Annotated in this window: 41 protein-coding genes and 13 pseudogenes (2 of these 54 running past the window's edge); 27 read left to right on the top strand and 27 right to left on the bottom strand. The window is 61.4% G+C overall.

Translation table 11 applies throughout. The features are described 5' to 3' along the window. Both MF410_RS26360 and MF410_RS26355 read right to left on the bottom strand, forming a co-directional pair. Positions 1 to 286, bottom strand: partial view of a peptidylprolyl isomerase gene (locus tag MF410_RS26360; protein ID WP_239620509.1) — the 5' portion only. Its footprint begins 563 nt before the window's first position; the window shows 286 of its 849 coding nt (coding positions 1-286); the start codon lies at positions 284 to 286; its stop codon lies off the left edge, out of view. A 15-nt stretch (positions 287 to 301) separates the two neighbouring features. Then, a complete protein-coding gene (locus MF410_RS26355) occupies positions 302 to 2245 on the bottom strand; it encodes a DUF3604 domain-containing protein (protein WP_239620507.1) in 1944 nt (647 codons plus the stop codon). A 479-nt stretch (positions 2246 to 2724) separates the two neighbouring features. Between MF410_RS26355 and MF410_RS26350 the strand changes: the two genes are divergently transcribed. The 7 genes and pseudogenes from MF410_RS26350 (at position 2725) to MF410_RS26320 (ending at position 13595) form a co-directional block, all read left to right on the top strand. Then, a complete protein-coding gene (locus tag MF410_RS26350; protein WP_239620505.1) occupies positions 2725 to 3102 on the top strand; it encodes a hypothetical protein in 378 nt (125 codons plus the stop codon). 212 nt (positions 3103 to 3314) lie between these two features. Next, the gene (locus MF410_RS26345; protein WP_183854750.1) at positions 3315 to 5246 is read left to right on the top strand and encodes a DUF4384 domain-containing protein; all 1932 of its coding nucleotides are present in this window, start codon (positions 3315 to 3317) and stop codon (positions 5244 to 5246) included. 22 nt (positions 5247 to 5268) lie between these two features. Beyond that, positions 5269 to 6885, top strand: a complete 1617-nt coding sequence (locus MF410_RS26340) for a caspase family protein (protein ID WP_183854751.1) — start codon at positions 5269 to 5271, stop codon at positions 6883 to 6885. Next, positions 6882 to 9410, top strand: coding sequence for a trypsin-like serine protease (locus MF410_RS26335; RefSeq protein WP_222134833.1), 2529 nt, complete (start codon positions 6882 to 6884; stop codon positions 9408 to 9410). Before MF410_RS26340 ends, MF410_RS26335 begins: the two co-directional genes overlap by 4 nt. Before the next feature lie 14 nt (positions 9411 to 9424). Next, a pseudogene (locus MF410_RS26330) lies at positions 9425 to 10605 on the top strand (serpin family protein). Between the two features lie 44 nt (positions 10606 to 10649). After that, positions 10650 to 13055: a serine/threonine protein kinase gene (locus MF410_RS26325; RefSeq protein WP_222134831.1), complete on the top strand. Its 2406-nt coding sequence runs from the start codon at positions 10650 to 10652 to the stop codon at positions 13053 to 13055. Between the two features lie 228 nt (positions 13056 to 13283). Further along, complete coding sequence (locus MF410_RS26320) at positions 13284 to 13595, top strand: DUF982 domain-containing protein (RefSeq protein ID WP_222134880.1); 312 nt, start codon at positions 13284 to 13286, stop codon at positions 13593 to 13595. A 150-nt stretch (positions 13596 to 13745) separates the two neighbouring features. Here MF410_RS26320 and MF410_RS26315 read toward each other — a convergent pair. From MF410_RS26315 to MF410_RS26305, 3 genes and pseudogenes are all read right to left on the bottom strand, one after another. Then, positions 13746 to 14358: pseudogene (locus tag MF410_RS26315) on the bottom strand (ATP-dependent Clp protease proteolytic subunit). A 43-nt stretch (positions 14359 to 14401) separates the two neighbouring features. Further along, positions 14402 to 14761, bottom strand: coding sequence for an SRPBCC domain-containing protein (locus MF410_RS26310; protein WP_131710754.1), 360 nt, complete (start codon positions 14759 to 14761; stop codon positions 14402 to 14404). Next, positions 14758 to 15072, bottom strand: a complete 315-nt coding sequence (locus tag MF410_RS26305) for a metalloregulator ArsR/SmtB family transcription factor (protein ID WP_012555415.1) — start codon at positions 15070 to 15072, stop codon at positions 14758 to 14760. The genes MF410_RS26310 and MF410_RS26305 overlap by 4 nt, the downstream gene beginning before the upstream one ends. A gap of 489 nt (positions 15073 to 15561) precedes the next feature. Between MF410_RS26305 and MF410_RS26300 the strand changes: the two are divergent. Then, positions 15562 to 17266 (top strand): annotated as a pseudogene (locus MF410_RS26300) (adenylate/guanylate cyclase domain-containing protein). A 76-nt stretch (positions 17267 to 17342) separates the two neighbouring features. Here the strand turns inward: MF410_RS26300 and MF410_RS26295 are convergent. Continuing rightward, entirely contained in the window at positions 17343 to 19115 is a 1773-nt protein-coding gene (locus MF410_RS26295) for an adenylate/guanylate cyclase domain-containing protein (protein WP_097625709.1), read from the bottom strand. 329 nt (positions 19116 to 19444) lie between these two features. Here MF410_RS26295 and MF410_RS26290 point away from each other — a divergent pair, with 329 nt between their 5' ends. Next, positions 19445 to 19636 carry a DUF6494 family protein gene (locus MF410_RS26290; RefSeq protein WP_097625710.1) on the top strand — a complete coding sequence of 64 codons (192 nt, stop codon included), beginning with the start codon at positions 19445 to 19447 and terminating at the stop codon, positions 19634 to 19636. Between the two features lie 167 nt (positions 19637 to 19803). On the opposite strand, the gene MF410_RS26285 is transcribed toward MF410_RS26290, so the two are convergent. Next, positions 19804 to 20514, bottom strand: coding sequence for a CoA transferase (locus tag MF410_RS26285; protein ID WP_097625711.1), 711 nt, complete (start codon positions 20512 to 20514; stop codon positions 19804 to 19806). 89 nt (positions 20515 to 20603) lie between these two features. Between MF410_RS26285 and MF410_RS26280 the strand changes: the two genes are divergently transcribed. Continuing rightward, positions 20604 to 20843, top strand: a complete 240-nt coding sequence (locus tag MF410_RS26280) for a hypothetical protein (RefSeq protein WP_097625712.1) — start codon at positions 20604 to 20606, stop codon at positions 20841 to 20843. A gap of 219 nt (positions 20844 to 21062) precedes the next feature. On the opposite strand, the gene MF410_RS26275 is transcribed toward MF410_RS26280, so the two are convergent. Beyond that, positions 21063 to 21248: a 4-oxalocrotonate tautomerase gene (locus MF410_RS26275; protein WP_003594927.1), complete on the bottom strand. Its 186-nt coding sequence runs from the start codon at positions 21246 to 21248 to the stop codon at positions 21063 to 21065. Positions 21249 to 21373: 125 nt separating this feature from the next. On the opposite strand from MF410_RS26275, the gene MF410_RS26270 reads away from it, so the two are divergent. From MF410_RS26270 to MF410_RS26260, 3 genes are all read left to right on the top strand, one after another. Then, entirely contained in the window at positions 21374 to 22258 is an 885-nt protein-coding gene (locus tag MF410_RS26270) for a LysR family transcriptional regulator (RefSeq protein WP_131710756.1), read from the top strand. A 242-nt stretch (positions 22259 to 22500) separates the two neighbouring features. Continuing rightward, positions 22501 to 22644, top strand: a complete 144-nt coding sequence (locus MF410_RS26265; protein WP_222134829.1) for a hypothetical protein — start codon at positions 22501 to 22503, stop codon at positions 22642 to 22644. Positions 22645 to 23146: 502 nt separating this feature from the next. Then, on the top strand, positions 23147 to 24313 hold the full coding sequence (locus MF410_RS26260; RefSeq protein WP_097625714.1) for a sulfite oxidase: 1167 nt from the start codon (positions 23147 to 23149) through the stop codon (positions 24311 to 24313). A gap of 352 nt (positions 24314 to 24665) precedes the next feature. On the opposite strand, the gene MF410_RS26255 is transcribed toward MF410_RS26260, so the two are convergent. Continuing rightward, positions 24666 to 25436, bottom strand: coding sequence for a glucose 1-dehydrogenase (locus MF410_RS26255; RefSeq protein ID WP_097625715.1), 771 nt, complete (start codon positions 25434 to 25436; stop codon positions 24666 to 24668). 297 nt (positions 25437 to 25733) lie between these two features. Here MF410_RS26255 and MF410_RS26250 point away from each other — a divergent pair, with 297 nt between their 5' ends. Continuing rightward, positions 25734 to 27662 carry an adenylate/guanylate cyclase domain-containing protein gene (locus tag MF410_RS26250; RefSeq protein WP_222134879.1) on the top strand — a complete coding sequence of 643 codons (1929 nt, stop codon included), beginning with the start codon at positions 25734 to 25736 and terminating at the stop codon, positions 27660 to 27662. A gap of 201 nt (positions 27663 to 27863) precedes the next feature. Here the strand turns inward: MF410_RS26250 and MF410_RS26245 are convergent, their stop codons facing one another. The 3 genes and pseudogenes from MF410_RS26245 to MF410_RS26235 form a co-directional block, all read right to left on the bottom strand. Next, on the bottom strand, positions 27864 to 29645 hold the full coding sequence (locus MF410_RS26245; RefSeq protein WP_239620503.1) for an adenylate/guanylate cyclase domain-containing protein: 1782 nt from the start codon (positions 29643 to 29645) through the stop codon (positions 27864 to 27866). A gap of 149 nt (positions 29646 to 29794) precedes the next feature. Beyond that, positions 29795 to 30039 (bottom strand): annotated as a pseudogene (locus tag MF410_RS26240) (FHA domain-containing protein); the annotation flags it as partial. Between the two features lie 248 nt (positions 30040 to 30287). Beyond that, positions 30288 to 30809, bottom strand: a complete 522-nt coding sequence (locus MF410_RS26235; protein WP_131710758.1) for a DUF6428 family protein — start codon at positions 30807 to 30809, stop codon at positions 30288 to 30290. Positions 30810 to 30850: 41 nt separating this feature from the next. Here MF410_RS26235 and MF410_RS26230 point away from each other — a divergent pair, with 41 nt between their 5' ends. From MF410_RS26230 to MF410_RS26180, 11 genes and pseudogenes are all read left to right on the top strand, one after another. Next, complete coding sequence (locus MF410_RS26230; RefSeq protein WP_097625719.1) at positions 30851 to 31207, top strand: metalloregulator ArsR/SmtB family transcription factor; 357 nt, start codon at positions 30851 to 30853, stop codon at positions 31205 to 31207. Then, the gene (locus MF410_RS26225; protein WP_183777808.1) at positions 31204 to 31734 is read left to right on the top strand and encodes an arsenate reductase ArsC; all 531 of its coding nucleotides are present in this window, start codon (positions 31204 to 31206) and stop codon (positions 31732 to 31734) included. Before MF410_RS26230 ends, MF410_RS26225 begins: the two co-directional genes overlap by 4 nt. Next, positions 31731 to 32174, top strand: a complete 444-nt coding sequence (arsN2, locus tag MF410_RS26220) for an arsenic resistance N-acetyltransferase ArsN2 (RefSeq protein WP_222134826.1) — start codon at positions 31731 to 31733, stop codon at positions 32172 to 32174. Before MF410_RS26225 ends, arsN2 begins: the two co-directional genes overlap by 4 nt. 5 nt (positions 32175 to 32179) lie before the next feature. After that, positions 32180 to 33184: pseudogene (arsB, locus tag MF410_RS26215) on the top strand (ACR3 family arsenite efflux transporter); the annotation flags it as partial. Positions 33185 to 33223: 39 nt separating this feature from the next. Further along, on the top strand, positions 33224 to 33646 hold the full coding sequence (gene arsC, locus MF410_RS26210) for an arsenate reductase (glutaredoxin) (RefSeq protein WP_097625723.1): 423 nt from the start codon (positions 33224 to 33226) through the stop codon (positions 33644 to 33646). Next, positions 33621 to 34344: pseudogene (gene arsH / locus MF410_RS26205) on the top strand (arsenical resistance protein ArsH). The gene arsC and the pseudogene arsH overlap by 26 nt, the downstream one beginning before the upstream one ends. Further along, positions 34341 to 35609 carry an arsenite efflux MFS transporter ArsK gene (gene arsK / locus MF410_RS26200; RefSeq protein ID WP_222134824.1) on the top strand — a complete coding sequence of 423 codons (1269 nt, stop codon included), beginning with the start codon at positions 34341 to 34343 and terminating at the stop codon, positions 35607 to 35609. Before arsH ends, arsK begins: the two are co-directional and overlap by 4 nt. Before the next feature lie 572 nt (positions 35610 to 36181). Continuing rightward, entirely contained in the window at positions 36182 to 37267 is a 1086-nt protein-coding gene (locus MF410_RS26195; protein ID WP_222134823.1) for a polysaccharide pyruvyl transferase family protein, read from the top strand. A 19-nt stretch (positions 37268 to 37286) separates the two neighbouring features. Beyond that, a complete protein-coding gene (locus MF410_RS26190; protein ID WP_183854774.1) occupies positions 37287 to 38801 on the top strand; it encodes a lipopolysaccharide biosynthesis protein in 1515 nt (504 codons plus the stop codon). A gap of 155 nt (positions 38802 to 38956) precedes the next feature. Next, positions 38957 to 40048 carry an acyltransferase gene (locus MF410_RS26185; protein ID WP_097625726.1) on the top strand — a complete coding sequence of 364 codons (1092 nt, stop codon included), beginning with the start codon at positions 38957 to 38959 and terminating at the stop codon, positions 40046 to 40048. Positions 40049 to 40103: 55 nt separating this feature from the next. Beyond that, positions 40104 to 40421, top strand: a complete 318-nt coding sequence (locus MF410_RS26180; protein ID WP_097625727.1) for a hypothetical protein — start codon at positions 40104 to 40106, stop codon at positions 40419 to 40421. 43 nt (positions 40422 to 40464) lie between these two features. Here MF410_RS26180 and MF410_RS26175 read toward each other — a convergent pair whose 3' ends face one another. The 11 genes and pseudogenes from MF410_RS26175 to MF410_RS26125 all read right to left on the bottom strand — a co-directional run bounded on the left by MF410_RS26175 (position 40465) and on the right by MF410_RS26125 (position 50757). Next, on the bottom strand, positions 40465 to 41340 hold the full coding sequence (locus MF410_RS26175; protein WP_097625728.1) for an FHA domain-containing protein: 876 nt from the start codon (positions 41338 to 41340) through the stop codon (positions 40465 to 40467). Positions 41341 to 41342: 2 nt separating this feature from the next. Then, a pseudogene (locus MF410_RS26170) lies at positions 41343 to 42246 on the bottom strand (type II secretion system F family protein). Further along, positions 42246 to 43109 (bottom strand): type II secretion system F family protein, encoded by an 864-nt coding sequence (locus tag MF410_RS26165; protein WP_049735009.1) that lies wholly within the window; start codon positions 43107 to 43109, stop codon positions 42246 to 42248. Before MF410_RS26165 ends, MF410_RS26170 begins: the two are co-directional and overlap by 1 nt. Before the next feature lie 10 nt (positions 43110 to 43119). Next, positions 43120 to 45018 (bottom strand): ATPase, T2SS/T4P/T4SS family, encoded by a 1899-nt coding sequence (locus MF410_RS26160; RefSeq protein WP_097625730.1) that lies wholly within the window; start codon positions 45016 to 45018, stop codon positions 43120 to 43122. Between the two features lie 20 nt (positions 45019 to 45038). Then, complete coding sequence (locus tag MF410_RS26155; RefSeq protein ID WP_097625731.1) at positions 45039 to 45965, bottom strand: RcpC/CpaB family pilus assembly protein; 927 nt, start codon at positions 45963 to 45965, stop codon at positions 45039 to 45041. Beyond that, on the bottom strand, positions 45962 to 46879 hold the full coding sequence (locus MF410_RS26150; protein ID WP_097625732.1) for a hypothetical protein: 918 nt from the start codon (positions 46877 to 46879) through the stop codon (positions 45962 to 45964). Before MF410_RS26150 ends, MF410_RS26155 begins: the two co-directional genes overlap by 4 nt. A gap of 1 nt (position 46880) precedes the next feature. Next, a pseudogene (locus MF410_RS26145) lies at positions 46881 to 47562 on the bottom strand (TadE family protein). Then, positions 47534 to 49177: a Tad domain-containing protein gene (locus MF410_RS26140; RefSeq protein ID WP_131710773.1), complete on the bottom strand. Its 1644-nt coding sequence runs from the start codon at positions 49175 to 49177 to the stop codon at positions 47534 to 47536. Before MF410_RS26140 ends, MF410_RS26145 begins: the two are co-directional and overlap by 29 nt. Continuing rightward, positions 49174 to 49971 carry a TadE/TadG family type IV pilus assembly protein gene (locus MF410_RS26135; protein WP_097625735.1) on the bottom strand — a complete coding sequence of 266 codons (798 nt, stop codon included), beginning with the start codon at positions 49969 to 49971 and terminating at the stop codon, positions 49174 to 49176. The genes MF410_RS26140 and MF410_RS26135 overlap by 4 nt, the downstream gene beginning before the upstream one ends. A 5-nt stretch (positions 49972 to 49976) precedes the next feature. After that, positions 49977 to 50540 (bottom strand): A24 family peptidase, encoded by a 564-nt coding sequence (locus MF410_RS26130; RefSeq protein ID WP_097625736.1) that lies wholly within the window; start codon positions 50538 to 50540, stop codon positions 49977 to 49979. 13 nt (positions 50541 to 50553) lie between these two features. Next, positions 50554 to 50757, bottom strand: a complete 204-nt coding sequence (locus MF410_RS26125) for a hypothetical protein (RefSeq protein WP_003563674.1) — start codon at positions 50755 to 50757, stop codon at positions 50554 to 50556. Positions 50758 to 51229: 472 nt separating this feature from the next. Between MF410_RS26125 and MF410_RS26120 the strand changes: the two are divergent. Beyond that, positions 51230 to 52541, top strand: a pseudogene (locus MF410_RS26120) (ATPase, T2SS/T4P/T4SS family). A 75-nt stretch (positions 52542 to 52616) separates the two neighbouring features. On the opposite strand, the pseudogene MF410_RS26115 reads toward MF410_RS26120, so the two are convergent. Next, positions 52617 to 52790, bottom strand: a pseudogene (locus MF410_RS26115) (RNA-splicing ligase RtcB); the annotation flags it as partial. Between MF410_RS26115 and MF410_RS26110 the strand changes: the two are divergent. Further along, positions 52781 to 53314 (top strand): annotated as a pseudogene (locus MF410_RS26110) (sigma 54-dependent transcriptional regulator); the annotation flags it as partial. The pseudogenes MF410_RS26115 and MF410_RS26110 sit on opposite strands and share 10 nt — an antisense overlap. Positions 53315 to 53608: 294 nt before the next feature. Here the strand turns inward: MF410_RS26110 and MF410_RS26105 are convergent. From MF410_RS26105 to MF410_RS26095, 3 genes and pseudogenes are all read right to left on the bottom strand, one after another. Beyond that, positions 53609 to 54739, bottom strand: a complete 1131-nt coding sequence (locus tag MF410_RS26105; RefSeq protein ID WP_097625739.1) for an RNA ligase — start codon at positions 54737 to 54739, stop codon at positions 53609 to 53611. A gap of 463 nt (positions 54740 to 55202) precedes the next feature. After that, positions 55203 to 55747 (bottom strand): annotated as a pseudogene (locus tag MF410_RS26100) (sarcosine oxidase subunit gamma family protein). Continuing rightward, positions 55740 to 57671 (bottom strand): annotated as a pseudogene (locus MF410_RS26095) (sarcosine oxidase subunit alpha family protein) (it continues 1025 nt past the right edge of the window). The pseudogenes MF410_RS26100 and MF410_RS26095 overlap by 8 nt, the downstream one beginning before the upstream one ends.

The raw sequence follows: 57671 nt of genomic DNA, 5'->3' as shown, positions 1-57671 counted from the left end.
GGCGCCGCCTGACCACCGCATCGTCCCTGTCGAGCCCGAGGGCGAGCGCCTGACGGACGAGGACTTCCTCCTTCACATAATCGTCGATCAGCCCCTTGAGCTCCGCCGCGCTCGGCGGACGCTGCCAGGTCTTGGTGAATAAGGTCGCCATCTGCTCGATCTTCGGCGCGGTAACGGCGATGCGTTCCTGCCTTTCGCCGGCGCCGACCAGCGCGTAGCCGGCGAAGATCGCGAGCGCGAGCGCCAGAAAATGCACGAGGGGTTCTTCGAGAACGCGCTTCAGCACCGGTTTCTCGTCGTGTCAGGGCGTATACCAGATCGGCGAGGTATAGGCGCGTTCGGTCACGGTCATCGATGTGCCCTCCAGCGGCTTGTTGCCAAACCGCTTGGCGTCATAAGCAGTCCATCGCGGCGTCGGGATCTCGATAACGCGCCCGTAATAGAAGGCCTTCAGCGTCGGATCGAAGTCCGGGTCCGTCCAGACGGCGATCAGTTCAGGAGCGCCGATCGTATTGGTCCAGGTGGCGTTCCCGATGTCGACCGTGCTGCCGACCGACGGCAGTTTTCCATCGGCGCCGGGCTTGCGGTCGCCGGCCCAGGCGACATCGTAAATCTGTTCATGGGTGTCGCCTTTGTCGTCCAACCACCCCTTGACGATCTGATAGCGATCGAGATTGGCCCCGATCGGATCCTTCAGCGCCGCGACGAGGAATGTCGGCACCTTGCCGTCAGGCGCCTTGGTCAGGTCGCCGCCCATCGGCACGCCCTTGTCGTAGCCGATCGCGCCGGGATTGCGGGTCTCGGCGTCGGCCGGCGCGAAATCCCAGCCGCCGAAGAAGCGCACCATCATGCGCGATCCCGTTGTGCCATAGGTCTCCTTGCGCTGCATCGCGTCCCAAATGGATTCACGCGTATTCTCCGTCGCCCAGACGGCGGCGTAACCTGACGCGCCGACCTCCCAGTCCATCACCGTGATCCCGGTCTTGTCGTCCTTGACGAAGGTCGCGGTCAGGCGCTCGGGGCTTGGCTCCTGCGGCGTCGTCTTGCCGAAGAAGTTTTCCTCTTCCATGGCCGCGAGGCCGGTATGGGCATCCGAACTGCCGACGAGGCCGAACTTGTAGGGGTTGGTGCCGAGCTGGGCTTCCAGCTTCAGGCCGTTGCGAAGGGCCGAGCGGGTATATTCGAACTCAAGCATGTCAGGCGTCTTTTTCACACTCGCGTCAAGATTGCCGAAATCCCAGATTTCGAAATCGGCGAACTCGTCATTCGGAGACAGCGCCGGATGGGCTTCCCCCGTCCCCTTCGTCTGGGTCGTCTCGTAGAGCCGTTCCCACCTTGCGCGCTCCTCCACATAGTCCTTGTCCACCGGCTTGTTGGTGAAGGATTCGATCAACGGAAACATGCGGCCGTTGGACAGGTTGCCATTATGTGCGATGGCCAGCACGTTGCCGCCGGTCTTGTCCTCATAGGCCTGCATCCACTTCCACAGGTCGCGGGGATTGTCGCTGCCGAGCGGCTTCAGCGTCGTGTAGGGCAGCACCTGCTCGGCCTTGTCGGCATTGTCGCGGAAAATGACATTGCGGTGCAGGTTGTTGCCTGCCGTGTTCGATGTCCACTCATAGCCGATGAAGGCCGTAAAACGGCCCGGATCATTATATTCTTCCGCCGCCTTGATCGTGTCCTGCCAGGCGTTCTTGTAGGGACGCGTTTCCGGCCCGTAGATCATCGACTGCGGCAACGTGCCCTTGCCGAAGGCGAAGATGATCTCCAGCGCAGCCTTGCCGCCTTGCCCGTTCTTGATTTCCTCGTACCAGGTCTTGGCCTGCGGATCGGCGATCACCTCCGGCTTGCCGGCGAAGAGGTCCGTGAACATCCCCATATTGTCCGAGTGGTCGGCGACCACCAGGAAATCGAGCGGACGCGACAGCTTTGCCGGCTGACCGCTCGAGGCCATGACCTCCTCTCCGCGTGCGAAGCGGTAGGCGTCGCGCGGCGTCAACCGTGCGCCGAATGCGCCGGCGTCGAACGAAGCACCCGTGTGCAGGTGCGTATCGCCAAACAGCGGCCGAGTGGGGAAGTTGCGCCCGGCATAGGGCGAGTAGACCGGCTTGCCGGCGAACGCCTTGTCGGCCTTCTCAGGCGTCAGCGTGCCGATATCGCCGCCCTCTGCCGAATAGCCTGCCGGAGCAATGAACGACGCCGCAAGCGAAGCCGCTGCAATAGCCATGAAACGGGACTTCATCATATTTTCCTCCCCCGGAATTATGTAAAAGCCAAACATTTCTACGATTACATGGACTGGCGAGCCCTCTCGTGTCCTTGATACAAATCAAAGCCTGGAACTCGGGCCTATTGCCGTCGCAACGGCGCCAACCGTGCCCTTTGGTTGCCGGCCTCACCTGCTTCCTTCCAGCTATATTGTTAAGAAGCCGGGGGATAAGCTAGACGACAATTTTGATTAGAAAATTTTACCTGATGACACCGACTAATCCGCGGGAGAATGCTATCCCTGCGAACATCGTTCCGATCCGATGTGCTTGTCTGCGATGACGCCGGCCACAGCCGGCGCCAGCAGAATGTGCGATCTGTCCCGCGGACGCTCCCAAGCCTATTTCACCCCTCCCAACCGATTGGCACTGAGCGCCGTTGCCATCTTTCCGGCCTCTGCCTATTGTCCGCAAGCATGTCGCGCGCGGTAGCGCCCATAAGACGGATGTGACGACGATGACGAAATCCCGGCTCATACCCCTGTCGATCGGCCTGCTGCTGGCGCTGCAGATGCCTCAGCTTGGCCATGCCGGCCCGGCCGAGGATGCGCTGGCGGCGCGCAACCCCGCGCTTGCGGCGCTGCGCCAGCATGACGAAAAGGCCTTTGCCGCAGCCACTGCGATCATCGCAGAACACGAAAGCGCCAAGGGGCTGACACCCGGTCAAGGCAAACTCCCGGACGCGACCTCGCCCGGCCGCGACATGGGCTCGGGCCCCGGCAATGAATTCACGGTCGATAATCCGGATATTCTCTGGCTCTATAATTCCTCGCCCGAAGGGATGAGCGACCTGATCTCGATTTTGAAATCAGCCGGGCAGAAACCCAAGAACTAAACGCAGGTCCAAAGTCGAAAAGACGAGATCCGGCGGCTGATATTGCCGATCCAGAAGTCTTGCGCACGTCTTTTCCGGGACGGTTTCTTCGCGGCTCCAAATAATTTGTAACCCTCCCTCAAGCAAGACAGGCAAAGCCATCCCAATTTCGCCGGTCGGTGCTATTCTCATCTTCAACACAGTGTGAGATTGTTCGAAGAGGAGGTTTTCCCATGTCGCACCGCAAAGCCATCCTAGCCGCAGCCACCTTCCTCTCGTTCTTTGCGGTGGTTCCCGCCGTCGAGGCGCAGAACGAACGCACACTGACCGAGGCGCCGGCACAGACCGGCCCTGTCAGCATCACCTTCGATCGCGCCGAGGCCAAATACGCCATCGGCGAAGTCGTCGGCCTGTTCATCCAGTCGACTGAGAACAGCTATGTCACGGTACTGAACGTCTCGCCGAACGGTTCCGTCATCAAGCTTTTCCCGAACAAATATCAGACCGATGCCCTCGTCGGCCCCGGCAAGCGCGTGCAGGTGCCGGATCCGGCCAGCGGCGCCCGGCTGCAGGTCTCCGGCCCCGTGGGTCAGGAGCAGATCAAGGTCTTCTATTCCTCCAAGCCGCTGACCATCTTCGCCGATCTCGGCGGCAGCGGCAGCGGCATGTTCCGCTCGGTCGACGGCGGCATGGATGCCGTGTCCCGCAGCCTGGAAGAGGCCCGCAGCCTCGGCACCAAGATCAGCAGCAAGACGCTGATGCTGACGACGGTCGACAGCCCGGCGGCTCTGCCGCCCGTGGCCGCCCCGCCCGTCGCAGCCGCCCCCGCAGCAAAACCGGTCGAACAGGCAGCCAAGCCGCCGAAACCGGCAGCCGCTCCGAAGCCGAAACCGGTGATCAAACAGGAAGCCGCCAAGAAGCCGGAAACGGTCGACAAACCGAAGGCAGCGCCAAAACCGGTCGCGCCGAAGCCTGTGGAGCAGGCCGCACAACAGCCGCCGAAGAAATACAAGATCGTCACCAATCTGGCGCCCGGCCAGGAGCTTGCCGCCGACGAGCTGCAGTTGATCGGCCCCGCCGACACCACCTCGTCCACCCGGCCAACGCAGTATAAGCAGCCAGCCCAGACGTCCCAGACGAAAATGCCGAAGCTGCCGATGCCGCAGCTGAAGATGCCGCAATTCAAACTTCCCGGCGGCTTCAGCATCAAGATGCCGCAGCTCAACCTCGGCCGCTCGGCCGAACCCAGCCAGGCCGGCGAGGATATCGAAGTGGCGAATGCCGATACACCTGCCTGCACCGCCCTTCTCGACAAGCTGAACACCGCCGTCGCCGCCAAGGATATCAATGCCGCCGCCTCCGAGGCCGATGCGATCGCCGTCAGCGCCGAATGCGGCCAGTTCCAGGTCAATGCCCAGCGCCGCGTTGCAGCCCTCAGGCTCGCCGCCGCCCAGGAGATGATGGCCGCCAACCAGCCGGTCGCCGATTACGAGCCGCTGCTGGTCGCCGCCGACAGTCCGCAGGTGCTCTGGCAGGCCTCCGCCACGCTCGGCGAGATCTATTTCTCCGCCCGCCGCTTTGCCGATGCCGCCGCCGATTACCAGCAGGCAATCGAGATCATCAAGAACGAGACCCGCACCCCCAAGGCGCCGCCGGCCGACACGATCTCCGACCTCATCCAGCGTGCCGCCCAGGCCCGCATCCTGGCCGCCAACCCGACGAGCGACAACCCTGAAGGCAGCTTCGTGCCGGCCGAGAAGGATCACCGCAGCGGCGTGCTCGGCGGCATCTATTCCGAAAATGTCCGCGGCATCGTGCCGGTGTCCATTCCCGTGCCGATCACCTTCGACTTCGACAAGTCGAGCTTCACCTCGATCGGCACCGAGGCCGCCGAGGAATTGCTGGAGGCGCTGAAGGAGCAGAAGCCCGGCCGCATCATCCTGATCGGCCACACCGACCGGCGCGGCGGCGACGACTATAATCAGAAGCTCTCCGAACGCCGCGCCCAGGCGGTGGCCGATTTCCTGAAGAGCCACGGCATCGATGCCTCGATCGACGCCGAAGGCCGGGGCGCCTCCGAGCCGGTGGATGTGACGGCAACGGCAAACCTCACCGAAGACGATGTCGACGCGCTGAACCGCCGCGTCGAATGGCGCCGCGAATAGCTGGGGCGAGGGGAGTTTGGCCATGTCCGCATCCGTTTCCATGGCCGCCGCATTCGCCCTCCTCAGTCTGGCGGCGACAGAGACCCTGGCAAAAACCATCGAGGCGCCGGAGCGCGGCGCCGTCCGGGCAGTCCTGATCGGCATAGACCTTTACCGCAACGTTCCGCCGCTGCACGGCGCAGTCGCCGATGCCGAGGACCTTTCCCTTTCCCTGCGTTCGGTCGGCGTCGAGGACATGACGCTGTTGAAAAACGGCGAGGCCGACCGCCAAGGCATCTTCCATGCGATCGAAGCCGTGACGGAACGGGCAGGGACCGGCGATCTTGTCGTTCTCGGCATCGCCGGTCACGGCTCGAGCGAGCCGGAGCGCGTCAAGGGCTCGAAACCGAGCGGCCGCGACGAGGTCTATGTGCTCGCCGGCTTCGATACCCGCCTGCCCGGATCGCGCGAGCGCATCTTCGGCGACGAGTTCAAGGTGCTGATCCACAAACTGGAGGCCAAGGGCGCCGATGTCGTCTTCATCGCCGATACCTGCCATGCCGGCGGCATGACCCGCGATGTCGATCCGCGCGGCGCCGAGATCACTTGGCGCCAGGCGCCGTCCTATACGATCGAGGAGGACGACCTCGCGCCGATCTCGACGACGGCGGATGCGCTCTCCACCGGCTTCGATTTCAAGCGGCTGACCTTCCTCGCCGCCGTTGACGACAACACCAAATCGCCCGAAATCTCCATTCCCGGCATCCCGCAGAAACGCGGCGCGCTGAGTTATGCCACCGCCCGCGCCTTCGAAGGGGCGGCCGACCGCAACGGCGACGGCGCCGTCAGCCGCCGCGAACTCTTCGAATATGTGCGCCAGGCGGTCTATCAGTTCACCGACCAGCGGCAGAATATCTTCACCCAAAGCCCGCCCGGAACCGATCTCGACCGCGCCGTCGTCTATGATTACCAGGGGGCAGGGGCGCAGGCGGCGGCGGAAAAATCGAACGCTCCGCCGCCCGTCGAGCCCGCGCCGATCAGCATTGCCGCCCTTGGGGCCGAAGCGGTGCTACAGGGCATCGAGCCGGCCGTCACGCCGTTCAAGCTGACGGATGGCGTCCATGCCGAACTGGTCTTCGATCCCGAAAAGCACGAGGCGATTGCCGGCGGCGATGTCGTCGCCTCCGGCATCGGCGCCGGCGACATGCCTTTCGTCGTCGACCGGATGGCCGCGCTCGACACGCTGAAGCGGCTGTCGGAGGTCAATCCGCAGACCGTGCGCGTCACGCCGTCCGACACCGTCCACCGCGAGGGCGAGCGCGTCGGCGTCACGGTCTCCGATCTAGCCGGCCGCAAGCTGATGCTCTTCGACGTCACCGGCGATGGAACCGTGCAGTTCCTCTATCCCGGCGAGAAAGATGCCGAGGCTGAGATGCCTGCGAATTTCGACCTCGATCTGTCGGTCGTCGCCCCCTTCGGCACCGATCTGCTCGTCGCCGTCACCTCCGAAACCCCGATGCCCGAACTCGTCGAATTCCTGAAGCAGAACGACAGGCGCCGCACCGCCGGCAATATCGCCAGGCGGCTCGGCGATGTCCTGCCCGAGGGCGCCCGCGTCGGATTTTCCGTCCTCTATACCTCCGCCGGAGCCAAGCTATGAGCGCGTCGATCAGCAGCATCCTCAACGTTGCGGCCGTCATGCTTCTGCTGGCCTCACCGGTCCTTGCCCAGCAGGATACCGATTTTGCCGGCGAGGATGGCGGCCGCGTCATTGGCGGCCAGGCGGCGAAGAAGGGTCAATGGCCCTGGCAAGTGAAGATCCTGGCGCCCGATCCCGAACAGCGCGGCCGCTTCGGTGGCCACTGCGGCGGCTCGCTGATTGCGCCGCGCTGGATCTTGACCGCCGCCCACTGCGTCACCAGCGGCCGCTCCGGCAAGCAGGATCTCTTCGCCCGCGATCTGCTGATCGTCGAGGGCAAGTCGAAGATCGACAAGGTCATCTCGGTCGACGGGCCGGATAAACCCGGCCTTGCCGTCGAAGACGTCGTCATTCACGAGGATTTCGACCGCAAGATCTTTGCCAACGATATCGCCCTGATCAAACTTGCCGAACCCGCCATCTCCAGGCCGGCGGTCCTCGCCTCGGCCTCCGATGACGAGGTGGAGGCGGCCGGCCATAAGGCTGTCGTCACCGGCTGGGGCTACACCAAGGCCGATCACGGCTGGGACGACAAATACCTGCCGACCGAGTTGCAGGAAGTCGAGCTGCCGATCGTCCCGCGCGAGGATTGCCGTGCCGCCTATCGCGACAGCTCGATGCGGATGAACCCGATCGACGAACGCAATGTCTGCGCCGGTTATGCCGAAGGCGGCAAGGATGCCTGCCAGGGCGACAGCGGCGGGCCGTTGGTGGCCCAGCGCCCGGACAAGAGCTGGATCCAGCTCGGCATCGTCAGCTGGGGTGCCGGCTGCGCCGAGGCCGAGCACTACGGCGTCTATACCCGCGTCGCCGCCTTCCGCGACTGGATCGCCGCTAAGACCGATGGCGACGTGCCGAATGTCGAAACGCCGGCCGCCGATCAGGTCGCCTCGACCACCACCGGTCTCGGGAGCAAGCTCAGACAATCCGGCCAGAAACTGGCGAACCTCGCCATCACCACCCCGCCCGCCGGCGATACCGCTCCTGCCGCCACGAGCGAAACGCCCGCCGACAATACCGCGCCGACCACCAAGCCTGCCACCGAAGAACCCGCTGTCCAGCCACCTGTTGCCGAGGCACCCGCTCTCCAGGCACCCGGCATCCAAGGCTCCCCCGGCGACCGCGTGCTGCTGATCGGCATCGACGATTACGAGATGCGCGAGGCAAAACTCACCGGCTCCGCCAGCGACGTCAAGGCGATGCAGCTCTTCCTGGTGAAGACGCTCGCCTACCGCCCGGAACAGATTCACACGCTGACCAATCGCAAGGCCACCCGCGAGGCGATCCTTGCCGAAATCGACGACTGGCTGGTGCGCCAGTCGACGCCTGGAAGCCGGGTCTTCCTCTATTTCAGCGGCCAGGGCTCGGAGGAAATGGGCGCCGAGGAAACAACCAGCCCGACGCTTGTCGCAGCCGACGCCAAGCTGGTGCGCGAGGCCGGCAAGGTGACCGTCACCAACCAGATCCGCGAAACGGAAATCGCCGCGCGGCTGAACAGCCTCAAGGACCGCCGCGTCACGCTGTTGATCGACGCCTGCCATGTCGGGCCCGGCAGCCGCAGCGCGGTGGCCGCCCCCTCCGGCTCCGTGCGCTGCCTCGGCCCGGCGCTGGCCGAGCTCGAACCGCCGAACAAATCCGGCAAGGAGGCGAAATTCTCCTTCGGCGGCGAAAACGCCATGGTCTGGTCGGCGGTCAACTCAGGCCAATGGGCGCTCGTCGACCGCGAGGCCAGGCCGCCCGTCGGCGTCTTCACCCGCCGCTTCATCGAAGGTGTGCAGGATGGCGTGGCGCGGGCCGCCGACAAGCCGAATGTCAGCAACGCCGCCCTGCTCGATTATGTAAGGCGCAAATCCGACGAATATTGCCGGACGCATGCGCAGGATTGCCGCTTCACGCCGGTGCCGCAATTTTATGGCCAGCCGGATGCGCTCGGCCGCGATGTCATCACCGGCGAGGAGGCGAAAACCCCGGTCGCCGCCGTCGAGAATACGCTGAAGACGGACAATGAGGCGGGCGTCGCCGTCGACGTGCTGCCCGGCACCTCGGTCGGCATCGGCGACAAGGTGGCGATGCGCGTCTCCACGAAGAAGTCCGGTTACCTGATCCTCGTCGATATCGACGCCTCCGGCAAGCTGACCCAGCTTTACCCGAACAAGCGCTCGATGGGGCTGAAACCGACCGCCAAGAGCGGCGACAACCGGCTCGATCCGGCCCGTCCGGTCGTCGTGCCGGATGCGCGCAATCCCTATACCGGCTTCGAATATGTGGTGGAGGGGCCGGCCGGCGTCGGCATGGTCGTCGCCATTCTCAGCGACAAGCCGATCGAAGTGCTCGACCTGCCGGATGTGCCGACGCCGCTCGTCGGCCAGCGCGCCGCCTTCAACTATGTCTACGATCTCGCCCGAACATTGAGGATCGTCGGCGACGACGAGAGCGGCGCCCAGGGCAAGTGGTCGTTCGATTCCAAATTCTACCGCATCCGCTGAAGAGGAGGGAACCCATGCCGAAATCCACTCTGCTGGCGGGTCTTGCCGCTTCGCTGCTGACGCTTGCCCCAGCCCATGCCGACGACTCCGGCGACGGCAAGGCGATGCTCGCCGCGCAGGCGGGGCTTGCCGCCGAACTGATCGACCGCACGCTGGCAAGGGAGGGGGCCGCCAATATCATGGTGTCGCCGGCAAGCCTTGCCGCAGCCCTCGGCCTTGCCAGCCTCGGCGCCTCCGCCGAAGGCAAGGCCGCAATCGCCAAGGGCCTCGGCTTCGGCAGCGAGGTGAAGGGGCCGGAAACGGTGCTTGCCGCCATGAGCCCGGAGAAGCCGGCAGCCGCGGATGCGCCTCTGGCGACGGCGGTTGCCATCGTCTTCGACGACAAGCTGGCGCTCGCCCCCGACGCGCTTTCCATGCTCGCCACCCACCGGATCAAACCCTCGATCGAAGATCTCGACGGACCGGCCTCGGTCGAGCATATCAATGGCTGGGTCAAGGAGACGACGCGGGGCGCCATTCCCGCCATCCTCGACGCGCCGCCCGGCGGCGGCTTCGTCAGCCTGGGCGCACTCTCCTTCAAGGCGCGCTGGAAGACCTCCTTCGAGAAAGAAAGCCCGGCAAGCCCCTTTCAGCGGCCGGACGGTTCGACGATTTCGGTGCCGATGATGCATCTTACAGGCGATGGGCAAAAATTCCGCTTCGACGAGAAATACGCCGCCGTCGATCTTGCCTATGCGGGCGAAAGCTACAGCATGGTCGTGGTGGCGGCGCGCTCCGGCAAGGGGGTCGGCGGAGCCGACCTGAATGCCTTGACCTCCTGGCTGCAGGGGAAAAATTCGAACCTGCCAAGGGTGAAATCTTCCTTCCCCGCTTTTCCCTGAGCGACGGGCGTGATTTGATGCCGGTGCTCAATCTGATGGGCCTGGCGGCCGGGAAGGCCAAGGATGCGGCTTTCCCGGGTTTCACCAAGGAAAACATTCGCTTGTCGCGCGTTCTTCAGAAGACGATGATCAAGCTCGACGAAAACGGCACGGAGGCGGCGGCAGCCACGGCAGCAATCACCGAACGCAGCATCGATCCGAAACTCGTTCGCGTCGTCGCCGATGCCCGTTTTGCCTTCGCGCTCAGGGATACAAGAACCGGCCTGGTGCTCGCCGCAGGTCTGATCGGCGATCCGCTTCTGGCAGGCGAATAGAATGCGGTTTCATGGAATGCCAATGATTGCAGGGGGACATGTGCATGAGAAGTGATCTGATCGCCCGCTACACGATCGGCGAGCCGGTCTATGAGAACGAGTTCATCGTCTATCCCGCCCAGGACAAGCGGATGGACCATGCGGTCTTCATCGTCGCCCCCGATGTGGCGCTGAAATTGGACAAGGCGCGTTTCGAGCGGGTCTGGACCTCCATCAATGAGGCGAAATCCCTGACCGCACGGCGCTTCGTCGAAATCGAGGATCTGATCCCGCCGTCGCCGGAAGATGACAATTTCTATATCGTCGAGAAGCGGCCGTCGAAGACGCTGCACCAGTATCTCGACGAAACCGAGATGGTGGCCTATGAGCGCGCCGCCGAAATCGGCCGCCACATCCTCGAGGGCCTGGCGACGCTGCACGGCGCCGGTTACGCTCATAATGCCCTGACGGACCAGTGCATCTATGTTTCCGAGGACTATTCCGGCCTGTCGGTCCGGATCGGCAATCTGCACCTGATCTCGAAGATCGGCGAGCACATCATCCCGCCCTATGTGCCGGAGTTCGGCGCGCCGGAGATCTATGCCAGCGGCACCTTCTCGGCCTCCGCGGCCCTCGACATCTATGCAATGGGCATGATCGCCTACAAGCTCTTCCTGCCGCGCCAGACCTATAACAGCGTCTTCGACAGCGTCATGGTCTGGGAAGACGAGCACCAGCGCGAGCAGAGCTGGAAGAACATCCATCTCGATCCCTCCAACATCTTTCCCCGGCTCGACGTGCTGACCCCCGGCTTTCCCGAGGGTCTTGCAAGCCTGATCGAAAGGATGCTGAGCCGCGACCCGGCCCAGCGCCCGCGCACCGGCGCCGATGCGCTCGGCGAATACACGAGGGTGACGACAGGCATTCAGCCGATGTCCTGGGATCCGCGCGGCGGCATGCCGCAGCAGCCGGAGGTGCCGAAGCCGAAAAAATGGACGCCTGTCAAAATTTCGATGATCGCAGCGCTGCTGTTGATCTGCATCGGTGTCGGCGTCGTCACGATCCCGAAACTGCTCCGCCCGGATCCGAAACTCGTCGCTGATGTCGGCACCTGGAAGAAGGAAGCCGAAAGCCGCAAACAGAAGGCGATCGCCGCCAAGGCGCCGGAACGCCCGGCCAGCGACCAGGCCAAGCTTTCCTACGACACCGGTGCGGCGGCGCTGACCTCCGCCGATGCGCTGCTCAAGGACGAAGACTATGAAAAGGCCCTTCCGGGCTATCAGTCTGCCGCCATCAATCTCGGCAATGCGCTGATCGCCATTTCGAAGGAGAATGCCGAGAAGGCGAAAGCGTCAGCCTCGGCTGCCGGCGGCGACAAGGCGCCGAGCTTCGCCGAGGCCGACGCCAAGCTGAAGGCTGCCGCCGACAGCGCCGCCGCCAAGCAGATGCACGGCGCCATCGACAATTACGACGCCTCGAAAGCGGCTTTCGACGATCTCGCCAAGGCGCTGACGGCGCTGGCAGCGGCCGAAAAGAACGCGGCGGCAAAGCGCGAAACCGTCAATCGCATCGGCGCCGGCGATAGCCCCGACGTTGCCAAGGCGAGCGGCCTGATGACCGATGCCAAGGCCAAGGCCGAGCAATGGCAGATGCCGGCGGCGACCTCGGGCTATGGCGACGCCGCCAAACTTTTCGACGCCCTCATCGCCGACGTCATGGCGGCAAAGGACGAGGCGACGGCGCTGAAGCTGAAGGTCGCCGATCTCAACGCCTCGATCGCCACCCGCGCCGGCGCGGCCGATCCAACGCTTGCCGCACTCGCGCCGAAAATCGGCGAGGCCGATGGCCGCTATAGCGCGGAGGCCTATAAGCTCGCCGTCGTCGCGTACAAACCGATCCTTGCCGATCTCGAGGCGCTGTCGGCGCGCGGCTTCTGCCCGGTTTCGCCGACCCTTGCCTTCGAGCAAGTGCCGGCGGGAAGTTATTCGCTGGAGAATGTCCGGCTGATGACCGCCTCGATGAAGGAGCTCGGCGGCATGCTCGGCGTCGCCAATGGCGCCGTGAAGGTCGAAAAATCCTTCTGCATGCAGGCAAAGGCCGTCACCCGCGCCGAGATGGCGGCCTATTACACCGCCAACTCCGATCCCGCCTCGGCACAGGCCTATGCCGACAACCCCGAGCAGCCGGCTGACGACGTGCCGCTTGCCGTGGCGCAGAACTATACCGCCTGGCTGTCGAAACAGCTGAACGCCCCCGTTCACCTGCCGTCGGCAACCGAATGGATGGCCAGTGCGACAAAGATGGAAACGGAAAAACTGCCCGACAATGGCGACATCCTCCTGCAATGGAGCGCCACCCCCTGCGAAGCCGGCGGCAACGTCGCCTTCATGGCGCAGGAAGGGTCGACCTTTGTCGTCTGCTCCGACGCATCGGCCGGCGGCATCTTCCGGGTCACCGCCGAATTGCGGTGACTGAACCGACGGGTGGAGATCGAAAGGGAAGAAATCCCGCATGCCTCAATCGGTGCAACACGTGTCGACGCAGCGTTTGAAAATGAGGTTGCAGGGCGCCCTTTTTCCTCATTCGGCAGCCTCGCGCTCAAGCGGTACGCTTCACGAAATTTCAATTCCAACTTTCATAAAATGCGCGTATATAAAAAGTGGGGATTGCAGTATTCCCGCCTTGAGGGGTCGAGGATAATGTGCTGGAACACATCAGCAACATTCACGCCGGTCGGTTTTGCTTTGCGAGGTCGGGCATCTCGCAAGATCGTATGGACGCTTGGAGACGCGGCGCGTCTCCTGATGAACGACTGGCCTTTCGATGACGGCGAAGAATATGTGGCTGCCGTGAAAGCCTGCGTCGACGCCATCAGCGGCAAAATTGCCCCGGAACAATTCCGCGAAGCGCTTCTGCGCGCGGCCGAAGAGGCCGGTATCGCCGCTCTCTGTCTGGTCCCGCAGGGCGTGGCAGTGCGACGACCGGACCTGCCGTCGAAGGCGCAAAGATAGCCCCGATTGGGACCTCACGTTTGTGCCAGCAGCCGACATCCAGGGATGGATTCATCACCGTTGTCGCCGTGCCCGTAGGGCGGATGAGGGGGCCACACGGCACGACTTTCATGATCTCCAGCGATTTTAGCGACACCAAGGCCATATCCCTTACTGATCGGCCGGGGCTTCGCGGATCTGCATGATCTTGTCGATCAAGCCCCATTCCAATGCTTCTTGCGACGTCATGAAGCGGTCGCGGTCCATGGCGCGTTCAAAATCCTCATAGGAGCGCCCGCAATGTTCGGCGTAAAGCCGCGTCATACGCTGCTTTGTTTTCAGGATTTCCTCGGCGTGAATTTGCATATCGGTCGCCTGCCCCTGAAAGCCGCCTGATGGCTGGTGGATCAGGATGCTTGCATTTGGCAGGGCGGCCCGCTCGCCCGGCTCGCCCGCCATCAGGAGAAACGATCCCATGGAGCGAGCCGTGCCCATGCAGAGCGTGTGAACCGGCGCGCGGATGTAGCGCATGGTGTCGTACATGGCGAGGCCGCTGGTCACGACGCCGCCCGGCGAATTGATATAGAGGTAGATCGGCTTTTTGGGGTTTTCTGCTTCCAGAAACAGGAGCTTGTGCGCAGACGAGGGCCGAAACGGTGTCGTTCACCTCGCCATTGAGGAAGACAATCCGCTCGCGCAGAAGCCGGGAATAAATATCGAATGATCGTTCTCCCCGGCTGGACTGTTCTACGACCATAGGGACGAGCTGCATCGCTTCGCGCATCGGCGACCTCCACTTCCAGATTTTTAGGGTGAGGCTCGCCGCGTCAGGCGGCGAGCATGAGGGGCGGACTGTTGCTGTTCGCCGGCGCTCTTGTCATTCCATCGAGTCTTGCATCCGTCAGTACGTGGACGATCCGAAGGCAGGTTCCGCCCGTGGCATTCGGGGTGATCGTGAACGTCACGGTGCTTTCAAGGAATGGTGGGCTGTCGTCGCGCAGCTTGTAGCGGACTTCTTGGCCGGGGGTGACGGCGATCGCATCGGAATCGGCCAATGCCTCCTTTGGCAACCACCTTTCCCGAAATTCGGGAATACTGAGCGCGCGCCAGACCTTGTGCGGCGGATCGCCCAAGTCAAATTCCAGCTCGACGCCGCTATCCTGCTCCTCGATCTTTTGTTCGTTCATTGATCCATGTCCTTCAGCAAGACCTTAAGAGCTGCGATACGGTCGGGCCAATAGGCGCGATACTTCGCCAGCCATTGAGCGATCAGAGCCAGCCCCTCCGGATCGACTTCGTAGTTCACGAAACGCCCCTGCCGTTGTTCCCTCACGAGCTTTGCACTCCGCAGAACCGCAAGGTGTTGCGACATTGCCGGCTGGCTGATCTCCATGCCGTTGCGCAAGGCGCTGGCGTTCATGCTCCCTGCCGCCAGCTTCTCAAAGATCGCGCGGCGGGTCGGGTCTGCCAAAGCCCGGAAAAAGTCATTCTCGATCATGCCGACACATAAGCATACACTTATCTGATTTGCAAGCTTCTTTTCGTGGCGGCTTTCTGGTGTCGCTGCGAAGATAGCTCGTCAGTCGAGGGGCAAACCCGCCTTGGACATCACGTTTGCGCCCACAGCGGACGTCAGTTCATAAGCGACGTATGTCCGAGTTGGGGCCGAAGGAGACTGGCCGCGTCTGGAGAGCTAGCCAGAAATGCAGGCTTAGCGCAGTGCAGTTCGGGTCTCCCCCGGTGCCATTTCGCGAACAGAACTGGGCACTTCCGCCGAAGCCCCGCTCGACCCCATCACCAGACATTCAAGAACCGTCTGCTTTCCGTGGTACAGATTTCCGTGTCGTCCACCTCGACGCCGCCAGTCACAAAGAAGGCTGCCGAGTCAATGGAGGTGGAGACCGCTTGGACATTACCTCTTGCGGCTTGTTGACTCACCCGCAGTTGAACAATAACTTGCTAATTTGGTCGTTGGGCTTGTCCTCACATGACGGATCAATTTCTTCAGCGTCGTCTCGCTGTCATCGTCGTTGCCGATGTGGTGGGATATTCACGCCTGATGGAGGCTGATGAAGTCGCAACGCTGGCGAACCTCAGGGAACTCCGTTCTGGCGTTATCGAGCCGGCTGTGACGCGCCACAACGGTCGCATCTTCAAGGTCATGGGCGACGGCTTCCTGATCGAATTCGGCAGCGCGGTGGACGCGGTCGAAGCAGCGCTGGAAATGCAGCGGGCCACCACGACTGTCGAGGCTTCCGGAGATCGACGACTACTTTTACGTGTAGGCGTCAATCTGGGAGATGTCATTGACGATGGTTCAGACGTCCTCGGCGACGGGGTCAATGTCGCGGCGCGCTTGGAGACGCAGGCCGCGCCGGGAGGTATCTGCATTTCAGCCGGCGTTCACGACGAGATCGTCGGCAAGATCGGCGACCGGTTCTTCGACGCAGGCGAACGCTACCTGAAGAACCTGACTCGCCCCGTCCACGTGTGGCATTGGCCGGATGCGCTGGAAAGCATATTGCCGCTGCCCGACTGTCCGTCGATCGCTGTATTGCCGTTCACGAACATGAGTGGGAATGAAGCCGACGCGCCTTTCGTCGACGGCTTGACTGAAGACCTGATCACCGACCTTTCCCGTACGGCCGGCCTGTTCGTCATCGCGCGCAATTCCGTCTACGGCTACAAGGGCAAGCCGGTCAACGTAAAGCTGGTCGCCCAGGAACTCGGCGTCCGCTACGTCCTGGAGGGGAGCGCCAGACGCGCAATGGGCCGTGTCCGCATCAACGCCCAACTGGTCGACACGGCTGACGGCGGGCACTTGTGGGCCGAGAGGTTCGACAGGACGGTGGAAGATGTTTTCGAATTGCAGGATGAAGTCAACGCCAAGATTGTCGAAGCCCTCGTCGGCCGGCTGACCATCCCGACGCCGCGCAATCGGCCGAAGAACTTCGAGGCCTACGACCTGTGTGTGCGCGCCCGCCTCCTGACGGAAGAGTCGCCGCAAACCGAGCGTGAGGCCTATATGCTGCTCCAGCGCGCGGTCAAGCTCGAGCCATCCTATGCCGAGGCGCTCGGCCTGCTCGCCTATAACCGTTGGCTTGCCTGGACTCGATTTCGGCGAGCCCCAAGATCCTAACCGTGAGATGGCGACGACATCGGCGCAGAAGGCGGTCGAGCTGGATCCAAACGATGCCGGCTGCCGTTACGTTCTGGGGACCATTCTGGCCTATGAGCGGCGATGGGTGGAATCGGAGGCCGCCTTCGCAAAGGCCCTGGAGCTGGACCCCAACCACGCCGACACCTGGGCCGCCATGTCTGATATCTCAGTGCTAGACGGCAGGGTTGCCGACGGACTGGCGCAGATCGAAAAAGCTCTGCGGCTCAATCCCTACCCACCCTGCTGGTATCTTTGCCATCTTGGGCAGGCGCAATACGCCGCGCGTGACTATGAGGCGGCAACCGCTACGCTCCGCAGGAAAGACACGTATCGTACCAACTCACGCAAATTCCTGGCTGCTGCGCTTGCGCAGTTGGGCCACGGTGAGGAGGCGCGGCGAGAAGCAGAATTGTTCCTGATCGCCCACCCTCATTTCACGATCGGCCATTGGCTCAGCTCCCAGCCGCTGCGCGATGCATCTGTACGAGACCACTTTGTCGACGGCTTCCGAAAGGCCGGCCTGCCTGAGTGATGCGGGACGTCTCTCAGGCCTCGGATTTTGTGGAGCCTACGGAAGCTGTGGGACGACTGCCGGCGATGGAATGCAATCACTCGGTGAGGCCAGCTTTGCGCAGTCCATCCACAATGCGCTCGAAATCGGCGGGGTTCTTGTAGGGCAGCACTTTGCGCCTGTGCTCCAGGGAATAATCGGGATTGATCCGGAACACTTCCTCCCACTGCCCGCGAGCCTCCGCCAAGCAGCCCAAGTGACCATAGCTCGCCGCCAGCAACACACGTGAGATGTCGGTGGCTGGATTGCGGACTAGTCGTCGCTTCAGGAAGACAACGGCCTCCTCGTACCTGCCCAACTGGAACATCGCCTGCGCATGGAAGTGCAGAAAAATGTCTGGATAATATGGATTCAGGGCGATCGCCCGCTCGAAGCAGACGAGGGCCTCGTCGGATCTGCCCGCATAGTGCAGCGCGTTTCCGAGGCTCTCGTGGCCCTCGACAAGATTGGGAGCAAGCGTAATCGCGCGTTCAGCCTCGCGGATGGCCACGTCAAGTCGTCGCAGGTACAAGTTGACGACGGCCAGCGCCCAATGTGCGTACGGATACCGATCGTCGAGCGCCACCGCCAGCGTCGCAGCCTCGGTCGCCTGTTCCAGCGATTTCGACGGCGATCGGCTCCACTGGTTAACGTAGGCCAGCCCGTGCGTGACGGCGAGGAACGCGTGCGCCGGGGCGAATTTCGGGTCCAGATCGACGGCGCGCTGCAGCAATTGCCGGCCCTGAATGTTCTGCTCTCTCGTCAGCTGCCACATGTGTTCACGGCCCCGCAGGAAGCAGTCATAGGCTTCCAGATTTTGCGTCTGCTCGGTCGCGAGCCGCAGGTGGTCCCCGGCCGTCAGCTTGAGTTCCAGAGCGCCGACGATCTGCTGCGTGACGTCATCCTGCACTGCGAAGATATCGGTCAGGTCGCGATCGAAACGCTCCGCCCACTGATGCCCGCCGGTGGTGGCATCAATCAGCTGCGCGGTGATCCTCACCTTGTTGCCGGATTTGCGAACGCTTCCTTCCAGCACGTAGCGCACTTTGAGACTGTCGCCCACTTCCTGCACGTTCACATTCCGGCCCTTGAAGGTAAACGACGAGTTGCGAGCGATGACAAACAGCTGCGACAGCTTCGATAGAGCTGTGATGATGTCTTCCGAGATGCCGTCAGCGAAGTACTCCTGCTCGGCATCGCCGCTCATGTTGACGAATGGCAGCACGGCAATCGAGAGGTCCAACGGCAATGCGGCCGGCGCACGAGCAACGGCGGCGGCGGTCACTCCTGGCTTTACCTCCGCGGCGGTGCCGACCTGGAGCGAATAGATCCGGATCGGCTCGGCAATGTTCTTGAGTTGCGTGTTGCCGAGATCGCTGACGGAGAGATCGAGTCTCGCCCTGACTTGGCGATAGGCGTCTTCGGACAGGCAAATAGCGCCGGGGGCCGCGATACCCTCGAGACGCGAGGCGATGTTGACGCCGTCGCCCATCAGGTCGCCATCGAATTCCTCTACGACGTCCCCCAGATGGATGCCGATCCGGAACTCGATGCGCCGATCCTGCTGAACGCCGGCGTTGCGCTCGACCATGCCGTTCTGCACCTCGATGGCGCAGCGCACGGCATCGACAACGCTGCGGAATTCGACCAGCGCTCCGTCACCAGTGCGCTTGATGACACGGCCGTTGTGCACTGCGATGGTTGGATCGATCAGGTCGCTGCGCAGTGCCCGCAACCTTGCCAGGGTGCGATCTTCGTCCTCGCTGGCGAGCCGGCTGTATCCGACTACGTCCGCGGCCAGAATTGCGGCCAGCTTGCGATTCTCGCTCATAGAGCCGTCCCCCATCTCCACGATAGCAGGAAGACAGAGACAGGGGAACTTCTGCCCAGAGCGATCTCGGCTGAGATCAAGTTCTCTGGTGCATTTGCGACCTACAGCGTGTTCGTCGACGATGTCTGCTTTCGGGCCGGGAGCGGTCAACTGTCGCTGTCGCCTTGCCACTGATGTCGCAAAGTCGCGCCTCGACCCGAAGCGGCCCCTAACGCCCATCTAGGTAGCCGAAATTTTTACGTCAGATTCTGGGGCATGTGGCGTCATTGCTGCTTCCTTGACGATTTACCTTCCATTAACATCCCTTCCGCACACAGAGGAGTTCCGCCATGAGCGAAGACGCCTTCAACATGTCGATCCGCAAGTTCCTGAAGGAAGTCGGCGTCACCTCGCAGCGCAAGATCGAGGAGACGGTGCGCAAGGGGCAGTTCGATGGCAAGACGTTGAAGGTCCGCATGACGCTAACGGCGGAAGGCACCGGCCTCAACCACGTGGTGGACGGCGAAATTGAACTTCCGTAGGCCGGGCGAAGCGATCGTGCGAACCGTCCGGCTGCCCCAAGTTCATGGTCCACGCCCGCGCGCAATCGAAGCATGGCCGCTCTGGACCGACTGCGGTCTTCCCCTTCGCGCCACAAGCGGCCAGAACTGGTCATACAAACAAGTGGTGAGCATTACTGATGCTCCGTTCAGCTCGGAAGATATTCCCGGCTCCATCTCTCGCTGACGTCCCCGCTTGCGAGCAACTGGCCAATGTCTGTTTCGCTATAGCCCAGTGCCAACAATATCTGTCGCGTCGACCCTCCGTACTTTTCTGCTGGCGGTAACGCAAAGACTTTTGCATCCGCCGGTCTGACACCATAGGGATCGAGATACGTGACCACATGACCGCTTGGATGGTCTTTGTAGGTCGAGAAGGAGTAAGTGCCGCGATCAATTCCCGGCTGACCGTCAGGTGACCGGGTCGACGAGGCGCGAATTGTCTCAATGTTATTACAGATCGACGCGCCGATATCTGCGGCATGGAAGCGCTCGATCCATATGGCCGCAGAAACGGTCGGAATGACGGTCTCAAGCGTTCGTTCCCATTCGCCGCTCGGCAGGCCAGGTAGCATTTCGAACCCGGCCACATGCTGAAAACGGGTCAGGTCTTTCCGTGAGGCGGCAATCACGATCCAGGCATCCTTTGCCTGGTAGAGCTGATGCAAGGCATCATAGCCGCGTGCTGCAGGTCCGGACGGTTCGTTGAACTCCGCTCGTCCGGCATAATCGTAACAAAACGGCATCTGGGGGAGAGCGCTGAGTGCGGAGAGCGACGTCCGCGCTCGTCCAGCCTTCCCGGACTTGCGCTTCTGGTAGAGGGCCGCAGCAACCGCGAGCGCCGCACCGAAACCACACATCACGTAACCGCGATCAAAGGTGGTTCAGCTGGCAAGACTGGCGCGAGGCGCGTGCTCCGGGCTCCGCCGTCATCGACGGTGGAATTGAGGTGACAAATCACTGCATCGCAATCCACGAGACGCTCATCCACGGCATAGCGCTCGGATGGAAGGGTGTCATCGATGAGTTGCTCGCCAATGGACTGTTAGTCACACTGGACGACGAACCTCTCGTCTCTGACAGGGGCTATTACCTCGTAGGACCGGCCGCCTTCTTCAACTCGCGCATTGGTGCCAGGCTGCTGGCGACACTGACAGCGGGCTTGACATATCACTTCAAGCGACAGTAGCTAAATGTCCGCTTAGGGGATAACCGCCATGGCTCAGATGCGCCGAAAGCCTAAGTCCGGGCGAAGCCAGGTGCCCCCAGCTTGCGGGCGGTGGATTTTGAGCAGCCAGTAGGTCAACCGGTCGCCCGACGCGGTCAACACGGAAGCCGCGTGCCGGCTCCCTGTCCAATAGCATGGTGGCGTCCCGCAGCTCGAGCCTTCGATGCTGCGGGTCGTCAATCAGGCCTCGGATTTCAGCTTGCCGCCGACCGCCCAGGAATCCTTGGCGATCTCCGTTATCAGGATTTCCACCGATTCCGGCGGGCATGCCAGCGTTTCGACGGCGGCCTTGGTCGCTTCGCGGGCGAAGGCGCGTTTCTGATCGTCGGTGCGGCCGGGATGCATCTGCAGGTGAAGAATAGGCATGTTTTCTCCTTGGTCATGTCGGCAATGTCCATCGCCTTGGCTCGGACGTGACCACTATGTTGCAAATGCTCAGGTTGATAAATAAGCTCTGTGTATCGTCATTCGAAACCTACAGGTAGGCAATCATGGACAAGCTGGCCGGCATGGCGATGTTCGTCCGGGTCATCGACAACGGCAGTTTCGCGGCGGCCGCGGAGATCGCGCAAGTGTCGCCTGCCATGGTCGCCAAGCACATCAAGACCATCGAGACCCGGCTGGGGTCGAAGCTGATCCATCGCACCACGCGACGCCATCAGCTCACAGAGGTCGGCCAGCTCTATTACGAGCGCTGCAAACGGGCGCTTTCCGAAGTGGCGCTGGCCGAGGCTTCGGCGAGCGAACTGCAATCGGCGCCGCGTGGACGTCTTCGCGTGGTGGCCCCCGTCAGCTTCGGGACGCAGATCCTGGTGCCGGCGCTGATCGATTACCAGAACGCCTATCCCGACGTCAGCATCGAGCTGTCGCTCGACAACAATGTCCATGACCTCGTCGGCGAGGGGTTCGAGCTCGGCATCCACATCGGCCCGCTCTCCGACGACAGCCTGGTCGCCCGCCCGCTGACGCCCTACCGGCGGATTCTCGCTGCCTCGCCGGATTATCTCGCCCGCCATGGCCGGCCGACCTCGCCGGAGGCTCTGACGAACCATCTCTGCCTCGGCCACTCCTATTGGCGCATGCAGAATCGCTGGCACTTGGTCGGGCCGGGAGGCGAAATGCGCGATGTGTTGATTTCCGGAAAATTCTCCACCAACCAGGGGGCAGCCCTTCGCATGGCCGCACTCAGCGGTGCGGGAATTGTGCTCCAGCCGGAACTGCTGCTCGCCGCCGATATCGCTGAAGGCCGGCTTGAGCAGGTGCTGCCGGAATGGTCCTACAAGCCTGTTCCGATGTCCCTCGTCTACGCGCCGAACCGCCGGCCGACAGCGATGCTGCGGACGGTGATCGATTTCCTGGTGGAACGGTTTGGCTAGTGAAGCTCGGTCGAGGCCGACGGCCGTTACAGTGCGGAGGCCTATAAGCTCGCGCTCTCAGCCTACAAGCCGATCTTTGCTGATCTCGAGGCGCTGTCGGCGCACGGCTTCGTGGACACTTGCCTTCGAGACGGTGCCGGCAGGAAGTTATTCGCTGGAGCACGTCCGGCGGCGGCATCTTCCGGATTACCGCCGAATTGCGTGAACGATCCGAAGGGTTGAGAGCGGAACGGGAAAGCGGAATGCCGCATACAGCGGGGCGGCATCATTTCGAGATTCGGGATCAAGTGGCATTGCGGGGCTATGGCTACTACACGCCACAGGCGGCTGCGGGCAATTTCCGCTTTGCGCGCCAGAAGCGGATGTGGCTCTCGCTCGAGGGGTGACCGATTTGTGGCCGAAGAATGAACCCGCTGCGCGCGGGAGGGCGTCTTGCAGTGTGCTGCGGCGCAGGGGCGAGTGGTGGCGAGATCGGTGATGTAACCAGGCGGCTCTCCAGAATAGCTGGTGCTCATACCGTCGGTCGTCTTCCCGGTCGGGAAGTTTAGCAACAAACGAGCGTTCTCTCACCGAACGGCAAGACCGCTATCGGCGGATACGTCTATCTTTGACTGTAGCTATCGGGCGTTCATTAGCGAATCCTGATGTTTGCCCTCGCCACGAACGCACATAAGGCGTACGTTTGCAGGTCGCTGGCTGGGACCTGATGGAGCCAGCGACTGAGAGCGGGAGGCGCCGCCTTAAGACATGGCGTGCTTCTAACTCGCCTCGTTCCGAGCGCTCTCAAGACTGCCCGCCTCGGCCGGCCTCTCCTTTGTGCGATTCCGGCCGCTGTGACTTTTATGCCTGGAGGAGAAATCAGCCTTTCACACTGGAGGAGAAACCATCATGTATGATCTTGCACGCCGCGAATTCATCGTTCAAGGCAGCGCAGCCGTCGCCGCACTGGCGGTCTTCACTTCACAGTTTGCCCAAGCCTTTCCAAGCCGGGCGGGTGAGACCGTGATCCCGTGGCTAGACCAGCCGCAGCCCAATCCCGTTCCGGCGGTCATCCAGAGCCAGCTTGTCTGGGAGGATATGGATTCATGGGTGACACCAAATGAGAAGTTCTTCAGCATCGCCCATTTTGATCGGCCAACCATTGATGCGAATGCCTGGAAACTGGAAATCGATGGGTTAGTGAAGAAGCCTTTAAGCCTGTCGCTTGCCGACCTCAAGGCACGGCCGCGCCAGGAGGTGGTTTTCACGGTGGAATGTTCGGGCAATCACGGTTTTCCATTTTTTACCGGCGGCATTGGCAATGCCCGCTGGGCTGGCACACCGCTCGCCGCCCTACTTGAAGAGGCAGGCGTGAAGGAAAACGGCATCGAAGTTGTTTTTTGGGGCACTGATGTCGGCGAAATCGCTCTCAAGGACGATAATCGCGACGTCAAGATGCATCAGAATTTCGCCCGCAGCATGTCGCTCGCCGATGCGATGAGCCCCAACAACATCCTCTGCTACGAGATGAATGGGGTCGCCCTGCCGCCACCCAACGGTTCCCCGATGCGGCTCATCGCACCCGGCTGGTATGGTATAGCCAACGTCAAGTGGCTCAAGCGCATCGAGATACGCAACACGCGCTTCATGAGTTTGTTGATGGGACGAGACTATGTCACCATCCGCGAAGAAGAGCACAATGGTGAGACCGTGTGGGCCGAAACCTCAGTCGGCCGTGCATTGCTGAAGTCCGCGCCTGCCAGAGTGACGCGTAGCGATGCCGGATACCGGATCAGCGGTGCAGCGTGGGGCGCTCCAATCGCCAAGGTCGAAGTGAAGGTTGATGATGGCCCATGGCTTGAAGCGACGATCGACCATGGTGAAGAAGCTGAATTCGCTTGGAAGGTGTGGTATCTCGACTGGAAAGACCCATCAAAGGGCGAGCACACGGTCACCTCGCGCGCCACTGACATGGCGGGACAAATCCAGCCTGCCATGGATGATCCCTGGATTACCAAGAAACATACTTACTGGGAAAGCAACGGCCAGGTCACGCGCCGCATCGGCATTGCTTGAGAAGGTCTACGAGCCGGCCATACACCTCAAGGAGGACCGATTTGACCTCATGCCGAACATGGGGTCATTTCGTCATTGCTGTCGAGCAAGCGTATTTCGCGTGCGCGGAACGAACTTCCGCTTTTAGGCGCGAAGCAGTCTTTAAGTGATCCAACCTTGGATGGCTTCCTTGGGCCGAAAGCGACGAATTGTCTCGGCGGAAAGTGCGCGAAGCGGGCACACCCATTGTGCTCCAGGTCATACCGATAGAAATCGCGGATAGCCATCGCATTTGCCGGTGATGGAAGGTGATCCCAATCTGGGAAATTGTCGTTATCGTCCGGATAAGACTTGCACCACAGCAGCCTCGGCCTCAGGCGACGGACCATCCACCGTCCACCAGCAGGTTGGCGCCGGTAATCAGGCTCGCAGCCGGCGATGCCAGGAAGACGACGGCACCCACCACATCATCGGTTTCACCGATCCGGCCGAGTGGAATGTGATCGAGCGTCGCTTTGCGATTGTCGGCATCGGAGAGAAAAGGTGCTGTACCATCGGTGTGGATGAAGGTCGGCGATACGGTGTTCACGGTGATATTATAGGCTGCCCATTCGGCGGCAAGGCAGCGCGTCAGGTGATTGATTGCCGCCTTGCTCATGCAATAGATGGCCTCGCCGCGCAGCGCCACGGTGCCGGCCTGCGAGCTGATGTTGATGATCCGGCCGCCATTGCGCTTGATCATCTGACGCCCCACTGCCTGCGTCATCAGAAAGGTGCCCTTGATGTTGACATCGAGGATCTCGTCAAGGTCCTTCTCCTCAACGAGTTCCGCAAGATTGCCGGGAGCCACACCGACATTGTTGATGAGGACGTCGATCCGGCCGAATGTACCAAGCGCTGCATCGACGGCTTGGGCGATATGGGCCTTGTTGGGAATATCCAGTTCAACAGCGAGAATTTTTCGTCCCAGCCCCTCGAGTTCGGCAACCAGTCCCGCCGACGCCGCGACATCGCGGACCCCCAGAACAATATCGGAACCCGCTGCGGCACAGGCAAGCGCGCAAGCTCGACCGATCCCACGGCTCGCTCCCGTCACCAAAGTCACCTTGCCCTCAAGGCTGAAGTCCGGCGCATTCTTCTGCATGATCGTGCCTCCCTCGATGACATCAATTTATGACAGGGTCGCCGGGCGGATGCCAGATATTCCACAAATCACGGGGGTCGGAGAATGCAGCGCCAGGGTTCAAGAGAGCCCTCATCCTGACGCGCCCCGCAGGGGCCTCGAAGGACGAGGCGGGCGTGCCGACATCAGGCGCAACAAACCCAATCGCTGCCGGCTTCGCCCACAAGCAGACATGCCGTTTTGGCAGCTTTGCTAGTTGCGGCGCTTCGATGGGTGTAGACTGCCGGCACGATTGCATGGTCATGCAAGGCAACGATGATGGGCACCCCCGCGCTCGACCGGAAGCTGCTGGCGATCCTCGCGGCGGATATGGTCGGTTACTCCAAAGCGATGGAGGCCGATGAAGCCGGCACCATCAAGCGGCTGAAGGCGATCCGCGCCGAGCTGATCAATCCCGCTATCTCTGCGCGCCATGGCACCATTATCAAGCTGATGGGCGACGGCGCGCTCGTCGCCTTCGACAGCGTGGTGGATGCGGTTGCCTGCGCCGCGGAGTTTCAAAATGCCGTGGCGGCGCGCAACGCCGAGCTGCCGCAGCGGGAGCGCATCATCTTCCGCGTCGGCATCAATCTCGGCGATGTCGCCCTGGTGGATGGCGATCTCTATGGCGATGGGGTGAATGTCGCCGCGCGGCTGGAGCATTTGGCCGAGCCTGGCGGGGTGGTGGTGTCAGGCACGGCATACGATCATCTCCAGGGCAAACTCGACTGGCCGCTCGATTTCGCCGGCGAGCAGCAGGTCAAGAACATCAGCCGCCCGGTGCGGATGTATCGGCTGAGGCTCGACGGCAAACGGGCGCGTCGCCCGCTCCGCGCGATGATGCCGCGCTGGACCAGGATGGCTGCGGCAGCGATCGTGGCGCTGGCTCTTGCAGGCGGCGGGGCCGCCTGGTGGTTCCTCCAGCCCGAACCTCAGAGCGGCAAGCCGTCGGTGGCGGTGCTGCCCTTCGACAATTTCGGCGGCGACGAGGCGAGCGGGCGTCTGGCCGATGGCCTGACCGAGGACATCATCACCGATCTCGCGCGGTTTCCCGAATTCGAGGTGGTGGCGCGGAATTCGACGGAAGTTTACAAAGGCAAGCCGGTGGATGCCCGCCAGGTCGCAACTGCGCTCCATGTCGGCTTCGTCTTGGAAGGGTCGATCCAGCGGCAGAGCGGCCGGGTGCGGATCACCGCACAGTTGATCGATGCAAAAACCGGCCATCATCTTTGGTCGGAGAATTGGGATCGGCCCGCCGAGGACGTGTTCGCCGTTCAAACCGAAATCGCCGAGCAGGTCGCCAACCGCCTCGGCGGCGGCGTAGGGCTGATTCAAGAGGCCGGGCGGGCCGCCGCCAAACGCAAACGGCCTGAAAATCTGAATGCCTATGATTATTATCTGCTCGGCTCCGAGAAGATCGAAAAGCTCACCAAAGCCGATGACGAGGAGGCGATCACCTTTCTCAACCGCGCTGTCGCGCTGGACCCCGGGCTGGCGCGGGCCTGGGTAGAGCTTTACCACGCTCATGATCTGATGGGCGTGTTCGGCGCCGATCCCGAGGGCAACCGCAAGCTGGCCGCCGATGTGGCCGAACGCGCCGTGCGGCTTGATCCGAGCGACGCCGAAGCCCATGCGGTGTTCGGCATGAGCCTTGCCAACAAGGGCGACATGGGCCGCGCCAAGTCCGAATTCGACACGGCCCTTCGCCTGGCTCCGGGCTCGTCCGAAATCCTGACCTTTTACAGCGGCTTTGCCGCCCGCTTCAACGAGCCGGAACGCGGTGCTCAAATGGTCGACAAGGTTATGCGGCTCGACCCGAACTATCAGATGTGGGCGTCCAATTTCTTCGCACCTGCCTATTTCATGGCGGGGCGGTATCAGGACGCGGTGACGATGCTGGAGCGCATGACGCCTGACAACTACCAGAGATGGACCTGGGTGGTGCGCAGCAGCTCGCTTGCGGCGCTGGGGCGAGCCGACGAGGCGAAGGCTTCGGCCACGGAAGCTCTCAAACAGCACCCCGAGGTGACCGTCGAAAGCATGATCAACGAACCCGGCCTCAGCGCAATCGAGCGCCACCGCTTCATAGAGACAATGCCGCTCGCCGGCTTCCCGGCATGCGCCAGGCCCGAGGCACTGGCAAACCTCGCCAAACCGGTGCGGCTGCCGGAATGCGAGGCGAAGGCGAAGCCTCTCGGCCAGCCATAAAACAGCTCTGCAACGCGCGCCACTCCAAGAGAGCCCCATCCTGAGGTGTCCCGCAGGGCCTCGAATGGAGGGCGGGTCAGGCGTTGATACACGCAAGAAGCAGCGTTGCTGCTTGCTTCGAGGCTTCGCCCTTTCGGGCTGCGCATCTCAAGCATGAGGGACGTTGGAGGATGCCGCGCCCCAATAATTGCCGAGCCTGACTTACTCCAGGCCCGCCAGTCGCAAGCCCTCGATGTATCTGGCGCGGTCCTCCGCTCGGATTAGCGGGTGGTATTTCTCGACCCAGGCGATGCTGAGGTTTGGCTGCAGGCGCTTGCACTCGGCGAGACCCTGTCGTGCAACTTCCAAATCACCAGTGAGGCCCGCGGCTGCCGTGAGCGTCCGCCAGGCAGTACCGAAGTCGGGCCGTAGTTGAACAGCACGCCGCTCGGCAGTAACCGCGTCGGCGTAGCGGCCCGCGATCAGATGGCATAGGCCTTCGATCGATAAATTCGCGGGCTGCGCGAAGTCGCGGGGGCTCAGTCGACTCGCGATTTCCAGCTGGCGATAACCCTCTTCCGCAAGCCCTGCATAAGCGTAGGTGACGGCCAAAATGACTCGCGCCAGTGCGAAGCACGGGTTGCGTTGCAAAGATTCATCGAGTTCTTCAACTGCTGGGCCGAAGCGCCGCGTAAAGGTAAAGATATAGGCGGCGGCCAGATGTCCCCAGGGATCGTCTGGATCGAGGTCGATCGCCCGTTGGGCAAGAATCAATCCGTCAGATACGCCACGCTCGAAATCCATATTGCCGAGTGCAACCCGCGTGGCGAAAATCCAAGCGAGCAGACTACGCGCCCGCGCATAACCGGGGTCAAGTTCGATAGCCCGCTTCAGCAGTGCTATCCCCGTTTCGTCTTTTTGCGAAACCCATGTCCAGATATAGGGCATTGCTCGCACGACGCAGCCCCAGGCGTCGAGGCTCTCCGGCGGCTTACTCTGCAGGCGAAGGTTCTCGGCGGCGTAGAGCTGTGGCTCAATCGCTGCGGCAACATTGGCGGTGATCTCGTCCTGCAGCGCAAAGATGTCGGAGACAGGCCGATCGTAGTGCTCCGCCCAAATGTGGTTGTCGCTGGTCGCGTCAGCAAGGTGACCAGTGACCCGTAGACGATCCCCTGCCTTGCGAACGCTGCCTTCCAGGACGTAGCGAACGCCAAGTTCACGAGCGACCTGACGGCTGCTCACTGCCTTGCCCTTGAAAGCGAAGGTCGAATTGCGCGCGATGACGAGGACGCCTCGCGCCTTCGACAAGGCGGTGATGATGTCTTCGGTTATGCCATCACCAAAATACTCCTGTTCCGGGTCGCCGCTCATGTTCTGGAATGGCAGAACAGCAATCGACGGTTTGCCGAGTGACGTGGCCTGCCCGGGTGGGCCGACTGTGGGAGGGTTCACAACCCGCACCCTGAAAGCGCGGACCGGATGCTCGATGTTCTTCAGTGCCTGCTCACCCATATCGTCGAAGGCATAGTCAACTTTCCCCGCCGCATCGTCCCGCACGCGGGCCGAAACGCAGATACCGCCGGGTTCGGCTATGCCTTCGAGCCGTGCGGTGATGTTGACGCCGTCACCGAAAATGTCACCATCTTGCTCCAGGATATCTCCGACATTGATGCCGATACGGAAATCCATGCGCATACCGTCGGCCTCGCTGGCGTTGCGACTGGCCATAAGAGTTTGCACTTCGACCGCGCATCGAACTGCATCAATGACGCTCGCGAACTGTGCGAGCAATCCATCACCAGTGGTTTTGACAATACCGCCGCCATTCCTCAGGATAACCGGATCAAGAACGTCGCGGCGATGCATGGTCAGCCGGGAAAGGGTGCCCTCCTCATCAATACCCACAAGGCGGCTATAGCCAGCCACATCGGCGGCGAAAATAGCGCAAAGCCTGCGTTTGGCCTGACCCGTTGGCACCCCCCATCTCCCTTCGGCGGAGATCATACACTGACTCCAAACGGTGTGCGAGCATGCCGCGTTTTTCACTTGCGCCGAGGTCAAGCTCTACCGCTTGGGATTTGGTGGCAACATCTGCTTAGACCGACAGTGGTCAGCGGCGCGCGAGGTTCCTAGCAGCGACACGGGACCGGCTGTCAACGCTTGGCAGGCGGCTTCACAGCCGCCCGCCGCAGCGCAAAGCCCGCCGCCGGGCAGTTGATGTCGAGAACCAGATCATAGGTCTGCTGGTAAAGCGTCTGCGCCAGCGTTTGTTGCCGCGGTTTTCCGAGGCGAGTGCTGCAAGTGCGGTGCGTTTGTACGCCTCGACGATCGGTTCGAGGGCCTTTGCCAGCGCGGCGTCGTCCGACGGCTCGGCCGCCGCATAGGCTGCATCGCCATCGAGCGCAACCGCTTGATAGAGACAATGCCGCTCGCCAGCTTCCCGGCATGCACCAAGCCCTAAGCGCTGGCAAACCAAACCTGTGCGACTGCCGCAATGCGTGGCGGGGAAACGAGGCCTCTCGGCCAGCCATATAACAGCCCTGCAACGCACCGCGCCCCGGTGCCGGCGAGCGGCCCTCCGTAGCGACTGCTTTTCTCCCCGTGAACTTGCCGGCTTAGTCGCCGGATCTTCCGACAACGGCGGCTTCAGCCGCAGCAGGCGCTTTGTGCCGTTGACGGGCCACAGCAGGCAGATGACTTGCGGTTTTCTTCTTTCAGCCATCGGTCGCGGGGTTTGCAGCTTGCCGGACGCGGCGTCAGCTCGACATGCAGAGCACCGCCCTGCACGGTCGGCATCGAGGCACAATAAAGCTGCATCGGCCGGATGCCGTCGCTGACTTCGAAGGTCAGCTTGGCAGAACCATCGAGCAGTACGTGCTCCGACACCTTGCGAATGATCGCCGCAAACTTGCCGGCCGCCATGTGCGTACGATTTTCCTCGTCGAGATCCCAAAGCTGCACGAAGATTTCCGACCAGGCTTCGGGGTTGGCACCGCAGTCAAGCGCGGCGAACTGCCCGGCCTTGACCTCAGTGACATGGTAACCGGATTTCACCGGTCGGCCGTCATAGGAGAAGATCAGCGGCAGTTCACGGACGCCGTCGATCGTCTCTAGCAGGTGACCCAGGCTGATGTCGGTCTCGAGAAGGGGCTTGTCGATCGCATTCATTTCGGCTACTCCTGTTTCAATATTTCAAGGATTGTAGAAATATGGAAGAACGTCAAGCCCTCATGTCATTTGCGGCACTGTCGCAGGAAACCCGGCTGCACATCGTCCGCATGCTTGTCGTCGCCGGGCCGAATGGGATGCCTGCCGGCGCTATCGCTGAGAAGGCGGAGGTTTCCGCCTCCAACGTCTCGTTCCATCTGAAGGAACTGGAGCGAGCAGGACTTATCAACCAACAGCGGGAATCCCGCTCGATCATCTACACCGCCAACTACGAAGGCCTCGGCGCGCTCATCCGCTTCTTGATGGAAGACTGCTGCGGCGGCCATCCCGAGATCTGCGCGCCGGTCGCCGAAGTCGCCGCTTGCTGCGCCCCAGCTCCGAAAGAAAACCTGCTATGACCGCCGATCGCGTTTATAACGTCCTTTTCCTCTGCACGGGCAATTCCGCCCGCTCGATCCTGGCCGAATCCATCCTCAACCGCGAAGGCAAGGGCCGCTTCAACGCCTACTCGGCGGGAAGCCGGCCCAAAGGTGAAGTCCACCCGTTGGCGCTGGATACGCTGCGCGCCCTTGGCTACGAAAGCACCGGGTTCAGTTCGAAGAGCTGGGACGAGTTTGCCGAAGCCGGCGCGCCGCAGATGGATTTCATCTTCACCGTCTGCGACAACGCCGCGGGCGAGGCATGCCCCGTGTGGATCGGCCACCCGATGACGGCGCACTGGGGTATCGAGGATCCGGCGGCCGTCGAAGGTACGCTGATCGAGAAAGGCCAGGCCTTCTCACAAGCCGCGCGTTTCCTCAAGAACCGCATTGTCGCATTCGTGAGCCTTCCGCTCGCATCAATTGACAAGCTGGCGCTTGAAACACAGCTGCGCGCCATCGGCACGATGGAGGGCACGACCAGTAGCCGGGGCGACGTCGCATGAGCTGGGAGCTGGATCGAAGACCGGTGAGCGGCGCAGATGAGGATCTGCGGACGGCCCTGCAGGCTGCCAAACTTCCAATCGATGACCTCGACGAAGACGGCCGCAGCTTCTTCCGGTTCACGGATCGGAACGCGACCGTCGGCTATGGGGGCCTGGAAGACTACGGCAGCTGCGCGCTCCTGCGTTCGCTGGTGGTCCTGCCACAGCAGCGCGGGCACGGTTATGGCGAAGCCATCACCCGGCAGTTGCTTACCCAGGCTGCGCGTGGCGGTGCCAACACGGTCTATTTGCTGACGGATTCGGCAACCTCGTTTTTCGAGCGCTTCGGTTTCGCCAAGGTGGATCGTGTGACGGCTCCTGCGGCGATCCTGCAAACCCGCCAGGCTGCAAGCCTGTGCCCGGCTTCGGCGGCGCTGCTGGCCAAGATAGTCCGAGGGTAAAATCCATGTCTAGTTTTGAACGTTACCTCACGATCTGGGTCTTCCTGTGCATTGTCGTCGGCGTCGCTCTCGGTCATGTCCTGCCCAGCGTCTTCCAGGCGATCGGCGCAGCCGAAGTCGCCAAGGTCAATCTGCCGGTCGCAGTGCTGATCTGGCTGATGATCATTCCAATGCTGCTGAAAATCGACTTTGCTTCGCTCAGCCAGGTCGGGCGCCATTGGCGCGGGATCGGCGTCACGCTCTTCATCAACTGGGCCGTCAAGCCGTTCTCGATGGCGCTGCTCGGCTGGCTGTTCGTCGGCTATCTGTTTCGGCCTTACCTGCCGGCTGACCAGATCGATAGCTACATTGCCGGGCTGATCATTCTTGCGGCCGCGCCGTGCACCGCGATGGTCTTCGTGTGGTCGAACCTGACCAAAGGCGAGCCGCACTTCACGCTCTCTCAGGTGGCGCTGAACGACACCATCATGGTCGTTGCCTTCGCACCGATCGTTGGCCTGTTGCTCGGTCTCTCCGCCATTACGGTGCCGTGGGACACGCTGATCCTGTCGGTCCTGCTCTACATCGTCCTGCCGGTGATCGTCGCGCAGATGCTGCGCCGTGTGACCGACGCCGACCGTCTCGGCGCCAAGCTGCAGCCGGTGTCCCTTTTGGCACTTCTGGCGACCCTGGTTCTGCTGTTCGGCTTCCAGGGCGAACGGATCATCGCACAGCCGGCGGTCATTGCGCTGCTGGCCGTGCCGATCCTGATCCAGGTCTACTTCAATTCGGGCCTCGCCTACCTGCTCAACCGCATGAGCGGGGAGGAGCACTGTGTTGCCGGGCCTTCGGCGCTGATCGGCGCCTCCAACTTTTTCGAACTGGCGGTGGCTGCGGCCATCAGCCTATTCGGCTTCAACTCCGGGGCGGCGCTTGCCACCGTTGTCGGCGTCCTCATCGAGGTGCCGGTGATGCTGTCGGTCGTCTGGATCGTCAACCGCAGCAAGGGCTGGTATGAGCGCGGCGCCGCCGTCCAGACCACGCCACCACCATCAAAAGGGTCTAACATCATGGACGTCACAATTTATCACAACCCCGACTGCGGCACGTCGCGCAACACGCTTGAGATGATCCGCAATGCCGGCATTCAGCCCACAGTCATCGAGTACGTGAAGGCACCGCCCAGCCGCGACCAGCTCGTCAGAATGATTGCGGATGCCGGCCTTACCGTGCGTGAGGCGATCCGCGAGAAGGGCACGCCTTATGCGGAACTTGGCCTCGATGATCCGAAGCTGACCGACGATCAGCTGCTTGATGCCATGCTTGAAAACCCGATCCTGATCAACCGGCCTTTCGTGATCACACCCATCGGCACGCGGCTGTCGCGTCCTTCCGAACTGGTGCTCGACATTCTGCCGGCCACCCACAAGGGGGCGTTCACCAAGGAAGATGGCGAGCAAGTTCTCGATGCCGAGGGCAGGCGCATTGTCTGACTTGCCTGGCGCATCCCTCGATCATCTGCGCCAGCCGAATCTCGACGCATTGCGTCCGGCGTTTTCTCAGCCACAAGCCGCGCATTCTGATCCTCTACGGCTCGCTGCGGGCTGTATCATATAGCCGCCTGCTGGCTCAAGCCGCCCGGCTACTGAAGCATTTCGGGTGCGAAGTGAAGATTTTCGATCCCGCTGGCCTGCCACTTCCAGACGCGGAACCGGTCAACCATCCCAAAGTACAGGAATTGCGTGATCTCTCTGCCTGGTCGGAAGGCCAGGTCTGGGTCAGTCCGGAACGGCACGGCGCCATGACGGGCATCATGAAGGCACAGATCGACTGGATCCCGCTTTCGGTCGGATCGGTGCGGCCGACCCAGGGCAAGACGCTGGCGGTGATGCAGGTGTCGGGCGGCTCGCAGTCGTTCAACGCGATCAACCAGCTTCGTGTCCTCGGCCGTTGGATGCGCATGATTACCATCCCCAATCAGTCCTCGGTGGCGAAAGCCTTTCAGGAATTCGATACGGACGGCCGCATGAAGCCCTCGTCATATTACTATCGCGTCGTGGACGTCTGCGAGGAGCTGGTGAAATTCACCCTGCTGACCCGGGACGCCTCTGCCTATCTCGCGGATCGCTACAGCGAGCGCAAGGAAGAAGCGGAAAAGCTGGAGCAGCGCACGAGACTGAAATCCATATGAGCGGGCGGATCCCGGTCACTGCCATCGTTGCCCTCGGCATCACGCAGAATATGGGCTACGGCACGCTCTACTACAGCTTCAGTATTCTGGCACCTGATATGGCGGCCCATTTCGCGTGGTCGACCGAATGGATCTTCGGCGCCCTCTCGGTCGCGCTGCTGATCGGCGGGCTGACGGCGCCGTGGCTTGGCGGCCTTTTTGATCGCATTGGTGCCGGGTGGGTGATGACCATAGGCTCGGCCGTCGCCGCCGCAGCCTTGCTCGCCTGCGCCTACGCGTCGGGGAGGACGTCCTATGTCGCCGCCCTGATCGCGATCGAGGTCGCGGCCAATCTGGTGCAATACGGCGCGGCGTTTGCGTTTCTCGTGCAGCTCCGGCCGGAAGTGGCATCGCGCAGCATCGCCTACCTCACGCTGATTGCGGGTTTCGCCTCGACAATGTTCTGGCCGATCACGGCAGTGCTGCAGGCGCAGATGTCCTGGCAGAATGTGTATGTGATATTTGCCGCCCTCAACCTGTTCATCTGCCTGCCGATCCATGCGTGGCTTTCTCACGGCGCAGCAGTGCAACGGAAAACAGCAAAAATTGCCTCGCCGCGCGTCGAGGGTATCCTGCCATCAGAGCGTCGTCGCCTGGGGTTCCTGTTGATGGTAGCGGGGTTCTCGCTGATGTCGCTTTCCAGCTCGGCGGTGCTGGTTCATATGGTGCCACTGCTGTCTGGCCTCGGCCTCGGCACCACGGCTGCCTTGGTCGGGACGCTGTTCGGGCCCTCCCAGGTCGCCAGCCGTCTCATCAACATGATCTTCGGCAAGAATCTTGCGGCGCTGCATCTGGCCTTGTTCGCGGCTCTTCTAATACCCGGCGGCATGCTAATCCTGCTGCTTCTGGCACCGTCCGTGCCGGGCGCCATGATATTCGCGATGATCTTTGGCATGGGTAACGGCTTGCTGAGCATCGTCACCGGTACGCTGCCGTTGCATTTGTTCGGCAGTGACGGCTATGGCAAGCGGCAGGGTCAGATGATGGCGGCCCGCTTGATCCTGTCCGCGATTGCGCCGTTCGTCCTGGCGCTGGCAATGGCTCAGATCGGCATTCCGGCATCGCTGGCTATCTGTGCAACGCTAAGCTGCCTGGCGATCGTCATGTTCGGATTGATCCTGGTCATGCAGCGGACGGCCGCCCGCCGCTGCAGCGCAAACCTCGCCAAACTGGTGCGGCTGCCGGAATGCGAGGCGGAAAAGGCCAATCCCCTCGGGCAGCCATAGAACAGCCCTGTGCAACATGCGCCGCTGATCACCCCGGCACCGGCGAGCATTGCTTGAGACAGGCCGGCGCTCAGCGGCGGGCGGGCGGTTTCGTGGCGGCGCGGCGCTGCAGCGCGAAACGCGCGGCCGAGCAGTGACGTCGGGGACGAGGTCGTAGGTCTGCTGGTAGAGGCTCGTTATCAGCGGAAGCGACTAGCCCTGCTGTCGCAGGCGTTTTTGCCCGCTTTTCCCTGGTGTTGTAAGAATAGACATCGCGGAGACCGGAACGGAATTGCGCGGGCTGTTGATGGTCCAGCCACCGCCGGGTTCACGAGGCGCTGCCTCGTAAGCCCGTGATCTCCTTCTTCGACATCTAGTCCAATCAACACTTCATCATCCGCGGATATTCCGCGGCTGTCCGTTTGCTGCGCAATTCCCAAGCCCAGGCGCGACGCTCGAACCTCGTGATCGCTGCTAAGAAGTGAGACAATTTGCCCACTTAACTATTACTCAAAAGTAATACATCCTCCAATTGACTTTTCAGAATTCCGGCTGTAATTGCTGTTCGAGTTTTGAAAATACAAGTTGAGTATATGCATCACCTCGGCGAAGTTGTAATACGACGACAAAAAGAAAAGTTGATTGAAATCGTAAGGAAATTTGTAAGCCGGGGACAGCCTTACGTTATAATGAACTTTCCATCAAATAAAGATCCCGGCCATCATGCGAGTTGGCTTGGATTGTCGATGGTATTGCGCGAAGTAACAGGGCGCCTCCCGGTGCTGACTGGCAGTACCGCTCAAAGTATAGATGAGATAAAAACAACACCAGGCAACGCTCCAATATTCATTTGCGGTTGGACCGACTTTGGAGACGCGCGGACGGGCAGGGATGATGTTCGCTACCGTTTGATGTGGAAATATCCGGATCGAACGATCATTCAGATGCCGCAAACGATTCATTTCGCGAACGAGTCCCTCAAGGAATACGCGAAACGTACGATTGGGAGGCATCGCAATTTTTTTTGCATGACGCGCGATGGTCAGAGTTTCGAGTTAGCGAAAGCCAACTTCGATTGTGATGTCGAGGCTGGCCCGGACACGGCATTCGGCATGGGAATGCTGAAACCGTTCGAAGCCGATCCTCTCAGGGTATTATATGTCATGCAGCCTCTTGGAGAGGACGAGGTTGATATAGCGAAAGCGCGAGCGAACGTTGATGGACCTCTTACCAATTGGATCAACGGTTCAAATAGTTTGTCGCGCATGCGCAAGTCGAGCGTCGTCAAGTCGGCGTTGCGGCATGGCTTTAGCCGCACAGAGATGATCGCCCAACATCGTGAGGATGTCGCGGCTCGATATGTCGATTACGGCGTGAAGATCCTGTCCGGCGCGCAACGGATCATCACCAACCATCTACACGGTCATATTCTCTGTCTTTTGCTGAATAAGCCGCATATCGCGGTTGCGAGGGACGGAAGCAATCTACACGACGTCATCGGTAGCCAGACTGGCGATAGCCCTCTGGTGGAGAAAGCGACAAATGCCGGTGAGCTTTTAGCAGCAATGTCTCGCTTGCCGTATGAGATGGGAGGAACTTGGTACAAGTCGAGTAAACCCATGAATCCAAGCCCCGCTATTCCCGCCCCCGATCTAATACCTCAACCCTCCATAGTCTGATTCCCGGTAGGAGCTCACTTTGTCGGTTTTACAAGACGACGATATTCTATTCAGCCATGTCAGTGAGAACCGATCCGCCGCAGCCGTAACCGGTGCCTTCTGGTCGGCGCTGAGCACGCTTATTCCGACAGTTCTGACCTTCGCTGTTTTTGTGGTGACGTCTCGCGTTCTCCAGCCCCAGGATTTCGGTCTTGTCGCGCTGGCATTCAGCATTGTGTCGTTTGCGGGCAGCTTTGGACCAACGGCATTTGGCGAAGCGATTATACAAAAAGCCGAAATCAGGCGCAGCCATCTGGATACGATATTCCTGCTTTCGCTCGCTTTTTCATTTTTGATCTATGGCGCTTTGTGCATAGCCGCTTCGTCAATTGCGGCCTATGTGGGGCATGAGCAAATCACACCCCTGATTTACATCATGGGATTGAAGGTCTTCTTCGACTTCACGGCCGTCGTTCCGAATGCAATTGTCAATAGGAAGATGTCGTTTCATCTGGTAGCCGTCCGCACTGTGATTGCAACCATCACTTCTGCCTGCATTTGCCTTGTTTTGGTTCTCGCGGGTTTCGGCTTGTGGGGACTTGCGATTGCACAGATCGCGGCCACAGCGGCATCATGCGGCGCCGCTTTCTGGGGCGCCGGGTGGCGGCCCGGGCTTTACCTGAAGCGAGCAAGCCTCAACGAGCTCCTTCACTATGGGTTCTTTGCATCCGGCACTCGGTTTTTACAGACGATGAGCTTGGACAACTTGCTCATTGGGGTGCTCTTGAGCCCGGCAGCGCTCGGGATCTATAACTTTTCCAAGCGTCTGTTTGATATGATCAACAACGTCATCGCCGGTGGCTTAACATCTGTCACGCACGTCTTGCTTTCTTCATTGCGAGCCGATCCGAAGAAAGTGCGAGAAGCATTTCTCATGGCAACGTTTGGCTGCGCTCTGGTGTCCTACCCCGTATTCATTGGCCTTGCCGCCGTTGCCGATGATGCGATTACGACAATTTTCGGTGCACATTGGATCGCGGCCGTTTGGCCGGTTCGGTTCTACTGCGTCATCGGATTGATGGCTGGGATCGGCTACGTGCAGGCATCCTTGATCAAGAGCCAAGGAGAGATGGATTGGTGGTTTTACTACCAGCTGGCACGAAACCTCCTCACACTCCTGACGATCGCAATTCTCTATCCTTATGGCGTCACGACGATTGTTTTCGGCATAATGATCGAAGTTTTGTTGTTTTGGCCGATCACCAGTTGGAAGGTTTCGCAGCATATAGAACTGAGTATCCCGGCATACCTGGCGCAATTCCTGCGGCCTACCATTGCCTCTGCAGGAATGGTTGCAGTCGTTTTCTTCCTCCACGAATTGCTCATTCATTGGTCCCCGTATCCACGCTTGGCCGTGGAAATCCTTGCAGGCGGCATGGTTTACTGCGGCCTGATATTCGTTCTGTGCAGAGCTCGTTTAAATATCTTGATCGGCAGTATAAAGCAGGCACGGCAGCGCAAAAGTAACAGGGGTGCGGTTGCCAACCCTGCATGATTTCCAGACCCCACCCGCATAAACCTGTGCTGCGATTTAAAGGATCTGGTGCTCAAGCCGTCATCTGAAATTATCAGAACGTCGCTTCGGTGACGTTCTCATCCACCGCATCCGAACGCCCCTCAGACACAACGCGTAATAGGATAATCCATAAGATGAGTAGCCTCGACCGCGGTTATTCGCCATTGGCGATGGACGATGTAGGAGCCTCGGTTGCCGACCGCAACCGTTACTATACGCTCGATGCAATGCGCGGATTTGCCGCTATTTGTGTTGTCGCTACACATTTCCGGGAGAGCTATGCGCCATCGGCCTATCTAGCAGTCGACTTTTTCTTCGTTCTAAGCGGATTTATAATCGCCGAAATTTATGGAAAACGACTCTCGCGCGGTCTGCTGTTCCAGTCGTTTATGGCGGCCCGCATCAAGCGCCTTTATCCGCTCTATTTGATCGGAATTTTGGTCGGCCTCATCCAGATCATTCTGTTAACAAGCTGGGGGCTGAGAAATCAAAGTGTCATCGACCTGCTGGTGTCGACGACTGCGAACACGTTCTTTCTGCCCAGTCCAATGTATTTCCTTCAAGCGAACCCGATGCAAGGAATGTTTCCAATCAACGGTCCAGCATGGTCGATGTTCTGGGAACTGTTGGTGAATATAGTCTTCGCCCTGTGGCTTTTTCGGCTCTCTATCCGCGTCCTCTGCGGGGTTGCATTGGTCTCGGCTGCATTTTTGGTTTTTGTCGGTTTTAAATACGGTATGTTGAATATTGGCTGGGAGTGGCCCTCAGCGGTAGGTGGCCTGCCAAGGGTGATGTTTTCATTTACCGCAGGGGTCGTGATAAGCCGTCTATTCGGCGGCATGCCCGCTTGGAGGAAGGGCTGGGCCGCCATTGTGCCATGCCTTCTTCTGATGATTTGCATTGCGGCGCCGGTTCCTGTCGTGCTGCGGCCTTACTACGACCTGATGTTCGCGATGGCCTTGGCTCCGCTCATCGTAATGCTTGGCCTCTTTTTGGAGATGCCTGCAAAAGCAGAGGCGTTGGCAACATGGATTGGGTATATCTCCTACCCAATCTACATCCTACATCGAGGCGCGATCGGCGTTTTCAAGCCAGTTGCGGCGTCGATTGGATTGAATAGCCCTCTCGCATTCTCAGTGTTTCTCAGCGCGGTCGTATGTTTCGCTTATGTGACCGCCCGTCTCGTTGACAAAACTATGGCTACGCGGACCCGTCGAACTCGATAACTTGTGCGTCGGCGTTCCCAGGTGTACGCACTTAAATACATGGGATGTGCTGGGAATGGTCGGTCAACTGCTCGTCGTGAAGTTGATATTTTTTACCTGCTTCGGTGTATTTGCCGTGAGCTTCGCCGTCGCTTTCTGGGTGATAATCAGGGTGCTCTATAAGACGGACTGCCTGGTAGATAAGTCGGAAGATCAGTGCCTCAGCTGGCGGGAACGGCAAGCGCGCAAGCGCAGCCGCTTCGACAGGTACTACGTCGCCGAGGAGTTTCGCTCATTGCGCAAGGCGGCCACCATCGCCCAGACAGGTTGCGCTTTATCCTTCGGCTCCCTTCTGTTGCTGGGCTTATTGTTTGGCGAAAGAGCGTCTCACTAGGTTCGAACCACTCCTTCCGGTCAAATGCCCATCAAACCTGCGATCAGCGCCGCGTCGGCGGCTTCGTGGCGGCGCGGCGCTGCAGCGCGAAACGCGCGGCCGAGCAGTTGATGTCGGGGACGAGATCGTAGGTCTGCTGGTAGAGGCTCTGCGCCAGCGTATTGTTGCCGCGATTTTCCGAGGCGAGGGCTGCAAGTGCCGTACGCTTGTAGGCCTCGACGATCGGCTCGGCGGCCTTTGCCAGCGCCGCGTCGTCAGACGGTTCGGCTGCAAGCGAAAGGGCGGCATAGGTTGCGTCGCCATCCCTGCCGACGCGGCCGCCGACAGCGCCGTTAAAGCTTTGCTCGGAAACTTGGCGCATGCGTCGGGCATTCTTGATGCATGTCGGAATGCGGGCGGCTTCCGCATTGATGCGCTCTGCCGTTGGGCCACTTTCCGCGCTGCCGCTGTCGGACAGGATGACGTAGCCGATGACGCCGACAATGACGAGATAGGCGAGACCCATGCCGGCGAGGAAGGCCGGCTGCTTGAAGAGCGGCTTCTTCGGCTTGTCGTCACCAGTCTTGACCGCCTCCTTCTTCGGCGCCTCCTTGGCGGGCGCTTTCTCCAGAAACTGGAATTCGACATCCTTGCCGAGACGAAAGCTGTCGCCGGATTTCAGCGAGGCCGTCTGCAGCAGCGCCTCGCCGCGCAGCATGATCGGGTTCAGCCCCATGCGGCGGATGATGAAGCCGCCGTCGGTCTGCTTTTCGATGCGCGCATGGATCGGCGCCAGGAAGGGATCGTCGACGACGATATCGGCGTTCGAAGCCCGGCCGATCGACATTTCGGGCCGGTCGAGCGCATGGCTGCGGCTCTGGCCGCCGGGGCCGGTCTGCAGCAGGCTTGGTTTGTTTCCGCGGAAGAAGGAAAAGGCCATGATCAAAACATCCCACTCGACATCATCTCGACAATTGCCGGCGCCAGCACCAGAAGCAGGATCGACACGACGATCATCATCGCCGGCATGACGATCTTGGCTTTCAGCTTTTCACTGGCCCTGTCGGCTTTTTCCCAGCGGCGGAAGCGAAGGTCGCGCGCGTGTTCGCGCAGCAGTCTCGACACGGTTGCTGCCCTCGACCTCGCCCTGGATCACCGCGCGGATGACGCGGATGACCTCCTCGGCGGTCATCCTTCGCTCCAGGCGCTGCAACGCCTCGACCATGCCGGTGCCGAGCGCCACGTCCTTCAGCGTCTGGTCGATCTCTTCGCTCATCACCGTGCCGGGTGCAGCCGCGGCATAAAGCCTCAGGCTTTCCGGCAGGGTCGCCTGCGCCTGCTGGGTCATGACGACGAGATCGAGGAAATAGGGAAATTCGCGCGAAATGCGCTCCTTGCGGTCCTGCATCTTGTCGTCGGCGACTACCCAGAAATAGATGGCGGGGATCAGCCCGAGGATCAGCCCGGCGACCAGCCCGCCGATGATGCTGCCGCTGGCAATGCCGAACAGCACCCCGAGCAGGATGAAGCCGAAGAGGCTCATGACGACGAGCAGCGCGATATATTCCCGCCCGGTGACGCCGCCGAAGGGCCGGCCGCCATAGATCAGCTTCTGCTCCAGCTGGGCGCCGTAGTCGGCCAGCCACGGCTCGAAATGCAGCAGCACGAATTCGACCGGCGTGCGCATGCCGACGCTGTCGACGATATTGGGCGGCGGGCCGTCGCCGCCGCGGGAGCGGCGCACCACCTGGATGCTACCGAGCAGATCGCCGATCCACCAGACGAAGAGGGCGGCGGTGATGCCGGCAAAGACGATGGCAAGGCGGCCAAGAGGGATCGCCGACATCAGACCGACACCTTCATCATCGAGCGCATCCAGAAGAAACCGGTGGCATAGAGAATGGCGCCGACGATGGCGATGACGATGCCGATGGCGTTGCCGAACACCTTGTCGATCAGCTCCGGCTGGCCGAAGAAGATCATCAGGATCATGAACAGCGCGCCGCCGTTGACGACGCGGAAGTTCATGCGCGCCTGCGACGACGAAGTGGTGATCTTCTGATCGAGCTTCCAGATCTCCTTGAAGGATTTCGACATCTCGGTCAGCGGCTCGGAAATATCGCCGCCCTGGCGGGCAAAGAGGCCGAGGGCCGCATCGACCATCTTGAAGTGCAGGCTCGGCACGGTGCGGCCGTGGCGGTCGAGCGCCTCGACCAGGCCGATGCCGAGCTTCTGTTCGCGGGCGATGCGCTCGAACTCGCGCGAGGCCGGCATCTGGCCGGTGTCGGCCACCGCATTGACGGCGACGGCGAGCGGCTTGCCGGTGCGCACCGCCGAGACGATCTGGTCGACCGCATAGGGAAGCTGCGATTCGATCTGCAGCCAGCGCCGCTGCAGGAAATAGCGGATGACCGCCTTCGGCAGGAAGAAGGCGACGGGAATGGCGATGACGATGCCGAAGATCGGCCCGAAGATCAGCGAGATCAACAGGAAGACGACGATTGCCGTGATGCCGTAGGCCAGAATCATCGTATAGGGCGGCACGGCATCGCGGCCAAAGACCTGCGCCGCCTCGCTGGCGAGCGCGATATCGCGTTCGGTGGCGCGCAAAAGCGGTGCGGGCCAGCGCACCGGCGCGCCCCAGACGAGCAACCCCGCCGTCACCGCCCCGAGGGCGACCGTAAAAATCTGCAGAATGCTGATATCCATGGCTTTTCTCTCAGACGAACATATCGAGTTTTTCGATTTCACCGTCTTCGCCGAACTCGACGAGTTCGGCGACGAAGCTCGGCAGATAGCCGGTGAAGGCATGCACCGCCTGGCCGCCGGCGCGGCCGACGAGATGGAAGATCGGCTCGACGATGACGAGGCCGGTATCCGGATCGATGCCGATCACCTCGGATATTTCGGTCACCGCGCGCCGCCCGCTTTCCAGGCGGTTCAGCTGCACGACGAGCTCGACGGCGGCGACGATCTGCTGGCGGATCGCCATCACCGGCAGCGAGCTCTGGCCCTGCAGCACCATCACCTCCAGGCGGGTCATCATGTCCTGCGGCGTATTGGCATGCGCCGTCGTCATCGAGCCGGCATGGCCGGTGTTCATCGCCTGCAGCATGTCGATCGCCTCGGCGCCGCGGCACTCGCCGACGATGATGCGGTCGGGGCGCATGCGCAGCGCGTTGCGCACCAGATCGCGGATGGTGACGCTGGTTTCGGACTCTGCCGTTTTCGGCCGCGATTGCAGATAGACCACATGGATGCCGTCGAGCTGCAGTTCCGACGTATCCTCGACCGCAACGACGCGCTCGCCGATCGGGATGAACTGCGACAGGCTGTTCAAGAGCGTCGTCTTGCCGGAACCGGTGCCGCCGGAAACGACGATGTTCTTGCGGGCCCGCACCGCCGCCTCGAGGAAGGCGCGCATCGGCTCGCTGAGCGCGCCTGCCGTCACCAGCTTGGAGATGTCGAGCCGAGATTTGCCGCCAAATTTGCGGATGGTCAGGCAAGCGCCCTTGACCGCCAGCGGCGGAATGACGGCGTTGACGCGCGAACCGTCGGGCATGCGGAAGTCGGCCATCGCCTCGCTCTCATTGATCGAGCGGTTGGAATCGACGGCGATGCGCTCGATCACCTTCATCAGCTGCCGCTCATTGGCGAAGGCGAAGGGATAGCGTTCCAGCAGGCCGAATTTTTCGACATAGATTTCGTCGTAGCGGGTCACCATGATTTCCGAGATGACGTCGAGATCCATCAGCTCCGAGATCGTGCCCCAGCGATACATCAACTCCTCGATGTTGGAGCGCAGGTGCATATGGGCGATCTCGTAGCGGTCGCCGGCATTGAACAGCGCCTGGCGGGACTGGAAGGCGGCGCTGAAGCGCGTGTCGAGCTGGGCGAAGTCGGCGCGGGTGGATTCGAAGTTCAGCTTCAGCTGCAGTGCCGAAATCAGCGCCTTGCCGACATCGAACAGGCGGCGGTTGTCCTGCTCCTCGCGCGACAGGCTGGCGGCCGTCGACGAGGCATCGCGCCGCCCGGTGCGGGCAATGCGTTTTGCCAGCCAGCGGTAGACAGCGTTCTTGATGACCAGGATGACCAGATCCTGCGGGGCGGCGTCGAGGGCCTCCTTGATGAACATGTCGAGCCGTTCGCGGATGCGGTTGCGCGTGTCCTCGCGGCCGAAATCGGAGGATTTGACCAGACGGTCATATTGCGTGTCTTTTAGCAGTCGCTCATGTATCTCCATCTGCAGCGCCAGCACCCGCTCCTGGTCCGGAAACTGCGTCACCGCCTCGGCCGCCGCGGCCGGTTCGACCAGTTCGATCGTGACGTTCGGCACCCAGATCGACATGCCGGCCGAGACCGCGACCGGCGTGCCGGCCCGCAGCGGCTGATCGTCGACCCGCGTCGGGTTGCGGCCATGATGCTGCACCGACCAGCCCTGGCCGGATTTGCGCAGCACGAATTGCGGCGAGGAGACGTGGCTGCCGCGCAGCCGCACAACCCCGGCGCCGGCCGGCAGCGTCAGCGTACTGCTTTCGCCGACGAAATAGGTCTCGTTTGCCGAGAGCGGGATCACCTCCCGGCCGCTGCCGTCCTCATAGGAAATCTTCAACAGCATGGCTTATTCCCCCGCAACGCTCACATACGCGTCCAGTTGATGCTCGGCAGTTCCTCGACGCTGTTGTCGGCCGGATTGCGCAGCACCATGTTCAGGCTGCCGTTCGACTGGCCGAGCGCAAAAATCAGCATTTCGGCTTCCGACGGCGTCACTTCGACGGTCACGTTATTGTAGGTGCTGTTGGCCTTGGTGATGGCGCCCTCGGCCGTCGTCGCGGCGCCGACGGCCAGCACTTTGACATTCTGCAGGAAGGTGCGGGTGACGACGCGGGTGCGCGAACTGATGCCGAGCTTATAATCCTGCGCCTGCTTGCGGTAGGCGTTGACGTCATTCTCGTCGGCGCCCGGATATTGGGTGAGATAGTTCTTCAGCATCTGCTCGACCGGCGAGGCCGGCTGGGCCGGCTGGACCGGAGCGGGCGACTGTCCGGGCACCGCAGCAGGCTGACCAGGGGTTCCGGGCTGAGCTGCGGCGGCCGGCGCCACCGGTTCGACCGGCTCATCCACGGTGCCGATGATATCGACATAGCTGCCGGGCTCGACGAAGTGACCGACGGCGGCGGCGGCGTTGACGGGAAGGGTGAGCGCCCGTTTGCCGGGCGCAATCATCGTCGTCAGGCGTCCGCCGTCATTATCGTCGAAATACTGGAAAAGCAGCACCGAGCCGGCCGGAATGTCGGCGGCGGCCGTCCTGTCCTTCAGCCATTCCTGGTAAGCGCTGGCAGCAGGAACGGCAAGCTTGGCAAGCGCCCCGAAACTTTCCGGCAGCATGACCGGTTCGGCGAGCATGTCAGGCGTGATCGCCTGACCTCGCGTCACCTTCCGGTCCGGCTGGAGCCGCATGAAGGCATAGGCAACCTGCTCATTCTTGACGCTCTCGGTCCAGAAGTAGAGCAGAACGCCGGTGATCAGCCCGACGATGACGGCCGCGATGAGCTTCCAGTTCATGGTGTTGTTCCTTCGACGAAGGGTTGCCTGATTTGAATGACCTCGACGGTCCGGCCGTCGCTCTTGCTGCTGGTGTAGAGAACATTGGCCTCGACGCTGCCGCGCCGGCCATAGAGAGCCGTGACCCCGCCGCGCTCAGCCGCTTGCGTCTCGATGGTGAAGCCGTCACGGGCGAGAAGATCGGCGCGCGCATCGGCCCAGCGAACCGCAGACAGCGAGCCTTTCGAGACGACCGTGCGCGACGTATGGCCCTTGTCGCGGTCGCCGATATCGCTCAGCACCTCGACGCCGGCCGGCGGACGCAGCGACGGCGGCAGCTTGCTGGCATCGGCGGGTGCTGCAAAGGCCGGCAGCGACGACGCCACGTCCTCGAAGCGGGTCATCAGCACCTCGGTCACCGGCGCACCGGTGGGGCGGCGGATCATGATCGACACGCCGGGGATCGGCGCCCTTGCCGAAGGATTGGCCGGGTCCTGCCGTCGGAGATAATCGAGCGCTGCCTCACCGTCGCCATCGAAGAAGCGGACCACCACGGCGAGATCGTCGCGGATGCGGCTGGTTTTCGGGACGATGAGCATATTAGCGGCGATGACGGCCGTCAGCTCTTCCCTGTCGTTGCTTTTCGGCAGGGCAGGGCGGGTATTGACGGCCAGCACCCGCAGCCATTCGTCGGTGATCTCGGAAATGCTGCGATCGCTCTGGTAGGGCGTGAATTCGAGCGGTTGGCCGTTGATGACCAGATCGCGCGGCGCCCGCTCCGGCGCGCCGAGAATGCCCGCCAGCGTCGAATTCAGCGTCGCCCGGAAATCCTTGTAGACCTCGGCGCGGCTCGGCGTGACCGCGACCATGGCGACAAGCCCGATACCGAAAGCGGTGGCCAGCAGATGTACGGAGATGCGCGCGCCCTGTCTCATCTTATTTCGCTCCCGGAAAGACGCCGTCAAACAGATCGCCGGAATCGTCGGCCACATCGCGGATTTCCCGACGCAGCGTCGGGTCGTAGCCGCGGCGCGTGGTGTCGTTGTTGTGCGAGGCAAACAGCGTTGCATCGTCCACGGTGAACGCATCCTTCCAGCGGATGCTCCTGATCGTATCGAGGTCGTCGGAATCCCTGAAATTTGTAGACGCGGTCGGCCGTCGCAGTGACGAGCTGCGGTTTTTCATTGGCGAGGTCGCCGACCATATCGCCGAAGTCGCGGCCGTCGCTCTTCAGCGTGTTCTGGACGTCGTCCCAGACGAAGGTGCGCTGCGGCTCGCCGCCGCCTTCGTGCGAGGGCGTGCGCGAGCAGCTCATGGCGTCGCGTCCGGGCAGCGCCGGCAGAGAGGGGAGTGGAAAGACGTTCGAGAAATCCGAGGTGCAGTCCAGCCCGTTCGCCTCGGCGAAGGCGGCGTTGCGCATGGCCAGCATGGTGCCCACCTTCTTGGTCGAGATCCTGTTGGCATGGATCATGAAGATCACGATGAGCAGGATGACCGGTGCGGCGAGCACGAATTCGATCGAGGCCAGGCCGCGGCTGTCGCGGTGCAGCCGCATCATCAGGCCACCGGCCAAAGCGCCGCCGGTCGTCTCAATGTGTGTTGACGGCAGCCCAGGCATTGGCTCCTCCCTGGTCGAAGACGCGGGTCAGGCCGGTGAAACTATCGGCGGCCGGGCTCTGCTTGATGGTGTTCGAAACCTCGCCGGTATTGTCGGCGAGCGTGGCAGGCGCCAGCGATGCAAGCCAGTCCTGCGTATAGAGATCGAAGGCCGTGTAATTATGGACCCAGCTCTGCGCGAGCGCATAGGCGGACGGCGTCTTGTCCTTGAAGATGCGGATCTGCAGCCGGGCCCGCGGCGCACGCGAAACGATCGCCAGCGTCTGGTAGTCGTCGAGCTGCTCGCCGCCGAAGGGCGTGAAGTTGAAGGGGATGCGGCCCTTCAGCCAGTAAGGCTTGGGGAAGGAGATGACCGGCAGGGCGGCACCCGCCACAGAGATCGCCCCACCGGCCGGCCCGCAGACCTGGTTCCAGATCATGTCGAACTTGCGGGTGAAATCGTTCTCGTCTTTTGTCTGTGAGTCCGAATAGCGCGGCGGCACGTCGATCGGCAGCTGGAAGGGGTTGGTGACGCCGAAGCCGACACCGAAGACCTTATCCGCCAGCCAGAAGCTGACATCGAGCGCTGCTTCTTCCAGCCAGCTGAGATCGCCGGCATATTGTTCGACGATCGCCTTGAACGGCACCTTGCTCAGATAGGCCGGGCCGAAGGCTTCGTAAAAGATGTAGAAATTCACCAGCGTGCTGTCGATGCCGCTTTCGTGGTTGACAAAGTCGCGGATATGGCTGCCGTCGACGCCGCCTGCGGTCAGCGGACCCTTGCCGTTGGGGAAGCCGCGATTGGCGAATTCGCCGCGCATCAGGAACGGGTCCTGCCCCTCCGTACCCCTGCTCATCGCAAGGCACATTTCAGCATAGGCCGCGGCAGGATTGACGCCGTCGCGATCGACCGGCAGGTTGCCGCCGGCACCTTCTCCGGCGTCGTTGCAGGATTCGCACGGCGGATGGAAGACGACATGATCCGACTTGTTCAGGCGCACCAGATGCAGGGCTTCGTTGCCGACGCGCTGCGGAAAGCTCTCGACGAGGTAGTCGTTGAGATCGTTCATGCCGTCGATGATGTCGCTGGACTTGTTGATCAGGCCCCAGGGATCATAATCGATCTGTGCTTTCACCGTATATGCGATGGCGATGGTGGCTTCCGTCGCCCGGAACCCCTGAAACGCCAGGCAAGCGCCGTAAATGATGCCGCCGACGATCGGGACCTTCTGCCAACCAGGGCAATAGGGCATCGGCGGCATCGGCGGCAGAAGGGACGCCGGGCCGAAGCCCTCGGTGAAGGAGTATTCGGCGAGTTTCGCCAGAATGGCGGTCGAGCGCAGGGCCAGTTCCGCCGTGGTCAGCTGAAAGGCAACCGAGGTCGCCATGACGACGGTGGCCTGCGAGGAGGCGACGTTGTTCATCGCCATGATGTTGAGATAGCGGGCTTCCCAATCGGCATGGACGAGCGCGGCGGCGTCGGCCGTGTCCTGGGTGCGCTGCTTGTCGTAGATCATCTGTCCCGTGTTCAGGATCCAGACGATCATCAACGCGAGCGCGATCGTCATGTAGAGAATGATCGGCGACAGGAAGCCGCGTTCGTCGCGGTGCAGGCGCTTGATGAGGGTCGGTGTCATAGCAGGTTCACCTCCGCCTTCGAGATCGTGTAGTAGCGGCCGTCTTTCCTCTGGCCGCGGGCAAAGACCCAGCCGGCATATTCGAGCAGCAGGAAGCGCGCTTCGACCTTGGCGGTCACCGGCACATGCGGCGAACGGTTGATGGCGGCATAGAGCGCCATCGGCGCGCGATCGACCGTCACGGTGACGTTTTGCGGGTCGAACATGTAGCGGGCCTGGTTGCGCATCGCCCGCCAGTTCTTCGAAAGACCGGAGGCATCGGCAAGGCTTTTCAGCGCCTCTTCCGGCGGCTGGCAGGCGCCGACGCATTTCAGCTGGTCGTAGGGGGCAGCCGGGATCAGCGCCAGGCGGGCGGCAAGATCGGCTTTCCCTGGCGCGGCATCGTCATCGCAGGTCTTGACGTCAATGAAGCTCCGGATGGTGATCGGCAGGGCCGGGCAGAAATAAACGCGGGCGCTGCGGGCTGCCGCATAGGCGGCATAATGGGTGAAGAGGTGGTTTTTCGCCAGGATCGCGAACTGAAAGACCACGAACATGAAGAAGACGAAGACCGGCGTGACGAGCACGAAATCCATCATCGTCGTGCTGCCGGAGATATCGCCGTGCAGCTCCGATATGCGGCGCCGGCGGGCGGAAAGCCGCGGCAGCAGCAGCATCGAGGCAAGCAGGATCATCGCGATCGCAAAGGTGCCGAAGAGCGCGCCGTGATCCTCGGGGATCCAGAAGGTCCGTGAGTGCAGGATCGAACTCCAGAAGGCACCGTCGAAGAGGGGGCGTTCGAGTTCCGCGCGCATTGCCGTTACCTCACGAGTGAAAGAGGGGTGAAATCGGGCATGAACAGGCACCAGAAAAGTCCGAGAGCGGCGGCAACGCCGAAGCGGACGGTATGATGTGTCTCGCGCGGCTTCAGCACCGAAGCGGCATCGCGGAAACCGGCAGGCAGAAGCAAAGCGAACAGTCCGACGTTCCTAGCCAGCACGCTCCACTGAACACGCCGCGCCATTGAGAACAGAGCGATCACGCCGCCGACCATCAGCGCTGCGAGCGTCACATCGATGGCGGGCCAGAGGCCGAGAATGGCGCCGAGCGCCGCCATCAGCTTGACATCGCCGCCGCCGCAGCTGCCGGCTGCGAAGGCGATGATGAAGATCATGCCGGCCGCAATGAGGCCGGCAAAGGCAAGGCCGATCCCTGCGAGACCTCCGCCGGCTGCCGCCAGCATGAAGCCGGCAAGCAGGCAGGGATAGGTCACGGCGTTCGGGATGTGACCCTGGCGGTGATCGAGCACCGCCGCGGTCGTGGCGCAGGCGACGGCAAGAGCCGCCGCCGCAGGCATCAGGGTCAGATCATAGGTCGTATCCATGATCCCGGCCCGCTTATTGACCCGGCTCGGGAATTCTCTCGGCATCCGAGAGCGCCGTGTTCTTTTCGTTGAACCATTCGCCGATCTGTTTGCCGAATGCGAGCAGAAGCAGCATCAGCGGAATGACGATCAGGGCGACGGCGAGGACGATCTGGGCCATGTCGCCGCGCTCGTCCTGGTGAAGTGCAATTGCGAGAGTCTTGAGTTTTCCAAACATCTGCGTATTCCTCGTTCCTAGGTTTGTTTCGGATCGAAGACCTGAGAGAAGATTACCAAGCATACGGCATCGATCCGAACCAGCACGTTGCTCGTTCCAATGATATGTTCTGCTTCAGCTTTTCTTCCCCGGCGGCCAACGCTTGTTGAGCAACACCATTAAGACCCAAGAGTGCGCCCAAGGCCAGCCCTCCGTCAAGCAAACGGAACGAAGGGTTCCAATTGTCTTGGAGGCGTCTCTTGATGAAACGGAGTTGACGGCGGTAATTTTAAACTAACCGACTGAAGACGTTATAGTTTTACCCCGAAGAAGCAACTTGGCGGCGGCTTTGCCAACTGTCTCCGACTGCCCCATAATTGGTCAATTCTTTCAAGGCGATAGAATAGACGACACGGCGCACGTCCTATCGGCCGCTCGCGCGGGACGCGACCATGGCGTTGCTTGGCGATCTGGATTAAGCTTCACCGACATTATGGGCCTCGCCCTTCAGTCGTTCCGGAGAAACGAACCATGGAAACGATGAGCAGCATCCTGATACTTGCATTGGTCCTCATTCCATTGATGATGTTCTTTCCAACCGCAGTTCAAATGATGGCGACATTGTTCGGCATGAGCACGGTTCTGGTGGGGATGCCGCTCTGATGAAGGCCGTTTCCGACGACGCCGCCGAACAGGCGACCTTCCAGGTCCTGACCCGGGCGCTGGACAAGCTCTTGGGTCCGATCCGCTTCCTGCTCGACGATCCGAGCGTTTCCGAAATCCTGATCAACGGGACATCCGATATCTTCGTCGAACGGCGCGGCAAGCTCGAACGCGCCGACACGCGGTTCGCCAGCCGCGAGGATCTGGAATCGGCCGCGCGCAGCATCGCGCAATTCTCCGGCAAACGGCTGACGCCGGAGGAGCCGAGCGTCGAGGCGCGCCTGCCGGATGGTTCGCGCGTGCAGATGATCCAGCCGCCGGCTGCCCGCACCGGGCTCTGCATCTCCATCCGCCGCTTTTTGAAGGAACATCGCAGCATTCGCGATCTCGTCACCCAGGGCAGTCTGACCGAGCAGTCGCTGACGCTGCTGCAGGCGGCCGTCGGGCTGCAGAAGAACGTCATCATCTCCGGCGGCACCGGCACCGGCAAGACGACGATGCTGAACGCGCTGTCGGAAGCCTTTGCCGATCACGAGCGCATCATCGTCATCGAGGACACCTCGGAACTGCAGATCCGTAAGGAACACGTGGTCTATCTCGAAGTCACGAAGCCCGACCGTTTCGGCCGCGGCGGCGCCAGCATCCGCGACCTGTTCCGCTCGTCGCTGCGCATGCGGCCCGACCGCATCATCGTCGGCGAGTGCCGCGGCGGCGAGGCGCTCGATATGATCCAGGCGATGACCTCGGGCCATAGCGGCAGCCTGTCGACGGTGCATGCCAACACGCCCTACGACGCCCTGCACCGGCTGGAAACGCTGGCGCTGATGTCGGATATCGACATGCCGCTGCGGCCGCTGCGCGCCCAGATCGCCTCTGCCGTCGACGTCGTCGTGCAAATCGCCCGTTTCAAGCGCACCGGACGACGCCGGGTGATCGAGATTTCCGAGATCAAGGGCCTCAACGAGGACGGCCAGTATATCGTCGAGAGCATCTACAAGCTCGAGGGCGACGGACATTCCAATCCCGATGGCGCACTGCTGTGGACCGGTGTCGTGCCGAGCTTTGCCGCCGATGCGGTGGAAGAGCTGCAAGGTGCAGAGCGCGCCGAATGGATGACGCCTGCCGCGCGGGAAACGGCTTGAAGCCTATTGGCAGACGTTCGGAATCTGGTGCCTTCGAGGGAAGGGAAGGCAAGCGTGTTTGCCTTCCCCGGTTGTTTACCGGCGCTTTTTACGCCAGGGCGCATTCTGCTGCCAGTCGCCGGCCATGATGCTCCCGTAGGGGATCACCTCGTCGACCACTTCGGCGAGACCGTAGTGCTCGATCTGCGCCCGCACGTTCGCAGCGCTCTTGTAGGCACTCGGCAGTTCCGACACATCGGCCGGCCCTGCGCGAGCGCAAGGAGGACATAGAGCCCAATCTCGACTTCGAGCTCAGGCGCTATCTGGAACGAGAAGGCGAAAATGTTACGTTCAACAAGGAAGCACGCGAACGCTATCTTAGTTTCGCAACTGGCCCGCAAGCAGTCTGGAGTGCCAACTTTCGCGACCTGTCGGCTTCGGTGACCCGCATGGCGACCCTCGCGCCGCATGGACGCATCACGATTGACGTCATCGATGATGAAGTCCGACGGCTGAATGCGTTTTGGCGCGGTTCGAGTGACGACGGCAAGATGGACCTGATCATCGAAGACGTGCTGGGTGCAGAAGCTGCTACTCGCCTCGATCACTTTGACGCAGCCCAGCTTGCCGCTGTTCTTCATACCTGCCGTCAACATGCCACGGCAAGTGCTGCGGGCAGAGCCTTGTTTGCGATCACGCGACTTGAGAAAAAGAGCAGCAACGACGCCGACCGCCTGAGTAAATATCTCGCGCGCTTCAGTCTCAGATTCGAGGACATTCGGAAAGCCGGATAAAGGCTTGTGGTAACCGGTGTTTCACTCCCACGTTGCCCTGTCTGGGCTAATCTGTGATCGGCTTTCCATGGACGAGCAACGGGAGTTTCTCCATGGAGAGTACATTGGAGGTTTTCACGACCAGAAAGTCTGGGCGTGAGGTTCACCTATCGAAAACCTTCTGAAGCAAAGCACACGTTCCACTTGATGCCGCTATTTAACGCATTATTGCTTCAATGTCACAGCGGAAGGAACCTCTCAGCCGAGACCTTCTCCAATCCTGCATTCACGCCAGAGCTACTGTACGCTGCAAATCTACGATGTTGCCTCATCAATCACACGCCCCATGGCATATGACGGCTGGTAACCTGGCAACACGTTGCCAGTGGGTCTGATGGAACGCATCAACGCGTCTCGGGACTTGCCTACGATTGCACCTGCTTTTCGCAAGCCAAAAACGTAAGGACCCACGTCAGCAGGCAGTGAATTGAGCGACAATCCCAACTCTTTATCGGAAAGATGGGCGACAGATGCTGCCAGTTCAGCGACCTTCCTTTCCATCGCCGCGTATTCCTTCGTCAGGAGGAGTACGATGTTGTCAAAATCGCTCCAAAACTCTTCCGGCAAATCACGACGAATCGCGGCCATGTCGTCCCCGGCGGCCATTGCTTCCCAGATTGCCAATGGCGTGCAGCGTGAGATCAACGCATGGATACGACGGTACTCGGAGCCTTTGAGTTTGAGGCGCAAGCCATTTGTGAATCTAACGACAAATCCCTCGTTGTCGCGTGGGAGCGTTGCAGTATGGAGCATCATGTCCGCCATATTCCCGAACTCATGGCGTTCGGCCGCACGCCATCCCAACGCTTGGCTGGTCGTTCGAACCTCGTCGTAGGTTACTTCAAGACCTGAAGCGTGGTAGGCCGCCAACATCACCATGGCAGGCTCCGCATATCGCACGACCATTCTGTTTTCCGGATATACCGCCTCGAACAGATATGTCGTATCCGGCGACAGACCTGAGAGATCGTGGGCATCCAAGCGTGCTTGAGCCCATAGGGCCTGTTCGGAGTCGAACGCGCCTTTGGTGGCTGCGTGCCAACGGCCAGCATCATTGAACACGATTATCAGACTACCATCGAGCTTTTCGAACGCCTCAAACGGCAGATCGGGTACTTTGCCATGCCGCTCGTCGACATTGAAAAACTTCGGAAACGGCGTGGCAACGACCCGACCAGCGCCCTCGTCCACAATGAGACCGCGAGCGATCAGCGAAAACTGATCCCAACCATCCTCATATACGCACCGGGGGGTATAGATGTAGAGCTGCAAAGTACCGGTTGCGTTCTGACGGCGATGGACATGGCCGAGCCCTTGGGCTCGCTTCAAGCCAGCGATAAGGTCGGGAAACGGGATTTGGCGTGCAGGGTGTATCGGGTCGTTCATCTTTTCACAGCACCCTCTTTTATCGCCTTCCGAATTATTTTTGGCTGAATTTATCAATTGTTCAGCCGTTCCACGCCGTCAAACGCGATTTACTAATAGATTTGATTGTCCGCTGTGATGGGTGCAACGCCATTGGGTTCGGACCCAACACAGCCTTTGCCAATGATTTCGCTACTGGCGTTCGCGATCCCCGCGTTGAAGCGTGAATCCGATTCGAGATAACGGTTCGATCAATCATGCTCAAAGAATTTATCTCGCGGCATTATCTAGGCTGCCACGAGGTGTGATTGGGGCACCGCTTGCCATCTGCTCCATCGTCAGTCCCTAAAAATTTCGCCGCCATCCTCTCCGCCGTAGCGAATTCTCGTGTTGGCTCGACGGTCAACGGCTGGGTGCCACCGCGCCGGAAATTTGAACCTTCCAGCTATTCCCCTCAATCGTCGATCTTGTGCCGGCACGGCCCTCACGCGCCTTCCTTTTCAGCGCTCGCCGCCATATGCCTGAGTTCGTCCCAGAGGCTTTCGGCGAAGCTGCGCAGAACGGTGAGTTCGAAGCTGTCATCGCCGGTGCGGACGATCTGTACGGAGATGTGACCCATCATGGTCATCGCCGAACTGCCTTCCGGGAAAACGGCGGGATCGAGATCGATGGCGGTGCCTTTTGAGAGAAGCAGCCGCGAGGAGCGGCCTGATATGCCGATGCGCACGCGTCCGTGGCTCTGGTCCATGACGACGGCTTTTCCCGCGAGTACTGCCGCAAGGGCGGCAAGGCTGGCGGGGAAAGCGGCTCGTTGCCGGCGACGAACCATTGGCGGAAGCCGGCTTTGCGGATCGAACTATTGGTAAAGCCGGCTTTGGCCAATTCCGCGGCAAGTGCCGCCGACTCGATCGTGCCGAGCACGTGCAGGAGATGGCCTTCCGGCAGGGCCTCCAGCCGGATGCCTGCTCCGGAAATGCCACTATATACCGTTCCGGCAAGAACCGGTTTGTGCTGGGGAAGATCAGGCATGGAGCTTCTCGTTTTCGGGATCGATGAAGACGGGATGGCAGAGCACCGCATCGGTGAATTCATTGCGCAGCCCGTTCCAGACCGTCACCTTTTCGCCGATGCGCTCCGGCCCGCGCCGGACCAGCGCCAGGCCGATCGTATGGCCGAGGCTCGGCGAGAAGGCGCTCGATGTAACGTAACCCTGGTCGTTTTCGAGCGTCGCCGCAGCGCCTTCGGCAAGGATATGCGAGCCGGTGCGGAAGCCACTTGCCGGGTTGAGCGGCTTGACGCCGACAAGGCGCGGGCGCTCGGGATCCTGCAGGCCGTCACGGGCAAGCATCGCCTTGCCGATGAAATCCGGCTTGGTCGATGACACCATGCGGCCGAAACCGAGATCGCCCGGGGTGACCGTGCCGTTGATCTCGGCATGGGTGACATGGCCCTTTTCGATGCGCAGGACGCCGAGCGCTTCGGCGCCGTAGGCGCAGATGCCATGTTTTTCCCCGGCCGCCATGATGGCGTCGGCAACGCTCTCGCCGTAGCCGGCCGGCACGGCCAATTCGTAGGCGAGTTCGCCGGAGAAGGAAATCCGGAACAGCCGGCCCTCGAGACGGCCTGCGAATAGCGACACCTTGCGGGCGCTCATGAAGGGGAAGGCGGCATCGGAGATATCCTCGTCGACGATCTCGGAAAGGATGGCGCGGGACTTCGGCCCGGCAACGGCCATCTGCGCCCATTGATCGGTGGAGGAGGCGAAGCAGACGTCGAGCTCCGGCCAGATCGTCTGGGCGCAGAATTCGAGATGGGTGAGCACCCCGGCGGCAAGCGCCGTCGTCGTCGTCATGAAGAAATGCTCGTCGCTGAAGCGGCTGGTGGTGCCGTCGTCATAGATGAAGCCGTCCTCGCGCAGCATCATGCCGTAACGCGCCTTGCCGACGGCAAGCTTGGCGAAGCCGTTGCAATAGACCCGATCGAGGTAGATCGCGGCATCCTTGCCGAAGATTTCGATCTTGCCGAGGGTCGAGACGTCGCAGAGGCCGGCATTTTTGCGGATGTTCAACACTTCACGGTCGACGCTTTCGCGCCATGTCGTTTCGCCTGCGAGCGGGAACCAGGAGGAACGATACCAGAGGCCGGTTTCAACGAAGACCGCGCCGTTCTTCTGAGCCCAGCCGTGCAGCGGCGATTTGCGCGCCGGCTGGAAATCCTTGCCGCGCGATGCCCCGGTCAGAGCGCCGAAGGAGACCGGCGTATAGAAAGGCCGGAAGGTCGTCGTTCCCACTTCGGCGGGCGAAACGCCGCGCGCCTCGGCCAGAATGCCGATAGCGTTGACGTTGGAAAGCTTGCCCTGATCGGTCGCCATGCCTGATGTCGTATAGCGCTTGGCAAGCTCGACATGGCCGTAGCCTTCGCGCACCGCGAGGCCGAGATCCTTGAGATGGACGTCATTCTGATAATCGATGAAGGCCTTGCCCTTCGAGCCCTTGACGGACCAGAGGGGCTTTGAGCCTCGCGCCGCTTCCGAGGCGGCGGCAAAGGCCGGTTCCGCCGCCGCAAAGCCGATCGCCTTCAGGGCGGCAGCCGCCTTTGCCGCACCATCGCCAAGGCAGGCAGCGGTTTCGACAAGACCGGCAGCCGAGCCGGCAACGGCAAGGCCTTCCTGCGCAGCCGGCGGCAGAAACGCCGCGGCCTCGTCCGACCATTGCGGCTTTGCGCCGCGATGGCAGGCAAGGTGGATGACCGGACTCCAGCCGCCCGACATGGCCAGCGCATCGGCTTCGATGCGGCGGGTGCCGCTTGCGGTTTCGACGCTGACGCCGTTGAGGCGCTGGCCGCCGTGGGCATCAACGATCCGGGCGCCCCTCAGCACGTCGGCGCGACCCTGCCAGGTCTTTCCCCGTCCGCGCGGCTGTCGACGATCGCCGTGATGGCGAGGCCGGCGGCC

It is taken from the genome of Rhizobium sp. C104, assembly GCF_022354505.1.
Lineage (GTDB): Bacteria > Pseudomonadota > Alphaproteobacteria > Rhizobiales > Rhizobiaceae > Rhizobium > Rhizobium redzepovicii.
Note: the sequence above shows the minus strand (reverse complement) of the source record. Positions and strands in the feature narration are given on the sequence as shown.

Excerpts from the sequence above, each read along its gene's own strand:
- MF410_RS26230 (WP_097625719.1), top strand. The coding sequence starts at position 30,851 with ATGGAAGAACGTCAAGCCCTCATGTCATTTGCGGCACTGTCGCAGGAA.
- MF410_RS26275 (WP_003594927.1), bottom strand. The coding sequence starts at position 21,248 with ATGCCTATTCTTCACCTGCAGATGCATCCCGGCCGCACCGACGATCAG.
- MF410_RS26160 (WP_097625730.1), bottom strand. The coding sequence starts at position 45,018 with ATGCTGTTGAAGATTTCCTATGAGGACGGCAGCGGCCGGGAGGTGATC.
- MF410_RS26195 (WP_222134823.1), top strand. The coding sequence starts at position 36,182 with ATGCATCACCTCGGCGAAGTTGTAATACGACGACAAAAAGAAAAGTTG.
- MF410_RS26140 (WP_131710773.1), bottom strand. The coding sequence starts at position 49,177 with ATGACACCGACCCTCATCAAGCGCCTGCACCGCGACGAACGCGGCTTC.
- MF410_RS26270 (WP_131710756.1), top strand. The coding sequence starts at position 21,374 with ATGGACAAGCTGGCCGGCATGGCGATGTTCGTCCGGGTCATCGACAAC.
- MF410_RS26355 (WP_239620507.1), bottom strand. The coding sequence starts at position 2,245 with ATGATGAAGTCCCGTTTCATGGCTATTGCAGCGGCTTCGCTTGCGGCG.
- MF410_RS26335 (WP_222134833.1), top strand. The coding sequence starts at position 6,882 with ATGAGCGCGTCGATCAGCAGCATCCTCAACGTTGCGGCCGTCATGCTT.
- MF410_RS26175 (WP_097625728.1), bottom strand. The coding sequence starts at position 41,340 with ATGGCCTTTTCCTTCTTCCGCGGAAACAAACCAAGCCTGCTGCAGACC.
- MF410_RS26305 (WP_012555415.1), bottom strand. The coding sequence starts at position 15,072 with ATGATCGAGAATGACTTTTTCCGGGCTTTGGCAGACCCGACCCGCCGC.
- MF410_RS26125 (WP_003563674.1), bottom strand. The coding sequence starts at position 50,757 with ATGTTTGGAAAACTCAAGACTCTCGCAATTGCACTTCACCAGGACGAG.
- MF410_RS26340 (WP_183854751.1), top strand. The coding sequence starts at position 5,269 with ATGTCCGCATCCGTTTCCATGGCCGCCGCATTCGCCCTCCTCAGTCTG.
- MF410_RS26265 (WP_222134829.1), top strand. The coding sequence starts at position 22,501 with ATGCCGCATACAGCGGGGCGGCATCATTTCGAGATTCGGGATCAAGTG.
- MF410_RS26180 (WP_097625727.1), top strand. The coding sequence starts at position 40,104 with ATGGTCGGTCAACTGCTCGTCGTGAAGTTGATATTTTTTACCTGCTTC.
- MF410_RS26245 (WP_239620503.1), bottom strand. The coding sequence starts at position 29,645 with ATGATCTCCGCCGAAGGGAGATGGGGGGTGCCAACGGGTCAGGCCAAA.
- MF410_RS26310 (WP_131710754.1), bottom strand. The coding sequence starts at position 14,761 with ATGAACGAACAAAAGATCGAGGAGCAGGATAGCGGCGTCGAGCTGGAA.
- arsK (WP_222134824.1), top strand. The coding sequence starts at position 34,341 with ATGAGCGGGCGGATCCCGGTCACTGCCATCGTTGCCCTCGGCATCACG.
- MF410_RS26260 (WP_097625714.1), top strand. The coding sequence starts at position 23,147 with ATGTATGATCTTGCACGCCGCGAATTCATCGTTCAAGGCAGCGCAGCC.
- MF410_RS26350 (WP_239620505.1), top strand. The coding sequence starts at position 2,725 with ATGACGAAATCCCGGCTCATACCCCTGTCGATCGGCCTGCTGCTGGCG.
- MF410_RS26290 (WP_097625710.1), top strand. The coding sequence starts at position 19,445 with ATGAGCGAAGACGCCTTCAACATGTCGATCCGCAAGTTCCTGAAGGAA.
- MF410_RS26250 (WP_222134879.1), top strand. The coding sequence starts at position 25,734 with ATGGGCACCCCCGCGCTCGACCGGAAGCTGCTGGCGATCCTCGCGGCG.
- MF410_RS26285 (WP_097625711.1), bottom strand. The coding sequence starts at position 20,514 with ATGTGTGGTTTCGGTGCGGCGCTCGCGGTTGCTGCGGCCCTCTACCAG.
- MF410_RS26255 (WP_097625715.1), bottom strand. The coding sequence starts at position 25,436 with ATGCAGAAGAATGCGCCGGACTTCAGCCTTGAGGGCAAGGTGACTTTG.
- MF410_RS26225 (WP_183777808.1), top strand. The coding sequence starts at position 31,204 with ATGACCGCCGATCGCGTTTATAACGTCCTTTTCCTCTGCACGGGCAAT.
- MF410_RS26135 (WP_097625735.1), bottom strand. The coding sequence starts at position 49,971 with ATGCGCGCGGAACTCGAACGCCCCCTCTTCGACGGTGCCTTCTGGAGT.
- MF410_RS26130 (WP_097625736.1), bottom strand. The coding sequence starts at position 50,540 with ATGGATACGACCTATGATCTGACCCTGATGCCTGCGGCGGCGGCTCTT.
- MF410_RS26155 (WP_097625731.1), bottom strand. The coding sequence starts at position 45,965 with ATGAACTGGAAGCTCATCGCGGCCGTCATCGTCGGGCTGATCACCGGC.
- MF410_RS26325 (WP_222134831.1), top strand. The coding sequence starts at position 10,650 with ATGAGAAGTGATCTGATCGCCCGCTACACGATCGGCGAGCCGGTCTAT.
- MF410_RS26150 (WP_097625732.1), bottom strand. The coding sequence starts at position 46,879 with ATGAGACAGGGCGCGCGCATCTCCGTACATCTGCTGGCCACCGCTTTC.
- arsN2 (WP_222134826.1), top strand. The coding sequence starts at position 31,731 with ATGAGCTGGGAGCTGGATCGAAGACCGGTGAGCGGCGCAGATGAGGAT.
- MF410_RS26345 (WP_183854750.1), top strand. The coding sequence starts at position 3,315 with ATGTCGCACCGCAAAGCCATCCTAGCCGCAGCCACCTTCCTCTCGTTC.
- MF410_RS26185 (WP_097625726.1), top strand. The coding sequence starts at position 38,957 with ATGAGTAGCCTCGACCGCGGTTATTCGCCATTGGCGATGGACGATGTA.
- MF410_RS26320 (WP_222134880.1), top strand. The coding sequence starts at position 13,284 with ATGTGCTGGAACACATCAGCAACATTCACGCCGGTCGGTTTTGCTTTG.
- arsC (WP_097625723.1), top strand. The coding sequence starts at position 33,224 with ATGGACGTCACAATTTATCACAACCCCGACTGCGGCACGTCGCGCAAC.
- MF410_RS26295 (WP_097625709.1), bottom strand. The coding sequence starts at position 19,115 with ATGAGCGAGAATCGCAAGCTGGCCGCAATTCTGGCCGCGGACGTAGTC.
- MF410_RS26105 (WP_097625739.1), bottom strand. The coding sequence starts at position 54,739 with ATGAACGACCCGATACACCCTGCACGCCAAATCCCGTTTCCCGACCTT.
- MF410_RS26235 (WP_131710758.1), bottom strand. The coding sequence starts at position 30,809 with ATGAATGCGATCGACAAGCCCCTTCTCGAGACCGACATCAGCCTGGGT.
- MF410_RS26165 (WP_049735009.1), bottom strand. The coding sequence starts at position 43,109 with ATGGATATCAGCATTCTGCAGATTTTTACGGTCGCCCTCGGGGCGGTG.